Below are 57,671 nucleotides of genomic sequence, written 5' to 3'. Positions count from 1 at the left end.
AAAGCAAAAGAATACATCGATAAAATTTTAGATTCGTCAGATAATTTATCGTTAAGATTAGGTGGATTAAAACTTATGCATAGTTTACCGCAGATAGCCAATAAAGATAAATACTACGAAAAATATATTCATTTATTAGATAGTCTACATAAAATAAATATTAGTAAAGCAGATAAATATGCGCAAATAAGGTATAGGGGAGAGCAAAGCAAAAAGCGCATTTTACAATTAGAAAGAGAAACTACCAAAAAAGAACTACAAATAGAGCGGCAAAAATACACTAATTTAATTGTAGGTTTTATCATATTTCTATTGGTGGTATTAACTATTGGTTTTTATATTGTGATGTTTAACCGCCATAAAAAAAATAAGGAAATAGCGGTTTATGACACAGAAAATAAACTATCTAAAAGAGTACATGATGAAGTAGCTAACGAGGTTTACCAGCTTATAAACACGCTAGAACACAAAGAAAAACTCTCTAAGCAACAAGTGTTAGACCGTTTAGAAATAATATATGAACAGACCAGAAATATTGCCAGACAAAATTCTTCTTTAGAAATCTTAGAAGATTTTAGCGAGAATCTAAGTAATCTTATCTATAGCTATCAAAACCAAAATGCGAGTATTATAGTAAAAAATTTGGAAGAAAAAACCTTTAAAAATTTTGAACCCAAAAATAAAATTACTTTATACCGTATTGTGCAAGAACTAATGACCAATATGAAAAAACACAGTAAAGCAGATCTGGTTTTTCTAAATTTTGAAGCTAAAAAAGATAAAATAAATTTTGTGTATAGAGACAACGGTAAAGGTTACGAAAACGATGGCAGCATAATAGAAAATGGTCTAAAAAATGTAAAAGATCGCGTTAAAGAAAATGGTGGTAAAATAAAAATTATAAACCTTTTTTCAGGTGGGGTTGAAATTAAAATTAGCTTATTGAAAAAGAAATAATATGTTTAAAAAAGTCTTGGTTGCAGAAGATATAAAGATGATAAACGAAGGCGTCAAAATAGCTTTGACAGATTTTGGAATCACTCATATAGACTTTGTGCAATATTGCGATGATGCTTTTCTAAAATTAAAAAAAGCAAATTTAGAAAACCAAGCTTTTGACCTTCTTATAACAGATCTTAATTTCAAAAAAGACTTTAGAAAACAAAATCTCAAAAATGGCACCGATTTGCTGCGTGCCATTCAAAAGGAAGATTTTAGCATAAAAACCATTGCATTTTCAATAGAAGACCGGACAGAGAAAGTAAAACAGCTTTTTGACTCCTATAAAATAGACGCTTATGTATGTAAAGGCAGGCAGGATATACAAGATCTTAAAAAAGCAATTACGCAGGTTTACCAAAATAAAATATACCTTTCTCCCAGCGTAGATGCGGCGCTAAATCAAGAAAGCCTACAAGTACAAAGCTTCGATTTAGAATTGCTAATGCTGGTAGAAAAAGGTTATAGCCACCACGAAATATCTACCTTACTTAAAAAGAGAAATTTAAAGCCAAACAGTGTAAGCGCTATTGAAAAGAGATTAAATAGTCTTAAGATTCATTTTAAAGCAAAAAACACCATTAACCTTATCGCAAAAGCAAAAGATTTAGGTATTATTTAGTTCTTTACGGAATTTTTCTAGGAGTATTTTCTTCGGTTTAACCGAAAAAAATCTATATCTATGTGTAGTTAATAGCCCTAAAATGTCTTATAAACAGCAAGGTGAAGCCTGTCTCGTTAAAAATTTCTTAAAAAAAATTATATTTTTTCATCCAATTACGGAAAACCGTAAGGCTATAAACTAAAGTCTCAATATCTTTGAGACAATACTAAATGAAGTTTTAGTTTGTTTAAATGGTTACTGCATTGTCAACTAGTTAGACTGTGACGTTTTAGCATTTAGGACTTAAAGCAACTTCTGCAGATGCTTACTAAATGTGCCAAAAATTATATTGGGGTAAAATTTTTGGATTTTTGCAGTAACCATTTTTTTCTTTTATTCAGTAGAATTTTAACGTAAATTAAACAGTATTAACCGCTGCCATACCAATTTGTAGCTTATTTTTGGAAAACAGCAGTGAGCAATACAGCGTGAAAGAAAACGAAAAGAAAAATACCCGAACCGCCAAAATAAAAAAAGTTTTAAAAATCTTAGGAAAAATTTTCCTGAGTCTGCTTATCCTCATAATTCTGCTTTTATTGTTTATAAGAAGTCCGTGGGGGCAAAATATTATTGTAAATAAAGTTACCAGTTATATAAGTGACAAAACCAACACGACAGTAGAAATAGAAAAGCTTTTTATAACCTTTTCTGGTAATTTAAGCCTTGACGGATTATATCTTGAAGACAAAAAAGGCGACACGCTTCTATATTCTAAAAAGTTGGAAGCCGAAGTTCCGCTTCTTCCCATAATTAAAGGAAATCCTATAAGTATAGACGATGTAGATTGGCAAGGTCTTACCGCCAATGTGTATAGAAAAGATTCTATAAACGGTTTTAATTACTCTTTTTTAATAGATGCTTTTGCCAGCGATACCACAGCCGCAAAACCTGCAAAAGAAAGCGGCCCACCAAAAATTTCTGTTGGCAGTATTAATTTAAAAAATTTTAAAGTTAATTATAGCGATGCCGTAAGCGGGATGGATGCCAGACTTAACCTGGGGGAGTTGTTGGTAGAAGGAAAGGATATAGATTTAGAAAAGATGAAATTTCATTTGGCGTCTATTCAACTAAAAAACACCAATGTAAATTACCAACAACTCAAACCTATAGAAAGTACAGATACTACTTCTACCGGAAATTTGCCGCATATTCTCGTAGACGATTTTTTGGTAGAAAATCTATCGGCTTATTACAATGCTCCGCCGCAAGGTTTGGAAGCTCTAGCAGAAATACGAAATTTTAAAATTACACAAACAAAAGCCAATCTAGAAGCGCAAGAAATAGAGGTAGCAAACTTTGGTCTTCAAAATTCAGATATAAGTGTGGTAATAGATACCACCAAAATGCAAAAAGATGTCCAAGAAAAACTGCCGAAAAAACAGGAAGAAACTTTTCAATGGCCGCAATGGCAAGTAGGTATAGCAGAAATTGCTTTAGAAAATAACGCTATTTGTTATAAACAGAAAGATGCTTTCCCACGAAAGGGAGAATTTAACCCCAATGCCATACAACTTACGGATTTTACTTTGTTGGCAGAAAACATTGGCTTAACCAAAGACGGGAAAGCTAATTTGCAGATAAACGAGCTTAATTTTTATGAAGCCAGTGGTTTTGAGTTGCAAGAATTGGCTTTTACGGCCAATTTAGATAAAAACAAGCTTAAGGTTTCTAATTTTAATTTGGCGACGCAAAAAAGTAAGCTTGCCGCCAATCTACAAATCAATTTTTCTAGTTTAGAAGAGTTTATAGAAAAACCGGAAAATGCTCAATTTACCGCAAATTTAAGTAACATTAAATTAAATGCGCAAGAGGCCTATATTTTTGCGCCAGAATTGCAACAAAATGAAATGTTTGTAAAATTGGCAAACCAGCCAATTAGCGGAAGAATAAAAGTAAACGGCTCTTTAGCTAAAGCGGAAATTAAACGTATGCAGTTGAATTGGGGTAAATCTACCGAAATAAAATTACGCGGATTTGTAAATAATCCTACCCAAGTTGAAAAGCTTTATTTAGATATAAATGAATTCTCGGCAAGCACCACGCAAGATGAGTTGGCCAAGTTTGTAAATCCGGATTCATTGGGAATTGCAATTCCGCAAAACATAGAATTAACAGGCAATTTTGAAGGCCAATTAGACAATTTTACTACCAATACACGCCTAACAACTACGAACGGCATTGTAAATGTGCAAGGTTCTTTTAATCAACAAGGCCAAATTGCATTCGATTCTACTATAGAAATTGTAGAACTAGATTTAGGTGAAATCTTACAAAACGAAAAATTAGGGAAAATAAGTTTAACCTTAAAAACCGAAGGAAAAGGAGATAACCTTAACAATTTAGATGCTACTTTAAATTCAGAATTTTCTAAGCTAACCTATAATAAATATGATTTATCTGCCTTAAAACTCAGTGGCAAAATTAAAGATGGAGAAGGCGATGTAGCTATGCGTTTTAAAGACGATAATCTTAATCTCGACTTAGACTCGCATGTAAAATTAGACTCCGTTGCGCCAGAAGTTAATGCGACTATAAATGTAAAAGGCGCAGATTTATACACTTTAGGAATTACTAAAAAGAAAATACGTTCTAAAGTAAAAGTAACAGCAGATTTTAAAGGTAATGCAGAAGATTTTAAACTAAAAACGGCTATTAATGAAGGCGTGGTGGTTTATGACAATAGACCGTATTATTTGGGAGATGTTTACCTAAATGCCAATGTAGAAAAAGACAGCACTGCAGTTGCGGTAAACAGTAGTTTTTTAAATGCCACTTTAAACTCTAATGCCAATCCGCAACAAATTGGCAAAGCCTTGCAGCAGCATGTAGAACATTATTTTGAAAAAGATACGGTTTTTGCACGAGAGCTCAAAAACCCGGTAAACTTAAAATTAGATTTACGTTTTCACGACACACCAATTATTTCGGAGGTTTTTCTAGATGGTTTGGAGCGTATGGATACTTTGCGCGCTAATATTGCCTTTAATCAAGCAAAACACAATTTAAAAGCAGATATTTCTCTACCGTATTTAGAGTATAACGAAAACATAGTAGACAGTTTGGGCATTGCCTTAAATTCTGATGGCAAGAAAGCAAATTTTGATGCAGCTTTTGCCGCTATAGAAGCCGGTCCCGCAAAACTGCCGCAAACCAAAATAAATTCTAATTTTAAAGACGAGAAATTATACCTCAATTTTGAGTCCTTTACGGATGAAGGAAAACTTTACGCTATTCATTCTGTTTTAGAAGGCAAAGACAGCAAACGCATTTTTAAAATTTTGCCGGAAGAGTTGATTTTAAATCAAGAAGATTGGCAGATAAATACTGCTAACCAAATAGTTTTTGGCGAGAAACAATTAGACTTTAGCAATTTCGTGCTCTCCCAAAACACGCAGCAGGTAGAAATTAAAAACTTTACGGAAAGAAATGCGAAAGATTGGGGCTTAGAATTTGACAGTTTTAAATTATCCAGCATTCTGGCCTATTTAAATCCGCAAGAACATTTAATAGAAGGTAATGTTAATGGCGAAGTAGTTTTTGAAAATCCGTTTAAAAAACCTGGTTTTACCGCAGATTTAAAGATTAACGATTTTACTATGTTCAATAGCAAACTAGGTGTTTTATCGCTAGAGGCAGAATCGCAAAGCAATAATACTTATGTGGTAGATGCCGGTATTAAAGGAGAAGAAGTAGATATAGACTTTAACGGAAATTATAAAGCAGCAGCACAAACGCCTTCTTTTGACCTCTCTTTAGACATCAATAAAATTGCCTTGCACGCAATAGAAGAATTTGTACCAGATCAAATTAAAAATACCGAAGGCAATTTGGAAGGAAAAATAAAACTAACCGGTACTTCTAAAGAGCCAAACTATAAAGGATATCTGGCTTTTAACAATGCAGCTTTTAATGTAAAACGCTTAGATTCAAAATTCAGGCTGGCAGAAGAGCGTATTAATATTGATAACGATGGTATTTATTTTAGCAGCTTTACTATACAAGATGCAGGCGGTAATAATTTTAGCATAGACGGCGATATTCTTACAGAAAGTTTTACCAACCCCGAGTTTGATTTAAAGTTAAAAGCAAAAGATTTTACCGCTTTAAATTCCGATAAGGAAGACAATGATTTATATTATGGGAAAGCGGTTTTTGATGTCGCAGCAAATATAACGGGAGATTTAAATTTTCCGGTGGTAGAAGCTACCTTAACGATAAGAGAAGAAACCAATTTAACCTATGTAATTCCAGAAACGCAGTTAAGCATTGAGAAGCGTGACGGTATAGTTATTTTTGTAAATAAAGAAAATCCAGACAATATTTTAACACGTCAAGATGAAAGTAAATCTGCTGCGGTTATAACCGGAATTGAGCTCAGAACAAAATTGAATATAGAACCAAAAGCTACATTTAATGTTATTATTAATGAGCAAACAGATGATAATTTAAAAATAGTAGGGCAGGGCGATTTAATTTTTAGCATTGCTCGCAACGGTCGTACCACCTTAACCGGAAAATACGATATATCTGGTGGCCATTACCAAATGAATTTATACGGTCTTGTAAAAAGAGAATTCGATTTAGATCCGTCCAGTAGCGTTACTTGGCAAGGAGATCCTACCAACGCCAATTTAGATGTGAGAGCCATTTATAAAGTACAAACATCTGCCTCTTCTTTAATGGCTTCGCAAACTGCCGGCGCAAGTATAGAAGTAAAAAACAGGTATAAACAACGTTTGCCATTTTTGGTTTACTTAAATGTTGACGGCGAGTTAATGCGACCAAAACTTAACTTTAATTTGGGTATGCCCGAAGATGAACGCGGCGCTATTGGCGGTTCAGTTTACAGTAGGGTGCGACAATTAAATCAGCAAGAAGACCAACTCAATAAACAAGTATTTTCTTTATTGGTTTTAAATAAGTTTTATCCCGAGTCTGGCAGCGATGGCAGCCAAGGAGGTATTGCCACTATGGCGCGCGATAATCTAAACGACGCATTATCAGACCAATTAAATATGTTCTCAGATAGACTTACCGGCGATACCGGGATAGATTTGAATTTTGGAGTTAATTCGTATACAGATTATCAAGGACAAACCGCCCAGAACCGAACAGACTTGGCCATAAGTGCAAAAAAGAAATTATTTAACGATAGAGTAGTAGTACAAGCCGGTAGTGAGGTAAATGTACAAGGAGACAGGAGACCGGGTGAAGCCAATCCGGTAATTGGAAATGTGAGTATAGAATATCTCCTTACAGAAGATGGAAGATGGCGTTTAAAAGGTTTTAGAAAAAGTGAATATGAAAACGTTATAGACGGTCAAGTTTTTGTTAGCGGAATTGCGCTTATTTTTACCAGAGAGTTTAATAAGTTTAAAGAGTTGTGGGACGGCAGCGCTAAAGAAGAAAAGAAAAAAGAACAAGAAGAAGAGAAAAAGGAAAACGAAAAAAAAGAGGGGGAAACGGCAAATAATAAAGCTGTAACCAATAAAGAAGATAAATAGTAGTCTATCATTTATGAAAATACTTAGCTTAAAATACTTGATTTTGGTAAGTACGCTTTTAATACTCTCTGCTTGTAGTGTCAAAAAATACATACCCGAAGAAAAAACCTTATACACCGGTGGGACTATTGCTTTTAACGATACAATAGAAATTAAAAACCGCAACGGACTCAGAACTATGCTACAGGGTTTATTGAAGCCAAAGCCCAACGCTAAATTTTTAGGAATGCGGCCTAAGCTTTATTTTTATTATAAAGGTCAAAAAGAAAAGTCGGGTTTTATCAATAAGTTTTTAGCTAAAAAGTTGGGACAAGAACCGGTTTATTTTGAAGATGTAGATATAAATTCTACAGAAGATTTAATTTTAAACAGGTTAAATAACAACGGTTTTTTTGGTAGTAGGGTTACTTCAGAAATAAAAAAAGATAGCGCTGCGCAAACTACCACGGTAGATTATACCGTAAAAACTGCAAAACCTTATCGTATAGAAAAATATGTTGTAGAGCGAGATACGTTAGACAGTTTGGCACTATACAATAAAATAGAAAATTCTTTAGCAGATACACATCTTCAGAAAAACATGCGTTTTAACCTAGACGCGATGAAAGCAGAGCGCGTTCGTATAGATAATTATTTAAAGGAAAGCGGGTACTACAATTTTAATGGCGATTTTTTAATTTTTGAAGCAGATACCAATCGATATGATAAAAGAAGGTTTGATTTGTTTTTGAATTTAAAGAGCAAAGTTCCTTCTAAATCTTTAGTGCCTTATGTAATTGATGAAGTAAATGTATATCCAAACTATTCTGTAGAAGAAAAAAAAGATTTTAAAGATACTACCATCGTAGACAGTATAAAATTTGTTCAAGATCAGGTTTATTTTAAACCTAAAAGATTAGCGCCTTATTTACTTATAAAACCCGGTGATAAATATAATCCTACCAAATCTAAATATACCAGTAGAAGATTATCTAATATTGGTACATACAAGTTTGTAAATATAGAATACGTAGAAAAAGATAGTGTAACCAAAAATGGTCAACGACGCTTAGATGCAAATATCTATTTATCACCTTTAAATAAAAGGTCCATACGTTTAGAACTACAAGGCGTTACAAAATCTAATAATTTTGCCGGTCCCGGTTTGGGCGTAACCTACACCAATCGCAATTTATTTAAAGGAGGAGAATTGCTGCGTATAAATACTAGTTTTGGTTACGAAAAACAGTTTGGGAGCGGTATTTCAGAAGGGAGCACTAGCTTGCAACTGGGAGCAAAATCTTCGCTTACCTTCCCGCGTTTATTATTTCCGATAGATTTGCATAGCAGGTTCAAATATTCCATTCCTAAAACAAAGATAGAAGTAGGCGCAGATTATCTAAACCGTACACAACTATATAGATTACAATCGTATTCCACTTCTTTTGGTTATTTGTGGGCTGCCAACAAATACGTCACCCACCAATTAAATCCTATAAATATTAACTACGTAAGTTTAGGTAAAACCAGCGATAAATTTGAACAAGTTTTGGAAGAAAATCCTTTTTTACGCCAAAGTTTTGAGCAGCAATTTATTGCCGGACTAACCTATTCTTTTACGTATAATGAGTTAGTAGATCAGTCTAAAGTAGGTAGTTTGTATTTCAACCTAAATTTTGATATTGCCGGTAATACAGTAAGTTTATTTGGGAAAGAAAGTAACGATGGAGCAAAAACCTTTTTAGGTTTAAAATATGCACAATACGCAAAAACAGATGTAGATTTACGTTACCATTTAAAATTAGATAACAAAGGACAAGTTTTGGTAGGGCGTTTATTTGGTGGTTTGGGTTTACCTTACGCTAACTCAGATGCGCTGCCCTTTGTAAAACAATATTTTTCTGGCGGGCCTTACAGCGTTCGGGCATTTAAAATTAGAGGATTAGGTCCGGGAACTTACGAACCAGAAAATGCAGAAAGTGGCTATTTTGATCAAGCGGGAGACATTAGACTAGAAGCAAATGTAGAATACCGTTTTCCTATTGTGCAATATTTAAATGGAGCTATTTTTGCAGATGCCGGCAACGTCTGGTTAACCCAAGAAAACGAAGCCTTACCGGGAGGTAAATTTACATCAGATTTTTATAAACAATTAGGTATAGGAACCGGTTTTGGTCTTCGGGTAGATATTCAAGGCTTTGTAATTCGGTTTGATTTGGCCGCACCTTTAAAAGAGCCAAATTCTTCTTGGAAATTTGATTATGACTCGCCAGTTTTTAATTTTGCAATCGGTTATCCATTCTAAAAAATTATATGAAAAATACATTTTTACTCTTTCTCTTGTTAATTACCTACAATTTTTCGTTGTCTGCACAAACAAGTTTAGACAGTTTATCTACAAATTCTTCCGTAAAGGAAGAGCAACCCAGAATATGGGATTTGGCAAAACACGATGCCTCTTTGGCTTTTGGCGGTTTTAAACATGTTTACTCCAGACCTTTCCAGTGGAAACAAGACGACTGGGCAAAAGCAGCCGGAGTGGTTTTAGGCACGGCCGCTTTGAATATTTTAGATACAAAAACCAACGATTATTTTCAAAGACAAGACGCCAGCGTACCAGACTTAATAAAAGATTTTGGTTGGTATTTTGGTAGTCCGCAAAACAATTATGGCGTAAATGGCGGTCTTTATCTAGTAGGTCTATTTACCCGAAACAAAGTACTACGCAGAACAGGAATTTTAATGATCACTTCTGCCAGCGCAGCAGGTTTAATACAAACTATTTCTAAAACCGCGATAGGTCGTGCCAGGCCTTCTTCTGGCGGCAAGTTTACCTTTAAACCATTTAGTAGCGAAGGCGGATATCACTCTTTTCCTTCGGGGCATACCATTTTATCGTTTACTACTTTTTATGCGCTTTCTAAACAATTTGACAATCCGTGGGCAAAAGCGGGATTAATTGCCGGTGGTTTAGTGTCTCCGGTTTCTAGATTGTGGGCCGGCGCACATTGGTTAACAGATGTAGCTTTAAGCCTTGCTATTACAGTTGCCGTGGTAGATACTGTAGATAAATATTTGGATCAAAATATGAAATCTGATGCGCAAATCTTACGGGAAAACAGAAATAAAATCTCTTGGCGTTTTCAGTTAGGTGCCGGCTCTATTGGTATAAGAGGCGTGTTTTAATTTCTTTTTATTCTCTTTACGGAATAATTCTGGCTTTACGGAAATAAAAGTTAAAAACAAGCAACAGAAGTTTTTCTATGCTTCATAAACTTTTTTATTCAGCCAGAATAACTGAATTTTCTCTCCTTCTGAAGTTTGTGTTTTCCGTAAACGCGGACTCAATAATACAGCAGCAAAAGCAGCTATTATTAAGACGTAGGTTTGCTCCATTTTAGAAAATGCCTGAAGGCTAAAATATAAGCCTGCAAAAATAGCGGCAAAAACAACATTTTTAAGTAAGCTTACTTTAACAAAACTGCCCATTTCTATAAATTTTCGGTAAAAGTAAGACTATAATTTGCTTTCAACCTATCTTTCTTGCTATAAAAATTAAAGAATAATAGAAACTTCATTTGCAAAACCTCTTTCCGAAAATAATCGGATACAAAACAAACAGTCTTTAAATTGACTTGAAAATTAAAACTTGGAGAATTTTTACACCATTTAGGTTTATAACCAGAATTCGTCTTCGGTGTTTTCTACAAAATCTATTTCTTTATGTAATTCTTTTATTTTTTGAAGTTCTTCTTGTGTGGCTTCTTCTTGAATTTTCATAAAAACCTCCCGTTCTTCAAAACGAATATGCTTGTCTAGCAAGGTTTTAAAATCCATTAAAAATTCCGCGGAAGCTTGCATATTTTTAACGCGGTTTTCTATTTCTTCGTGCTGACTTAAGACTTCTTTAATCAACGGATGATCCTTACTTAAAATAGGAAAAAGCAAACGCTCTTCTTCTTTAAAATGCTGTTCTAAATGATTATCCCAAAACCATTTGATATAACTAATTATACGTTCTGGAGCAACATTTTTAGAAAGGCCGGTTTTAATTTTCCAGCCCAATAATAGACCGTGGTGATGTTCTCTACTAAATTCTTGAATTTCTTTGGCGCGTTTTATAGGAGGCATAAACTTATAGGTTTTCTAAAATTTCTTTTAATACAACGGCTTGGTGATGTTCTTGGTCTTTTGCGCCAAAAAGCAAACAAAGTTGGTGCTCTTTTGTTACATCTTTTAGACGCTTGAGCTCTTCCTTTTGATTATCTTTTAATTCTTTTTTATACTTTTTACTAAATTCGTCAAAACGTTCTTCTTTATGGTCAAACCATTTCCGTAAATCATCAGAAGGCGCTACGTCTTTGTTCCATTCGTCTAAATCTGCTTCCTCTTTACTTACTCCGCGTGGCCAAATTTTATCTACCAACACTCGGTATCCATCGTTTTGAGCGGCATCGTCGTAAACGCGTTTAGTTATTATTCTTTTCATGCTTTAATTTTTAGCAAAAGATAAAAAAGAATAGATAAACGCGCTAAAATTTATACTTTCTTTTACATAAGAGCCGAAGACTGCCGGTCTCTATCGTAGTTTAGTTTATTTTGAAACATAAGAGCCATTTGTTCAGAACGCCATTTAGCTTCTTCTGCGGCTTTTCCTACAAAATTTTCTGCTAAGGTAGCATGAAAGAGTTTTAACCAAGCGTCAAAATGTTGTTTGGCAATAGGAAGTTTTGCGTGTGGTACAAATGGCGCGCCTCTATAGGTGCGCTCTTTTAGTAAAACAGTTTGCCAAAAGCTATACATTTTTGCCAAATGCACGTCCCAATTGTCTTTAATAACGTCTTCAAAGATTGGTCCGAGCAAAGAATCTTCTCTAACTTTTGCATAAAAGGTATCTACCAAAAGCTGTATATCTCTTATGTTTTCTATAGGTTTTTTATTCTCCATTTATAAAGTAAATACGTGATACAATATAAACAAAGCGCTACTAATAAGGCTTATTATTAACAAAGTAAATACAATGTCTTTTTTCACGTTTGCTAAAACAGCAGCATTAAAACTCATACAAACTGCGGTAATCCAAAACAATTGCACCATTTGGGGCAATTGGTGTCCGCTGGTTAAAATTAACATAGCTGCCGCAGCACCCAAACAACTGGATAGAATGATACCCAAAGTAGCATGCATATAATATTCACTACCAAAATCTGAAAATATCTTTTTATATAATTCCATAACTTTATATTTTTTACAAAGTTAAGAGGCTTGGGTTGTTTTATTTTATGACTGGAATCATAAGCAAGCTATTATCGATATACTTTACGTTCAATAATTTTCACTTGGTCTTTAGCGGCCAAACTTTTAATTGTTCTAATAACTGTTTCTACACGCAGACCGGTTAAATCTGCTATTTGTTGGCGGGTTAAATCAACTTTAAATGTGTGTTCATTAGAAGAATATTTAGCTTGTTGTTTAAGGTAATCTAAAATTCTTAGTATACGGTTTTCCGGATTTTGTTGTGATAATTCTGATGCCATTATAGCTTTATAATGCAAACGCGTGGCTAGCCCTTTACTTACTTGCAAATGTACAGATGGGTTTGCCAAAAGCCATTTAAAAAACTCTTTTTTAGGAATACGGTAGACCTCTGCTTTAGTAACTGCAATGGCATTTGCAGGATATCCTATCTCAGCAAAAAGTGGTGGTTCTCCAAAACTTCTGGGAGCAGAAAATATGGCTTGTATAAATTCTTTGCCATCTTCGTGATAATTATTCATTTTTACATCTCCCGAAGCTACTTGGTAGTAATATAGAGCTTTTTCGCCTTCTCTGAAAATGTACTCATCTTTTTGAAAACTTAATTTTTCGGCTCCAAATTTTGTTATTTCTGTTGCAGAAATCATCAGTAGTAATTTTTAGGTGAAGTTAAAAAAATAGAATTGGCTAAAGGAGGTTTTGTTTATACGAACCTTAAAATACTGTTTAATAACATTTTTTTGGGAAGAAAGACCAGGAGTTCTTATTAAATTCAAAGAAAAAAATTATGAGTAATACCTTTAAAACAATCAACCCAGCTACTGAAAAAGAGATAAAGTCTTATACGTATTTTTCTTCTGAAGATACCAATAGAGCAGTTGAAGATTGTCATCAAGCTTTTTTAAATTGGAAAACAAAAAGCGCAGAAGAACGCTCTTCTTACCTAGAAAAAATAGCAGATGCTTTACAAGAGCATAAAGAAGAACTAACTTCTCTAATGACCCAAGAAATGGGGAAACTACTAAAACACAGTAAGCAAGAAGTAGACTTATGTACGCAAATTTGCAAATGGACGGCTAAGAACGGTCCCGAAAATTTAAAAGACGAGAAGCGCGAATTACCTAATGGCGGAAATGGAGTAATAACCTATTCTCCAATAGGAGTTATTTACGGAATACAACCGTGGAATTTTCCGGTTTATCAAGTGATACGCTACTCCATTGCCAATTTAATGGCCGGGAATGGCGTATTATTAAAACACGCCGCTAATGTAACCGGAACCGGGCTTATGTTAGAAAAGATTTTTGAAAAAGCAGGCTTACCAAAAAACCTCTTTAAAGTCTTAATTATAGACCACGACGAATCTGATAAAGTAATTGAAAACAAATTGGTACGTGGCGTAACCCTTACCGGAAGTCCGGATGCGGGTAAAATTATCGGTAAAAAAGCCGGTGCACAATTAAAAAAATCTGTTTTAGAATTAGGATCTAACGATGCATATATTGTATTAAAAGACGCCGATATAGAAACAGCAGTAAAAGCTTGTATTGCGGGGAGAATTTATAACAATGGCGAAACTTGCGTGGCCGCCAAACGTTTTATTATAGTAGAAGAAGTTTACGAAGAATTTAGAGATGCTTATGTAGAAAAAATGAAAAACATAAGTTATGGCGATCCTACCGGCAAAGATGCCAAGATTGGTCCGATGGCAAGAAAAGATTTACGAGACGAATTGCATGAACAAGTAGAAAAAAGTGTAGAAAAAGGCGCAAAAATACTTTGCGGTGGTAAAATACCTAATGAAACCGGTTATTACTATCCGGCAACAGTTCTTGAAAATGTAAAACCAGAGCAACCCGCGTACGATGATGAGTTGTTTGGTCCGGTGGCTTCGCTTATAAAAGCTAAAAACCAAGAAGATGCTTTTAAAATTGCCAACGATAGTAAATTTGGATTAGGTGGCGGAATTTTCTGTAAAGATGAAGAAAAAGCTATAGACCTTGCCAAGCATCATTTTGATACTGGAATGGTATTTATCAACTCGTTTGGTTTAGCACAACCCAATATGCCTTTTGGTGGCGTAAAAAACTCTGGTTTTGGTAGAGAACACGGCGGTTTTGGAATGAAAGAATTTGTAAATGCAAAAGCCATTATGGCTTTAAATAGTTAATTTTTTATAACCGTTTTCACGGAAGAAAAAGTAGCCGATTTAAAAAAGAATTTGTTAATTAAAAATAACAAACTCAATTTTAAATCGGCTTTTTAATTGAAAGTCACCTAACCAACAAATTATTTTTTAGGTGGCGTTATCATTATGTGCGCACGATGTGTACCGGGATCCATCAACCAGGGCATACCGGGTTTGTGTGGTTTTGCCGGCAAACCGGTAGATTCTAACGTAGCAAATGGTGTATAAACCACATAACGTATATCGCTTTCTCTTAACTCGCCCGTTTCCATATTTAAATTTTCTTCAGCCCCGGTTAAGATGTAAAGCATACTTGGTGCATCGGGCATTTTTAATTTGCCGCTTTTTGCTTCTTTTTCACGTATTTCCCGAAGTTCCATTGTTTTTTTTTTTCCTTCTGCTTTAAGATCGCGACCTCTTTTCATAAAAGGTTCTAACTGCTTGCCGTAGCAACTCACTTTTATGCCTTCTTTATTGGGATCGTCTGCCAAACAAATTAAGTTATTGGTTCCTTTCTGTAAAACAATCATTTCTCCTTCTTCGTTATAACCCCAGACTTTAGCGCCTTCTCTGTCTTCTTCTGGAGCTACTTGTGTGGCCATCTTAATCTGAATTTCTTTAGGTAAAACTTTTTTATTTTGAGCAAAGCCAATTATGCTTGCACTCAAAACCAATCCGGTAATAATTAATTTTTTCATAGTTGTAGTATTTTTAGTCCAATATACGAATTTTAAAATAGAGAAGCTGTTAGGAGTAAATTCCGCCGTTTATATGAATAACTTGTCCTGTAATATAATTTGCCTTTTCGGAAGCTAAAAAACTCACTAAATTTGCTACTTCTTCTGGTGTGCCAAATCTGTTGGCCGGGATGCTTTTCTTTAATTCTTTTTCGTTTAGATTTTTGGTCATATCGGTTTTTATAAAACCCGGAGCAACAGCATTTACGGTTACTTTTCTTTTGGCAATTTCCTGCGCCAAAGCTTTGGTAGCGCCAATTACGCCGGCTTTGGCAGCAGAATAATTAACCTGTCCCGCATTGCCTTTTTCCCCCGAAAGGGAAACAATATTTATAATTCTACCAAATTTTGCTTTTAACATTGGCTCCAGTAAAGCTTGCGTAAGATTATAAAATCCGTTTAAATTTGTAGCTAAAACACTATCCCAAGCTTCGTCTTTTTGCCATACAAACAAACCATCGTTTCTTATACCCGCGTTGTTGACCAGAACTTCTATGACAGCGCTAGAATTTTCGGTTTGCCATTGGTTTAAGGCTTTTCTTGTGGTATCACGTTGCGAAACATCTATTTGTAAAGCATTGGCTTGCAGGCCAAAATCTTCAATGTCTTTACAGACTTTTTTAGCAGCTTCTTCTTGAGAATAATAGGTAAGTAAAATATTGTAATTTAAATCTTTTGCCAGCTGCAACGCAATTGCCCTGCCAATACCGCGTGAACCACCGCTAACCACCGCATATTTTTTTTCTGTTGCCATTTTTAATAAGGATTTTTTTGCAGAAGGTATTCTTTTAATTCTTTAATATAACCGGAAACGGGTTTGTCTTCCGTAAAGCGAGGAATAAAAGCTTTTAATTTTTTCATCTCTGTAAGCGTTTTGTCAGAAAAGCCTTTTTCTTCTTCCAAATAATAAAAAGCTTGCACCAAAGCGAGCAATTCTACCGCAATTACCTCATAAGTATTGGTAATAACTTTTTTAGTAAGCAATGCTGCATTGCTGCCCATACTCACAATATCCTGGTTATCGTTATTGTTAGGAATACTGTGAATATACATAGAAGTAGATAAAGTTTGGTTTTCTGCTGTGGTAGAAACGGCGGTAAACTGCGCGCCTTGTATACCAAAATTTAAACCGGGTTTAGCCAAATTTACAAATGCTGGCAAAATTTTGTTTAGGTTCTCGTTGGCCAAAAAATTGAGTTGACGCTCTGCCAACATCGATAATTTGGTTACAACCAGTTTAAGCTTATCCATTTCTAAAGCAATATAATCGCCGTGGAAATTTCCGCCGTGAAAAACATTTTCATTATCGGCATCTATTATCGGGTTATCGTTGGCAGAATTAAGTTCTCGCACCAAAATATCTTCTACGTTTTCTAAAGTATCTTTTACCGGACCTAAAATTTGAGGAACGCAACGCAAACTATAATATTCTTGTACTTTATCTTCAAAAACCTGACTATCGTTTAATTTTAAAAAATGTGCTTTTCTGTTTTTTATGCGCTTACTATCTTTAAGATGTAAACGCATTTTTTTGGCAATTTTTTGTTGTCCGGAATGTAACTTGGCAGTGTTGAGTTCTTTTGAAAAATGATCGTTAAACGCGCTTACCAATTCGTTTAAAACCGAACTACAAAAAACCGACCAATTCAGTAATTTTTTTGCATTAAAAACATTAAGCAACCCAATACCAGTCATTGCAGAGGTGCCATTTAGCAAAGCCAAACCTTCGCGTATTTTTATAGGAATAGGGCTAATTTTTTCTTGCGCAAAAACAGTTTTTGCAGACTGTATTTTTCCTTTATAAAAAACCTCTCCTTCGCCTATAAGCATTAACGCTAAATGCGCCAATTGTACTAAATCTCCGCTAGCTCCAACGCCGCCGTGCTCAAAAATTACCGGTTGTATGTCTTTACGGATAAGATCTTGCATGCTTTTTATTACCGAAGGATGAATGCCCGATTTTCCTAATATAAGCGAATTTAGGCGCGCCAGAAGAATGGCTTTAGCATATTTTGGCGCTAAAGTTTCTCCGCTTCCCGCAGCGTGGCTTCTAATAAGATTATATTGAAGCTGAACTTGGTCTGCCGTGTTAATTTTATATTGCGCCATTGGTCCAAAACCCGTATTAACGCCATAGATAACTTTATCTTCTGCATATTGCTTTAAAAAAAGAAAGCTTTTCTCTACTTTATTGAAATGATCTTCAGAAATATTAAACGACTCATTTTTTAGCACTATAGCCGTAAAATCTTTAAATGATAAAGTGTTTTTAAGTTGCGACATTGGGATAATTATAAGTAAAGCTAAATTACGCAAACAAATGTAGTATTTTTGGCTTGCAAATAAAGCAGAATGAGGAAAGAAAAAACAGATGTTTTGATAATAGGTGCGGGACCTGCTGGTACAGTTGCTGCTGCTTATTTAGCACAAAAAGGAATACAGGTAAGCATTGTAGAAAAAAGCAAATTTCCGCGCTATACAATTGGCGAAAGTTTGATTCCGCACTGTATGGAAAACTTTAAAGAAGCCGGACTTTTAGATACTTTGCAAAAGCAAAATTACCAAATTAAAAAAGGAGCTAAATTTATTAGAAACAATACGGTAGGATTAGTTGATTTTGCCGAAAAATTTGGAGAAGGTTGGAATTACACCTGGCAAGTGCCACGCGATCATTTTGATAATGTTTTGGCAGAAGCCTGCCAGCAAAAAGGCGTAAAAATTGATTACAACACCAAAATTAATAAAGTATCATTTTTAGCGGATACCACTTCTGTAACCGAAGTAGAAAAGGATGGCGAAACAAAGCAAATAGAAGCTTCTTTTGTAATAGATGCCAGTGGTTTTGGACGCGTGTTGGCAAAACAACTGGATTTGGATGCGCCGTTAAATCTCGCACAACATTCTAGTATTTTTACCCAAGTAAGAGATATATTACGCCCAGAAGGGGAGAAGGGTGCGCAAATTACCTTTGAAGTTATAGAAAGAGATGTATGGTTTTGGTACATTCCATTTTCCAATGGTAATACCAGTATAGGTTTTGTAGGACCAAATAATTGGTTTTCGCAATTTTCTGATAATCTGGAAACAGCTTTTAGAGAAATGCTTTCTTATTCTAAAAATTTTAAAGAGCAGTTTATAAACCAAGCGTTTTTGTTTATACCCAAAAAGGTGAATAATATGGCTAAGAATGTAAGCAAAACTTACGGAAAAGGTTTTGTGATAACCGGAAATAGCGCCAAATTTTTAGATCCTATATTTTCTTCGGGAGTTGCATTTGCAACCGAGTCTAGCCTTCGTGCGGCAAAATTAATTTTAAAAGAATTACAAAACGAAAAAGTAGATTGGCAAAAAGATTATGAAGATTATATTAATAAAGGAACAGCTGTTTTTGAAAGTTATGTAAGAGAATGGTATAACGGAAATTTGCAAAAATTAATTTTACACCCAAACCCGAATAATCAAATAAAACAACAAATTTGTGCGGTGTTGGCAGGCTATGTTTGGGATCATACCAATCCGTTTGTGCGTAAACATACTTCTATTATTAAAAATGTAGCAAACTTGATTAGATTAGAAGATAAAAATAAGAAAATTAATTTTTAAAAACTTGCTTACCAGTGAAATGGAAATTAGCTTTTAAAAAAATAGTAAAAAATTTTGGTAAGAAGATAAGTAAAGCCTACATTTGCAGTCGCAAAATAAAATGCGTAAGTTCATAATTTTCGGAGAGGTGGCAGAGTGGTAATGCAGCAGCCTGCTAAGCTGTCATCCTTCTTGGATGCCCGGGTTCGAATCCCGGTCTCTCCGCAATTTTTTTTAAAGAGTTTTGCAAAAGTAAAATTTAATTTTATATTTGCACTCGCAAACAGATAACCATTATCGGGGTGTAGCGTAGCCCGGTTATCGCGCCTGCTTTGGGAGCAGGAGGTCGCAGGTTCGAATCCTGCCACCCCGACTTTACTCATTTATAAATACTTATAAATAGTACCAAATAGACCTGTAAGTCATTGATTTACAGGTCTTTTTGTTTTTAGAAAGTAAAGAACTTTCTATTTAGTAATAAATAGAAAGTGACCTATTCGGTTACCTATTCGGTTACCTCTTTTTGATTTATTTTTAATGACGCGATTTGCGTCAAACAACTTAAAATCAAAAAACAACAACTTTCTATTTATCAAAAAAACTATATATTTACAATTGAATTAAAAATAGGCAGACTTTCCATTCAACCTATTTCAATAAATTCCTTTGCTTGTTTTGAGACTTTTCGATTAATCCTCTAATCGAAAAAGTTATGTTACCAAAAGTCACAATCCTAGCCTGGGTTAAAAAGGCAAAAAAAGATTCTTTAAACCAAGTCCCGATTTATTTAAGAATCACCAAAGATGGAAAAAGAGTAGAGATCAGCTTAGGGATTAAAATTAAGCTAGAGCAATGGAGCGCCAAAGCTCAAAAAGCGAAAGGCAGTTCTATTGAGTCACGAAAAGTCAATAACACAATTGACAAAGCGAAATCTAAAATTACATCAATCTGTGAGGAAATTGAACGCCAAGGCGAATTTCTCACACCAATACTGATTAAGAATAGATATCTTGGTCTTGATGTAAAATATGAAACCCTCAATCAGCTTATAAACTACCATCAACAAAAAATGAAAGCGACTTTAAAGAAAGGAACGCTTAAGAATTATTACACTACCCAAAAGTATCTAAATGAGTTTGTCAGGCTAAAGTACAAATCAACTGATGTTTATATCAAACAAGTCAATTATAAGTTTATGATTGATTTTGAAGATTTCCTGAGAGAGCAGGACGGCCTAAACAATAATGGCTTAATGAAGCATCTTGAGAGACTAAAGAAACTCATTAACTTTGCAGAAGATTTAGAGTGGATTGAAAAGAATACTGTCAAACGCTTTAAGCTAAGGTTTGAGCAAGTTGATAAAGGCTATCTTACAAAAACCGATCTTGCCAAGCTCATTAATGCAGACTTTGAAAACGACACTTTAGAGGTGGTTAAAGATGTTTTTCTTTTTGCTTGTCATACGGGTCTTGCTTATTCAGATTTAAAGAAACTTGCTAAAGATGAAATAACATTAGGGATTGACGGTAAAAAATGGATTTATACACGCCGGCAGAAAACAAATACTTCCTTAAGAATTCCGCTATTAGAATTGCCATTGCAAATCATTCAGAAATATAAAGATCATCCGCGCGTCTGTAAAACCGATAAGTTATTACCGGTCTTTACAAATCAACGAATGAATAAATACCTCAAACAAATTGCTGAAGAGCTTAACATCAAACAAGCATTATCTTCTCATATTGCTAGACATACTTTTGCTACAACAGTCACTTTGTCTAATGGAGTTCCAATTGAAACAGTGTCTAAACTATTAGGTCATACCAAGCTTTCTACAACACAAATTTATGCGCGAATCGTTGATACAAAAGTGTCTGAAGACTTAAGAAGCTTAGAAAGTATTGATAATCCTAAAAGTGCAATAAGAAACAAATGAATATATTTATTTAGTGTTGATATTATTTAAAATTATATATTTACTAATATTTATGTTAAATATATGGTTGATAATGGAGTATCAGTTAATAATCAATGCTTTTGATGAGGAATTAAAACAAATTCAAAATAAATCGCAGGAAGTTGTAAATGAAGCTATTGAAGCTTTGTCCATGTCAAAAGAATATCTTGTCAAGCTTAAACAAATATATTATACAGATGAAGACAAATCCATTTCAAAGCAAACAAGATTCTTTAAGTATGTGAAGCCGAGTATAACGCAGCATATTTATTTTTATAAAAAGGTTAGAGATTTCGAAGTTGAGCTTATAGGTAAGTCAGCTTTAAAAAAAGAAAAAATTTATGATAAGACCTTAAAAAAAATAGATAAGTTCTATGATAAACATAAAGAATTTATTTTCAATCTAAGATACTATCCAGATAAAGTAGATAAGCTTTATTTTACAGCATCAGAATCGAATTCTTCTAATAATGATATGTATGTAAAAGCACTTTCATACGACTTTTATGAGTGTGCATACAGTGGTATTTATGCGAAAAGCCTAGCAATAGAAAAATTTAAATCTTACCTGGATAAAAGACAACATCAAAAAAATTCCGGTAAAATAGAAATATCAAATCTCGATGTTAGGCATCCTTGGACAGCAAGTTCAACAGATTTTGTCGAAATCGCTTATGCGCTTTATTATTCCAAGTCAATCAATAACGGGGATACAACGATCAAAGAAATTATCCAATCTCTTTCGAAAGCTTTTCATATTAAACTTCCTAAAAATTACTACCAAACAATTGATGATATAAAGAACCGTAAGGATCTTACAAAATTCATTAATAAACTTGAATTTGCACTGAAAAACAATTTATAGGCATACTTAAATGTTAAATTTTCACCCGATATCTACCTGATATCGGGTGATTTGTTTCTGCTTCATACTGATTTTTACTCCTGGAAAGTCTCAAAACAAGTATTAATCAAAATCAAACACTATGAACGCAGAAATTGTAACCACAAAACACTTAACAGATTTAAAAAATGATCTCCTAAACAAGTTAAATGAGATTGAACTCAATCAGAAAAACGCTATTAAAAAACGCTGGCTAAGAACGGATGAGGCAGCGGAGTATCTCAATATCTCAAAACCCACCTTGCTGAATTATAGGGTGAATAATGTTATTCCTTGTAGTAAGATTGGTGGCTCGTATTATTATGATGTTGAGCAAATTGATAAACTTTTAATGGATAATAAAATCTAGTCTCATGAACTACATCGAACACCTTAACCAGGCGTTCCGGAAGATTCATGAAGATACAAAGCTCAGGCCAACACATATTTCTCTTTATATGGCCCTGTTTCAATTTGCGAATGCAAGCAGATTCAAAACTGAATTCCAAGCAGGGCGAGAGGAGCTTATGCAGTATTCAAAAATAGGTTCCACAAAAACTTATTACAAATGCCTGAACGAACTTCAAAAGTGGAATTACATCCGCTATTATCCGTCCAAGAACGTCTATCAAAGCAGTCGCTTTAGCTTAGGTAATTTTTACCCAAAAGCTAAACAAGCGATAAACATGCAGGGAACAAGTGGTAAACATGTACTACCACCATATATAAACATATATAAACTATATAAAGATTATAAATCTTATAAACAGCTTAAGCTGAATTTTAAAAATGAAGTCATCCACTTTTTTAAAAAAGAAGATCAATCAAGCAAGCTTGATTTAATAATGGAGGCAGAAAAGTTTATCGCGTATTATGAGAAGCTCAACTGGAACATAGCAGGGGTGAAGCCAATCACAAATTGGCAACCCCTGGCTAAAAAGTGGCTGACCTCAGCCAAAGGTTTTCAGCAGTTTAATCAAAAAGGTATCGATAATAATCATCAACTCAACCAAAACAAAATGTACAATGAACCACTCTAATCCTATAGGTAAACTTATTAAGGCGGCCAATAACCAAGAGTTTTGCCTTGCCATAAAACACGATAATCATTTTCATTATAGCCTAAAACAAGTGGTTGCTTTCTTAACCGCGAAAGGCAAAGAACGCTTTGGGAGCCATTTTAAAATTAATTCATCCGATTACGAACTGATTTACAAACTCTGCGTACTTATGATCCAAGATAAGCGCAACGCCAAAAGGCTACACCTCAACCTCAATAAAGGTGTTTTGCTATCTGGCCCCGTTGGTGTGGGCAAAACTTCGCTTATGCAGCTTATGCCAGAAATATGCTACCAAAAACCCGAATACCAAATGGTAACGGCGCGCGAAATTACCTTCGCTTATAATGAACATGGGAGTAAGATCATCTCTCAATACGGCAATCAAAAGACTTATTGCTTTTATGATCTCGGCCTAGAGCCAACGGGTCGTTTCTATGGTAAAGATACAAACGTAATGGCTGAGGTGCTGCTTAGTAGACACGAGTTTTATACCAATTACAGAACTAAACCCAAGTTTTTTACAAAGAGAATGACGCATATTACCACCAACCTAAACGCTAGTGAAATAGAAGAGCGCTACGGCAAACGCGTGCGATCAAAGCTCAGAGAAATGCTCAACCTCATCGCATTTCATCCCCATACCCAAGACAAAAGATAATTATTAGCCAACTACTAAAATCAAATAAAATGATACAGATTTCAATCAAAACCGAATTAAAAAAACAAGTCATTTATAACAATCCACAACATTTTTGGAGCTGGTTCCGCCAGCATATATACATGGTTCAAAACCACCCCTCTCAAAGTGCAATTAAGGAATTTATGAACGCTTTTAATTTACATCTTAACTATTACTGCAAAGATTTGTCCTTTACCGTTAGTTTTGTAAATGAGCAAATTTTTATAAATTTCTATGCCAGAGGAAACCCAATTTTTATAGAAGCTATTGTAGCTTTAGTTCAAAAAGCACCGAAGTTAGAAAGAATTGAAATTACAGCCTTTGAAGAAGCCGATAGCACAGCAGATGACATTGTAAACAACGCTATTAGCATCAAAACAAATAATATAAAATTCCAGTTCAGTGAACTCACCTATTTTATAAATGAATTCTGTGAAGAATCAAGACGTTATGCCGTAATGATATACTGCCCGGGATATGTCTTTATCCAAGATACAGCAAGCCTTATCAATCAAATTTATGAACACTTAGTTCGTTTTTTAGGAGAGCAATTCATTTACCAGAAAATACTTGATTTCAGCTTTGTGAAATCACCATTTCCAGGGGTAGGGGAGCCCATAGCATATCTAAAACAAGACCTCAAAAATGATATCACCTGCTTCTTAAATAAACATAAAACCTAGTGGTATTTAATAAAAAACCCTATAAATAGTAACATATATCGAAAAAGTTATATATTTTTGGGAATACGAACTAGTTGCCTTCGCTGGTGCACGATTGCATAGTGTTCTCCTTGCCTTAAAAAGCAAGTCAGCCTCGACAGGGTGACTGTCAACCTGCTAGATTTTCGCCCCAATAACCTTGAGGCGGTTGATCCAGTAAAAAATTGTATTAAAAGTGTATATTTGAGTTGATATAACCAGTTGGGCACAAGCTGAAAAAAAACTAAATGGAAAACTTTATAACCAATATAAAAATTAACTATTCTAGGAATATAAAAGACTTTAATATTCCTCTTTCGAAAGAAAAAAGACAACATTTAATTCTAACAGGGAAAAATGGTAGTGGAAAAACTAGTCTTCTTTTGGAGTTGAACAAGTATTTAACCCAAATTGACAATGGAAGTTTTCAAAGTTGGGATGCTCAAAATCAAAGTCTAAGCTTTTCTAAAAACAGGATAAAAGCATTAACTGACAAGAAGCAAATTGCACAAACTGAAAATACCATTAGACATTTGGAAAATTGGTTTAATCAATTCGGTGGCACAGAAATTCAGTTTTCAAACGAAACAATGGAAATTCACAACCAATGTCAAAAAGGAGAGTTTTTATTATCATTTTTTGACTCAAAAAGATTGAGTAATTTGAATATTCCTCAAGGAATAAAAAAATTAGATTTAAAAAAGAAATATAGAATACAAGATAAAGTCAATACCAATTTCATTCAGTATTTAGTTAACCTAAAAGCTGACAGGTCATTTGCACGAGACGATGATGAAATTGAAACTGTCAACAAAATTGACGATTGGTTCAAAAGATTTGAAGAGCGACTTAAGAATATTTTTGATTTTGATTCTCTCAAACTTAAGTTTGACAGAAAGTCTTATAATTTTGAAATTATAACCAATGAAATTGAGCCTTTCAATTTCAATAATTTATCAGACGGTTATTCAGCTATTATTAGTATAGTTTCCGAACTTATTTTGAGAATGGAAGCTCATAATGTTAAAACTTATGATTTAGAAGGAATCGTAATTATAGATGAAATTGAAACTCACCTACACGTTGACTTACAAAAAAAGATACTTCCTTTTTTAACAGATTTCTTTCCAAGAATTCAATTTATTGTAACGACTCATTCACCTTTCGTTTTATCATCCATTTCCAATGCAACAATTTGTGATTTAGAAACTAAAATAGTTACTACTGACTTATCCAATTATTCATATGATGCATTGATAGAAAGTTATTTTAAGACTGACAAATACTCAGATGAAATAAAGATTAAGATTAAAGAGTTTGAAAAACTAGTTGAGAAAGATGATTTAACACCTGAACAAAGAAAAAATCTTATTGACTTAAGAAACTATTTCGCTCATTCACCAAAGTATCTCTCTAATGAATTATTGGTTAAACTTCAAGAGCTGAGTCTAAAAGAATTAACCAAAAAGAAAAAAGAAGAGTAAATTATGGTGCATTTTGAAAAATCTCAACCAGCACCAGAATGTTTGGATACCGAAAAAGCAAAAGCAAATGGTGATTACAAATGTGGTGACGTATTAGAAAGAATAAAAACCGATTTTAAAAACAAGTGTTACATCTGTGGTTATAAAGAACCTGTAACAATAAATGTTGAACATTTTAGACCTCACAAAGGCAATCAGGATTTAAAGTTCCAATGGGATAATCTATTTTGGTCTTGTAGTCATTGTAATAATACTAAACTTGACAACTATGGTGATATTATTGACTGCACAGATATTAATGAAGATATAGAAAATAGACTAAAAATAACAATGAAACCGTTTCCAAAAGAAACAGTTACAATTGAACCTCTAGACCAAAATCAATCAACACTTTCCACAGCTGAATTATTAAATGCTGTTTTTAATGGTACAACTAAGTTGAAAACTATCGAATCTAGTAATCTAAGAAACAAGATTTTGGAAGAGATAAGAGATTTTCAAGAATATTTATTTAATTACTATTCTGACGGTTTTGACGATGATGATAAAGCTAATTTTTTAGCTCATATAAAAAGACATTTGAAAAAATCATCAAATTTTACCGCTTTTAAAAGATGGATAATTCGCGAAAATGAAGTTATGAGAGCTGAATTAGAGCAATACTTTGATTAAAAAAAAGCCAGTGCCCAACAATGTATAAAAATAATAGCGGTTTAAGTGATAAACGAAATTATATATATAAAATAAAGGTCAGTGCAAAACCGAAAGGTTTAGGATAGAAAACCCGCTACTATTCTTATACTAGACCGTTGTCTAGACGGTATTATTCCGCCTGCCTTATAAACCAATCCAGCCTCGACAGGCTAATTGTGCACCTACCAGATTTACGCTCTAATAACCTTGTAGCGCTTGATCCAGTAAAAAATTGTATTAAAAATGTATATTTGAGGTGATATAACTAGTTAGCCACAAGCTAAAAAAATGCAATTACAAAAACCAACTAAAGAATTTATTACTAAAATACTCGCCCAATATTCTCGTGAAGAAGGAAACGAGCTGAATGAAAATCTGCTCAAATTATTTCGGACTTTTGACAATGATAATGACAAATATAATGTGCTGATTAAAGTTGCTGCTCTGAATAAAATCTATTCGACTGCAATCACAAATATAAATCCTGTTGTTGAGAAAATCATAAATGTAAACAGCGAAAAAATTAAGCTAAATGAACTCAATGATTACGTAAAATTCGTGGATAAGATTTCAAACATTGAGTGGACGAATAATAAAGGGAATCGTTTTAAAAGAAACAATCTTTCATTTGCTTCAAAATATGTTCACTTTTTGAGCGAATACAAAACGCCAATTTACGATAGCTACATTTGGATTATAATTAAAGGATATTTAGGACAAAAAAATAAAACTAAAATCACATTTAAAAACCCTGAGAATTTTAATGAATTTTACATAACATTTGATAAATTTAAACGAGAATTGAGCTTAGAGAATTATTCTAATTATGAACTTGACAAATTCCTATGGCAATATGGAAAAACACTGATTATGGATATTGAAAACGAACTGAATATTGACCTAAATAAAGCGAAATCTGAATTAAGAAAGCGGATAAAAGCCAGTGCCTAGCAATGTATAACCGCAATTACGGAGTCCCAAACCTTAGGGAAACTACGTCCGAATCCACTTGAAATTGCTAAAACCTGTGCTAAACCGAAAATTTCGCTCTTTTCTGCACCTTACTTGTCATATACAAACACGTCACCAAATACACCTACTCCAAAACCTCCATCTGTCCAGGACCATTAACAACCATTTGAGGCTTGCCCCGAAAAGTTTCTATAGTATCTAAAACCTTTATTGTTTTACCCTCATAGGCAAAGTAGTTAAATGAACAATTTGATTTATTTTACCTTGTAAAGTTACTTCCTGCCCAATATAATCACGGACTTCGTTAACTGTGATAACGGCATCTTGAGCAAAAAGACTAGAGGTAACTAAAAGAAAGAGTACTCTTATTTTATAGGGTTCAAAACAATTTCCTTAGGTTGTTTCTATTAATTATTCCTTGTCTTTTCCTTCTAAGTTCATTATATTTTAATGTTCATTGTCACTGAACAGTTAAAAATAATGAACAAAAAACTATGTATCGCAATAACGATTTTATTTATGAAGCTGTAGCAAAGCTAGAGAGCCTAATCAATTTAACAATTGATATTGAAACAGCAAGAAATAAATCCGGCCCCATTTTTTTATCAGATTGCACTTAGGCTAATTTTTCTACACCTGTCATTGCAAGATTTATTCTTTACCGTTAGTATTGTAAATGAGAAGATTATAATAAATTTCAATGCCAGAGGAAACCCGATTTTCATAGAAGTTATTGTCGCTTTAATGCATAATCCACCAAAGTTAGAGGGACTTGTAATTACAGTTTTTGAAGAAGCGGATAGCACAGCAGCGGAAATTAAAAACGGATCCATTTTTATTAAAGCAAAATAATTTAAAAATCCAATTTAATGAACTAACATATTATATCTATAAAACCTGTGAGGAATCAAGACGATTTGGGGTTAGGAAATATTGTCCGGAATATGTTTTTATCAAACACAACAACCATAATTAATGAAATTTATGAGCATTTAGTCCGTTTCCTGGGAGAGCAATTCATTTATCAAAAAATACTTGATTTCAGCATTGTAACATCGCCTTCCCCTGAAGTAGGAGAGCCCATAGCATATCTAAGACAAGACCTCAAAAATGATATCATCTGCTTCTTAAATAAACATAAAACCTAGTGGTATTTAATAAAAATCCCTATATATATTAAAATATATCGAAAAAGTTATATATTTTTGGGGATATACACAAGTTGTAACACATTTAAAAAAACCGTTGAAAATGACACCAACACAAGAAATGGTAAGTGTATTGTTTGAAAAAGACACTTTAGTAAAAGCTAAAGCACAGTTCAAATCAGGAAATGAAAAAACACCTGTTGATAGTCGAGATATGTCTTTTCGACTATTCAAAACAAAATACGGTAACATTAATCTCGAAATGCTTTGCAGAGACAATAGCGGAATGTATTTCAAACCTATCGGATTTTATGAGTTTGAAAAAGGAGGTTTTTTGAGTTCGGGTAAACTGACAGTAACCATTCTCAATGAATTTAAAAACGACTACAAACCTGTGAATGAAATTAACCCAACGAATGTTGAAGTTAAATTTATGGATATTCGAGAGAGCGGAATTATTGCAGCCTTTTCAAGAGAAACATTTGAAATGGTTAAAGAAATGTATCAATTAAAAGCAAACGGACTTTCGCAATCTGTGATTGACCAGATAGGTCCATTTCCTCATTTACACGCTATGCAATTTGACAAATCTTTAAATTCAAATGGCCTTAACATTGACTTGCTATTTTCAATGGACGGATTTCCACAGTGTTTCCTAGATGATGATTACGGAATTCAAGGTGCTTTTGGAGCCTATTTTAAAAATGAGAATGGATACAGTTTAAACCCAACAGTTGAACATAAAAACAATTACGACAAGTTTCACCAAATGGGACTTTTATCTGTGTTTAATGGCATTTAGTAAAAGAAAATTGAATAAAAATGAAAGATTTTAGAGTATTAAATATTGTAGATTCCGAAATGGAGGTCACCAATCAACGGATAGCAATAATTGAATTAGTAGAAGTGGAATATCAGGATTTTGGACTTTTAAATTCCGATTATCGACCGTACATTTTTGGAAGTGAAGGAAAACGTTTTATCGTTGATTTCAATTCATATTTGACTAAATCAATAATTGAAAAAGCACAAAACGAAGAGATTGTCCGATTGAATTTGTCGGAATTTCGGTTTCGAGAAGAAATAAAAAATGGTCAAAGAGAAGAAATAGCTTATCACAAAAATGTTCACTTAATTGGATTTGAGGAAACGCCATTTGACTCATTACAATTAGACGACATTTCATATTCAATTTCACTTGATTTGAATAAAAGACTTGAAAATGCTTTTGAAGATTTAAAAGAAGACACCACAAATCCTTTAGTAATCGCTCATTTACAAAGTTCCGACAGAAAAGCTAATGTTTATTTGGTCGCAAAAGACCCTAACGACAAAATGTATTACGGAATATTAGAAACAGAATTTACCGACAAAAGACAACTAATGGGAATTCCAGAGTCAAACATTCATGCGATAGAAGTTCGAGAAGTGTCTATGAAACCATTTGGAGCGAAAAAGTATATTGAGGAAGGAATTAAAGAATAAAAACGTGTTCCAACAATATATATAAAAAATAGGCGAATCAGTAATAAACTCAAGGCTTTTAGCTCTAATCAAACTTTATTGCTTAACCGAACGTTCAGAGCTTCGAAATCGCCTACTTTTTATATACTAAACGTTGCCAGTAATATAACAAAACTCAAATACAATAGAAATTTAAACATAAAAATATATGTATGATTCATTTGAACCTTTCCAAAAATTAAATTTTCAAGAATTTAATTTTAAACCAAACCGTTATGAAATATGGAAAGGAGGAAAAAAGATAGATTTTGGAGAAACGACCCAAATAATTACAAATAGAGAAAAACAAACTGCAAACGGCACAGTTTCGGTAATTAGTTTTGGCGATTCAAATTTATACTCTGAATTATCAAAAGAAAATGATTTTGACATTTTCATAACTTCCACAGACAGACTTCAATTAATAAAAGTTCCAAGTTCAGGAAATGGGGATAGTAATATGGGAATTACAATGTTTAAAATGACAGTCGGAGAAACAAGAAGCCACACGGATTTCAACAGTAATGAACCATATTGTTGTAATTTATTTTTGCAAGATGGAAAAATAGCTAAAATCACTTTTTCATTTAGTACACCAGATAAAATGATAGAATTTTATTCTGATGGAAAAAGCGAGGATAATGGCCTAGAATTTGTTTTTCATTCTTCAGATCACATACGTTACGAAAATGGGATTAGAGTTTCAGGTCCTCACAAAGGAGCACCAAGAGCAATAAAAGTTGAGCCGAATATCACTGGCGGTGACGGATTGACTGTCACACTTTTCAATACAGATGGCGGACAACCAAGCGTTCAAATGGCACCAAAACAAATGAAAATTCAATCTGCTGATAATGAAAAAATTGAACTAGTTGGATTTGGAACAGACCAAATGGGAGCTTCATTTTCTGATTATGGATTGTCTATTTATCATAATCAAGGAAAATTGAGAAAATGTGTTTTACATATGTTTGACAGAAATGTTGATATAGAATATTTAAAATAAAATACTACTGGCAATGACAATAAGTATTACTTGTTCTGTGCTACTTCTGAAAGTTTCTTCGGAATTTTCAGTTTTGTGTGTATTTGCAAAGTTTCGTGCTAACCCACGCATCTACTCATAATCTAGACCGTTGACAATAATTAAAACAAAACACCCCTCATTGTCCATACATATTTTTCTAAGTTTTTTTATGAATTAAATAGTTGAGTACTCAAACAATTTGATTGCTTGTTAATCAATAATCTATTTCATTATAAAGCACTTCTATTTAAACTCTCTTTTTTGTTGTTCATATTTCAAACATATTATTTAAAATTTGAAATAGCACTCCAATCATTTTTGGGGCTAAGGAAAATAGGATAGATGCACTTTTAATATGAAGTAAAAAGAATTTCTAAAAAACTCGTCTACTCAAATCATTAATTCTTTTATCTTTACTCAAGCTAAACTTTAATTTTTTTTAAACTAATGCTGAAAGATGTAATCAAATCCAAGGGGCTTAAACAGTCTTATCTAGCTCAACGTATGGGGGTCAGTACAGTTACGATGTCCAACTGGGTAAAAGAAAAATCTAGCCCAAGTAAAAAAAATTTAGTCAAATTAAGCCAACTATTAGAAGTGCCTATAAAAGACCTGGTGAACTGATGCTGTTAGAAGAAAAATATGATTTTGGGTTTACAGCGCTTTCATTAAGAGTAAAAGAGTTGGTAAAGGTGGCTATGGTAAATAAAAATAAAAGGAATTTCGATATTATCCAAGAAATAGGACAAGGTAAAACCAGCTCTGGAAAAAGATTTTTAATTGAAATAAATAAACGTTTAGATAGTTTAAATGAACAGCAAATTGACATTTTATTGAATGGTGATTTTTATGAACAAAAACAGATAGCTTTCTTGGCTATGTGCAAGGTGTACGGTTTTATTAGAGATTTTGTCATTGAAGTTTGTAGAGAAAAAGTATTGGTTTTTGACTATACTCTAACCGAAGGAGAATATAGATCGTTTTTTAGAAGAAAGCTTGAAACATATTACAAAATGCAAAATTTTACTGAGGCTACTAACGAGAAAATTCGTCAAGTTCTGTTTAGAACCTTAGTAGAAGCTGGAATTATTGATAATACTAAAAATAAAGAAATTCAACCTCAATTGTTAGATAGCAAACTAATGAGAGTTATTGCAAATGATGATAAAAAATGGCTTAAACTATTTTTTGTTAGTGATATAGATATTGAAAATTTTAATTGATGCAAAACCTAACCAATAAATTTAAACACTTATACGATGTCGTTTCCTCAGATAGATTTCTTAGCAAAGAAGCGCTAGGTGGTGAAATTCCTTTTTTCATCGCAGCCTATGAGGCTAAACAGCAGCTTAAAGTGGAAGATGCAACGAAGCGTCTCATCAAAAAATTAGAAACTTCGGGTGTGCCCGTATTAGAATTAAACTTATACGATATTGCGTGTAGTATTCTGGAGGAAGAAATAGGATTAGAAGAATTCTTCAGTATTGAGAAGGAAATGGATAAGGAAGAATTTTTAGATGCAATCCAATCTGTACTTGAAATTCATCAGGTATTAATGCCTAAAATTGATACCCTTATTAAAGCATCATCAGCTAAGGTGTATTTTCTAACAGGGATTGGCTTGGTGTTCCCTTTTATACGTTCACACACCATCCTAAATAATTTGCAAAGCATAGCAAAAGATTCACCAACTGTAGCATTTTTTCCTGGTGAATATAATGGCCATTCTCTAAACTTATTCGGTTTATTGAAAGATGACAATTACTATAGAGCATTTAACATTGACAACATAGAAGCAAAGCAATGATAATAAAAGATTTTTTCGAGAAAGACATTAACAGGAATATTGAAACCGTTATCAAAGCAGATGACCGAGACCAAATTTCTAATGAAGTCGAAGAGTATGTAATTACAAACGAAATAGGTAAAAAAATAAGAGACCTATTTCAAGCTTATAACAATTACAGTGGTGTGAATGGGGTTTGGATATCAGGCTTCTTTGGTAGTGGTAAATCCCACTTGCTTAAAATATTGTCTTATGTTTTTGAAAACAAAGAGTTTAATGGGGAAAAAAGCGGAAAAGTGTTTGCAAGTAAAATCACTAATGATGAAATGCTCAAAGGGGATGTTCTTGCAGCTACCAAAATCCCTTCAGAGTCTGTTTTGTTCAATATTGATCAACAAGCACAAATTACAAGTAAGGAAGACCCAAATGCTATCTTATCTGTGTTTTATAAGGTCTTCTATGACCATTTAGGTTTTTATGGTTCAAAAAAACCTGTCGCTGAGTTTGAGATGTGGCTAAATAGCGAAAGCAAATGGGAATCTTTTCAAGAGTTGTACCTAGAAAAAAGTGGTAAGAATTGGACAGATGATAGAAGAAAATATTTTGCTCCAAAAGTAAAACGAAAACTAGGTGAAGTTTTAGGTGAATTGTTTGATGATGATGCCTCTAAGTATCAAAATATTATCGATACAATGCGTAAAGACAGCACCTCATCAATCGAAGACTTCTGCGAACGTGTACAAGAATACATCTCTACCAAACCTAAAGGTTTTCGCCTAAACTTTTTTGTAGATGAGGTGGGCCAATACATTAGCGACAATACAAAGTTGATGTTAAATCTTCAAACAGTTGCAGAAACCTTAGCAACTCGTACTAAAGGGAATTCTTGGATTCTGGTAACTTCTCAAGAAGATATGGAAAAGGTGGTAGGTGATATGAACAAAAGCCAGCAAAATGACTTTTCTCGTATACAGGCAAGATTTGCAATTAAAGTACCACTAACCTCAGCAAACGTTGATGAAGTAATCGAAAAAAGATTGTTAAGTAAAAACGAAGACGCTCAAAAACAATTAATTGCTTCTTATAAAGAGACGAGTGCACAATTAGATACCTTACTTTCTTTTTCTGAGGCCGGGGTGCAATTTAAAGGCTTTAATGATGCCTCAGATTTTGGGAATAAGTTTCCCTTTATACCTTATCAATTTGACTTATTCCAACAATGTCGTAGAGCCTTGTCTACGCACAATGCATTTCAAGGAAAGCACGCTTCCGTAGGTGAACGCTCTATGCTAGGTGTTTTTCAGCAAGTGACTCAAATCATTGAAGATAAAGATGCACAAGCGCTGGTGAGCTTTGATTTAATGTACGAAGGGATTAGAAATGAACTGCGTGGAGAGATCCAAAGTTCTGTAATTATGGCAGAACGAAACCTAAATAATCCTTTTGCAATTAAAGTACTCAAAGCACTGTTTCTCGTAAAGTACTTTGGCAACTTTAAAACAACCAAAAGAAATGTTTCAGTACTACTTATTGATGATATTCAGGTAGACCTAAACGAGCATAACCAAAAGGTTGACGAGGCTTTAAATATTCTTGAAAACCAAAGTTATGTGCAGCGTAATGGGGATGTGTACGAATTCTTAACCGATGATGAAAAGGATGTAGAAGAAGAAATCAAAAACACAGATATTGATGACCAAGCAATTACACAACTTCTTAGAGAATTGTTCTTTGATGAAATCATCCGTGATAACAAGATTAAGTTTCTAGATAATAAACAAGACTACGATTTCACCAGTAAAATAGATGGTAGTTCACTGGGTAGAGAAAAGGAGCTGTTTATTGAAATCATCACAGAGAATTTTGTGGATTATGATAATGACATTTTTCATCAAAATCAAACTATGGGGACAACGGGTATGAAGCTGAAGTTAGCTTCTAACGCCTTGTTTATGAAAGATTTAAAAATGTATTTACGTACTAACAAATATGTAAAGCAAAATCAATCGACTACCAATCGTGTAGAGGTAAAACGTATTCTTCAGGAAAAAGCACAACAGAATGCAGAACGGAGACGTAACCTCATCATAATGGCTAATGCTATCTTGGCAGAAGCAACCGTATTTATGAATGGTAGCAAGCACGAGTCTGGTCATAGTAAAGAGGGTAAGACTAAAGTTATAAATGCTTTTCAAGATTTAATCAAGCAGGTGTATCCTAACTTAAAGATGCTAGGTAGTAGCTTAATTACAGAAGATGCCATTCGTAATACGGTACGCAGTAAGCAAGATGATTTATTTGGTACTGATGATAAAACCATTTCTGAAGCCGAATCTGAAATTCTAAATTTTATCAAAAGAAGAAAAAAGCAATCAGACAGAACATCTTTAAATGATATAAAAACCCACTTTACTAAAAAACCATACGGTTGGTATCCTAATGCTATTTGGACAGTTACCGCAAAATTATATAAACGTGGTAAGGTTGAGCTAAAGCAAAATGCCAGCTTGTTAGAAGATGAAGATGTTTTGACTTCGTTAATTAACAGTTCCAACCACGGTTCTACTTTATTAGAGCCACAAGCCGAAGTGGATCCAAAGCAACTAAAACACTTAAAAACACTCTATGCAGATGCTTTTGATGAGACTACAGGTCTTAAGGAAGCAAAAGATGTTGCGGTAGCCTTTAAAGAAAAAATTAAAGATCTCACTGTTGAGGTAAAACAATTACATTACAGAAAAAATGACTTCCCATTCCTTTCTGTTTTAGAAGGTTTTAGTGAAAGATTACAACGATTATCAGGCAAAGATTACAAATACTATTTGACCAGTATCAGCGATTTTGAGGATGATTTATTAGATGGCAAAGAAGATCTGCTAGACCCTATTAAAAGCTTTATCAATGGCGAACAGGCAAATATTTATCTCGATATTAAAAAGGTCGTCAATAGTAACACAGCAAACATAGATTATATAGAAGGTGATGAATTTGAAACCTTGACGGCACTAATCAATAGTAAAACTCCTTATAAAGGTAATGCTATTCAAATAGCAAAAGCTGCCAAAGATAGCTTAACCAAAAAAGTAATTGATGGCATTGATAGTGAGAAAAAACGTTTTAACCACAAGCTAGATGCAGTTTTCTCAGATTTAGAAAAAACAGATTCTTTCCAACAGTTAGATACTGCACAACAAGATGAAATTAAGAAGATTATTGTTTCGCTTAAAGCGAAAGTAAAAGCAGAACGCTTCATTGGTAATATTCGTAATGAAATTAGAAAGGTTGAAGACAACTTCTACAACGACCAGCTCAATCATATAGCTAAATTGCTGGCACCTAAAGATGAGTCTGGTAAAGCAGAAGAACCTAAAGCAAAATATATCAAAAAATCGTCTATTCACATAGACTATCCAAACCGTGAGTTAACCTCGGAAGAAGATGTATTGGCATATACCGAAGCCTTAAAAGAAGCCTACCTAAAACGCATTAACCAAAACTTAAAAATTACACTTTAAAAACTAACTATGGAGAAAAAAACTTTATCTAACATTTTAGAAGGAAAAATATTTAGAATTCCAGATTACCAAAGAGGCTATGCCTGGGAGGAATCTCAATGGAAAGATTTCGCTCAAGATATTGATGCTTTAATAGACGATAAAATTACTAATCATTATACCGGTACTATCGTTATTTATCAACCCAAAGAAAAGCCTACTGATTACTATGGTATAGATAAACTAGAAAAGGTAGATGTAGTAGATGGTCAACAAAGATTAACCACAAGTAGTTTATACTTATCTGTAATTTTAAATGAATTAATTAAATTAGGAGAAAATGCTTTTGAATCAAAACTACCGCTTTTATATTCAGGTTCAAAAAGTAGATTAATACTCAATAATGATACCGAAGAGTTCTTTTATGACTTAATTACTAAGGGAAGCACAAATGTAACGGCTTATACCATTCATCAAAAAAGATTGTTCCAGGCTTACAATTATTTTAAAACACATTTGACTAACAAACTTGAAGACAAGTCAAAAGAACAAAGAATAGAGTACTTAAGAGATGTGTTTGATGCCATTATTAGAAAATTAAACTTTTCATTTTACCCTATAGAAGAAGAAAGTGAAATAGGGATGACTTTCGAATTGATGAATTCTAGGGGTAAAGATTTATCCGCCTTAGAATTATTAAAAAATTATTTAATGTATTGGGTTTACAGAAATATTCGTGAACAATATGAGAAGAAAGATTTCACCAAACGCATCAACAAATCCTGGAAAGAGGTCTATACCAATATAGCGAAGTGTAATGGTAGCGAAAACAGATGTTTACGCATTGCGTGGACATTATACCAATCACACACGCCTAGACATTGGAAAAGTTATAGTGGCTTTAAATCAGACGATGTTATCCCAATACGAGATTTTTCAATACGATCTGAAGAAGATACAAAACAATTTATAAAAGAATTTACCCAAGGTCTTGCCGAAATTTCATTGCATTATGCAGAAATAATGAAACCTAGTAAAAGTTCTATTATTGAAGGTGAGTATGTGTGGTTAACTAAAATTAAAAACTTGGGTAACGTTGCTAATTTCCTACCCTTAATTGTCGCGACTCGAAAGTCTGTACTTTCAAATTCAACATCTATTGAAAGCTATATTAGTCTGTTAAAAGCAATCGAATTATTTTCCTATCGCGTGTTCTTATGGGAAGGAAAACGCAGCAATACCGGACTTTCTAAATTTTATAGATGGGCAGATGACGTGTTTAAAAATAAACAAAGTGTAGAAACAGTCACGAGCTGGATTAAAGGATTAATAAATAGATACTCTAACGAAAATAGTTTTAGAAAAGAACTCCAGCAAGACTTTCACAATTGGTACCAGTGGAGACGTCTACTGAGATATACTCTGTATGAATATGAATTGTATTTATTGCAAAAAGAAGGAAAAGGAGCTAAACCGAAGTTGGCGTGGTCAGATTTAACCGATGCTACTTTTGAGCATATTCTACCGCAAAATCCAACGGAAAACTCACAATGGAAACAACATTGGAGCCAAGAAGAGCTTGCGTTATACTTACACGATATTTCAAATATTGTCTTGACGAAAGATAATTCCCATTACTCCAATTTTGAATATGATAGAAAGAAAGGAAAACCTGGTTTAGGCCATTGCTATGCAAATTCAGATATAAGGCAAGAACGGAAAATTGCTGAATTTGAAGAATGGACACCAGAGAGTTGCAAAAAAAGAAAAGAAACACTCAATGAGTGGATTATTAATAGATGGGGCATAGATAAACACTTTCAAGTGCCAAAAGAAGTGGAAGTGGAAGAGGAGGAAGAATTGGAAACAGAATTAGCAGAAGATTAGTAAAATTTATGAACACCAACCAACTCAAAAGTTTCGCTCAAGAAGCGCGTATAAAAATCGTTTCACAAGTGGCTGCAAAGCTAGACTATGTGTTAACTACAGACTCTGCGGTATTACGAGAAAAAGAAGCACAGGTAAAAAAGCTAAAAGCCGAAATACAAAAGACTTCAAAAGAACAGGTTGTAGATAAGGTGGCGTACACGTGGTTTAATAGGTTGATGGCACTGCGTTTTATGGATGCTAACGATTACCAACCTATAAAAATAGGCGTAATCACACCCAAAGAGGGTTATACCTTACCAGAACTATTAGACGAAGCCAAACAAGGTAACATCCCAAACGAGCTATCTGTAGATACCAAACATATTTTTGAATTACTAGATGGTACCATACGTAGTAGCGATGCACAAAACGAAGCGTATAAGGAACTACTCATAGGTGCCTGTAACCACCTCAACACCATTTTTCCTTTTCTATTTGAAAAGATTAACGATTATGCAGAGTTACTCTTACCAGACGATTTAACCTCTGAGTTCTCTATAGTACAAGACATAAGAGAGGGAATGTCTACAGAAGACTGTGCTGAGGTAGAAATTATTGGATGGATATACCAGTTTTATATTTCTGAACGAAAAGATGAGGTCTTTGCTGCTAAAGGCAAAGTAAAAAAAGAAGACATACCAGCAGCTACCCAATTGTTTACACCTCGCTGGATTGTAGAATATATGGTGCAAAATACAGTAGGGAAACTATGGTTGCAAAATAGACCCAACTCTAGTTTGAAAGACCATATGCCATATTACATTGAGTCACCAGCAACAGAGAGTGATGACTTTCTTAAGATTAACTCAGTTGAAGAAATAACCTTGTTGGACCAAGCTTGTGGTAGTGGTCACATCTTGGTATATGGTTTTGAGCTATTGACCAAAATCTATGAAGAAGAAGGTTATAGCCCAAGTGAAATACCGCAGCTTATCGTTGAAAAAAACTTGTATGGTTTTGAGATTGATGAACGTGCTGCACAATTAGCAGGATTAGCTTTAATGATGAAAGCTCGTGAATACCATAAACGTGTGTTTAGAAAACAACTGACACCGCATATTCTGTGCTACCAAGACTTAAAACTAACTACGGATGAGATAAGAGAAGTATTTAAAAGTATAGACACCAAACTATCAAATGAACTACTTTACGATTTAGGAAACATACAACAAGCGACCAATCTTGGTTCACTCATCGTACCACATTCAAGTACTTTATTTTTAGAAGAAACACTACAATCTTTAAAGGTTAAAGAACAAACTAACTCAGACCTTTTTATAAAAGAAAAATTACAGCAACTTGTAATTGCTTTAGCACAGTTGGTTTCGCTTTCGCGAAAGTATCATTGCGTAGTAGATAACCCACCATATATGGGTGGTGGTAATATGAACAACCCTCTTGCTGATTTTGTAAAAACCAATTATCCAGCCAGCAAAGCAGATTTAATGGCTTGTTTTATGGAAGCTGGTTTGGGAGTTTTACAACTCAAAGGTTATCTAGGAATGATTAACCAACATTCGTGGATGTTTTTAAGCAGTTATGAAAGGCTACGTAAAAAACTAATTAGAGAAATAAACATTGATACACTTTTACACTTAGGAGCTAGAACTTTTCCTGAAATAGGAGGTGAAGTAGTACAAAATGTTGCATTTACTTTGGTTAAAAAAAACACTGACGCAAAAGGAAATTATATTCGATTGGTTGATGATAAGAATACCCAGTTAAAATCTTTAAAAGCTCTCGAAGCTATTAAAAATTCGAGATGCGGTTGGTATTATAAAACAAATCAAAATAATTTTTTAAAAATCCCAAATCATCCAATAGGATATTGGTCACCACAAACTGTTATTAAATCTTTTGAGAAATTTAAGAAAATTAATGAATATTTTGTGTCCGATGGGCCTTGTAAATCAGGTAAAGATGCTGAATATCTTAGACAATACTGGGAAATTCAAAAAATTGATTACGGTAAAGATAAAAAGTGGAGACTTTGTTCTAAAGGAGGTGAAACGAGAAAGCATTACGGTAATTATGAATTTGTATTAAAGTGGACGAAAGAATGTCAAATACACTACAGGAAAGATAAAATCGCAAGAATAACCTCCGAAACTAATAGAGATAAAAGAGGTATAACTTGGTCTATAATATCAGGAAGTAACAATTCATTTAGACTACTGACTAATGAAGCTTTATATAATTCAGTATCACCAGCGATATTTTCTTTAAATGAAGAAAGTTATTCTCTAAATGGTATGATGATGTTCTTGAATTCTAAAGTTGCGAAATATTATTTAGAAATTATTAATCCTACATTAGCCTTAAATGTTGGGAATGTTCTAGGAATTCCAATTAACCCTAGAATCTTTGATTTCAAAAATGAAAGTAATTTAGAAGACTATATTCTTGAATGGAATTCTAGGGAAACTTCTCTAGATTTTACTCAAAACGAACTCGTTAAACATAAATCAGATACGCTAGAAGAATCTTACGATGGCTACCAACAGTATTGGACAAATAAATTCTTCCACCTACATAAAAACGAAGAAGAACTCAACAAGCAGTTTATAGACATCTATAGTTTACAAGAAGAGCTTACACCAGAGGTGCCGCTAGAAGATATAACCATCTTAAAAGAAGAAACAGACATTGTTAACGGTGAGCTAGTTTTTAATGCCAAAGAAGTATTTATACAATTCATAAGTTATGCAGTAGGTTGTATGTTTGGTCGCTACTCGTTAGTCAAAGAAGGTTTAATCCTAGCCAATCAAGGAGAAACCTTAGAGGATTATTTGGAAAAAATAGCAACTAGCAACCAGCAACTAGCAGCTAGTTTTATGCCAGATGACGACAACATCATCCCAGTACTTGATGACGAGTGGTTTGAAGATGATATCGTAGGTCGTTTTTATGAGTTTTTAAAAGTCACTTTTGGCGAAAGCCAATTTGAAAAAAATCTTGCATTTATAGAAGATTGCATAGGTAAAGACATCCGTAAGTTCTTTGTAAAGGACTTTTATAACGACCATATAAAGCGTTATAAAAAACGTCCTATCTACTGGATGTTCTCATCACCTAAAGGAGCATTTAACGTGCTTATTTATATGCACCGCTACACACCAGATACGCTTAACCAAATTCTTAATGGCTACTTAGTAGAATACAGAGAAAAGCTCAACACACGTATGGAACACCTAGACCATTTAATTGAGTCTGGTACTTCTAGCGAGCAAACCAAAGCAGCCAAAGAAAAAGACAAGCTCAAAGCAGTGTTGCTAGAACTACAAGAATACGAAAGAGAAGTTTTATACCCACTCGCCACAGAACGTATCACAATAGACTTAGATGATGGTGTGCTAGTCAACTACAACAAGTTTGGTAACGCCATTAAATTAGTAAAAGGGCTTAATGATAAAAAAGCAAAGGACAAGGTCAAGAAGTTTGATTGGATTGATACAACCACAATAAAATAATATATATGGCATTAGAGGTATTATTCAATAAAACAGAAAATCTCCACGAAAATGTACAGTTTGACCGTGTAGCCCTTCACTTGGTTCCATTTTTCAAAGAACAAAAATGGGATGGGCTTTTAATAGGAAATCCGTTTAACGAAGACTATCCAAGGTTTAGAGCCGATGCCATTTTATTATATACAAACGGTTTAATAATCATCGATTTTAAGGATTACAAAGGTGAAATTATGTTGCCTACCAACGATGATGACTTTAGAACTAAAGCGTGGTTTAATAATACTAAAGATGGTAATCGCATTAAAATAGAAGCAGGAAATAACCATACAAATCCTTTTAAACAATTGGATAGATACCGAGGTGTGATGAAGGGTATCGTGCAAGATGACGGACTGTTGCGTTATGTAGTTGATATTAAAAAAATCTGTGCACTCAATATCTTCTCGGGCCCTATAACCAAAAATAGAGAAACGTCTAGAAGGGTTCCGTATTACCAACTAAAAAGCGAATTAGACCTGCATACATTTCTTAATCAATATGCCAGTCCCAATAAGTTTGAAGCACCTATAGCTGCAAAATTCAAAGCTTTATTTCCTGCAAAAGAATGGAGTGGAGACTTAACAATAAAGGCTGATGACTATTACGCAAAACCAAAAGCCCAGCATCAAGTAATAGACAAAAATATTGAGCCAGCTCTAAAAGAATTTTATGCTAATAATGAATCAGGAATACTGGTGTTAGAATCAATGAGCCAAACGCTAAGGGATGAGTGGATGGCGATGGTTAATACCTATGCTTTAGACAATGGCTCACCAGAAACTGATATTTGGTGTCACTCTTCCAGAATTGCACGTAAAATTAATCTAAGAACAAAATTTGACGTTTCCAGCCTGTATGCTGTAATATACGGAGGAAGAGATAATGATTTAAAAAAGGAAGACGGGGAAATAGAAGATGAGCAAACACCAGAGGAATCAGAATTAGAACAGGAACTAATAGATTTAAAAAGCGATAGCGAGATAGATGATAACGCAACTATCATTATTCCAGAGGCACATTTAGTTTCTCAAAGTCTGCATCAAACCGATTTAATGAAATTTGGAACGGGAAGGTTACTTCAAGATTTGATTCAATTTCTACGACTTAAAAAGACCAATAGAAAAATTATATTCATCGGAGACCCATATATGCTTTCTTACGGAAAGGTTGAAGATTCCGCTCTAAATCTAGATACCCTTAATGAGCTATTCCCAGATGGTAATATAATAAACTATAGACATACACCTGAAAAACGTGATTCAGATGTTCAGTTATTAAAAACTAGAAAAGTACTGGGAAACGCGATAGACCAAAATTACTTCAACAATTTAACATATCAATTTGATGCATCACTACACTACGCGAAGCACGATGACGGATTGAATTGTATAAAAAATTGGTTTTCTCATCCTTTTGAAGCTGAGCCTAAAGAAGCGGTTTTGTTTTTTTCAAAGAAAGATGCAAGGACTACAAATTTATATATCAAAAAAAATATTCTAAAAACAGGTAAAAAATTAGCGGTAAACGATTTACTAATATTAAACAATAACATTAATATACCCGACATTACAGGTCTTGGCGTGCCAACAAAAGCTGTAAATGGTAGTTATTTGCTAGTCAAAGAAGTGAAGGAACAAATACCCGAAACAGTTACCAAAAGAAACAATGAGCTTGTTGCTAATTTAATGTTTAGAAGATTAAAAGTTCAATTACTAGGAAATGTAACTTCGGCAGATGCAGAAATTATAATCTTAGAAAATTACCTTGATGGAGTTGAAGAATTGTCTCAGAAAGAATTAGTGGCATTTAAGATTTTTATTAATAAGAAATTAGCAGAATCCAAGAAAATATATCCATTTGAAAAGAGTCAAGAATATCAGAATTTACTTTATGACAAAGAGTTTAATGAAGCTTTAAACAACATAAAAGAATGGAATAAACGAGAAAATGAAGGCGAAAAAGTTTTAAAAAAAGACTTAAAAAAATATAAAACTCAAAGAAATAAAGTAGAACGTTCTTATAAAAAAATATACAGTAATAATCTTTTAATATCCTTAAGGAAAAATGACCCTTTTATTAATGCTGCTCTTGTTAATTATGGGTGGGCAATTACAGTTCATAAGTCTGTAGGTTCAAACTTTGAAAGTATATTATTTAAAGCCACTCAACAAGAGGATTCTGGAATAACAAATGCAAGTTACTTTAGATGGTTATATTCAGGATTAACAGCTGCCAATACTCAGTTGTTTATGCTTAATCCTTTAACAATTTCGCCATTTGATAATTGCACTTTTATAGATGAAGTTGCAGTAAATGAAAACTTAGAATTTATTGATGTTAATCCCAACTTGAGTTTTGAAGAAGAAGATATCCCAAGTTCGATAAAAACTTATGTTACCGAAGATTTAAACCTTAATAGTCTTATAGCGGTAAAACACTTACTCAATGAACTAGAAGGATACAGCATATTAAACATTCAGAAAAAATCAGCATATTTAATAAAGGTAACGTTCTGCTCTTCTACTAATGAGGAATCAATTTTAGCAATTAATAATAAAGGAAATCAAGAAGTTTCTTCCATACGAATTGAACGCACCAACGAGAATAATAGAGAAGCTTTAGAAAAAGCTATTGGTAAATTATTTAATAAAGCAAAGGAAGCAAGTTATCCTGAAGACTTTCGAAAGAAAATTTATAAAGATTGGCAGTTTGAACTAAGCAAACAAAATTGTCAATTACATCTTCAAGAATCCCATCAAAATGAGGATAGGTTCACCGTAACAAGAAATAATGAAGTGGTTAACTTCAACCTTAGATATACCACAAGGGAGCGCAACTACGGCTTCTTTTCTTGTTTGACTATTAAAGAAAAATCTACTGAAGATCTTGTACAAATTATTAAAACATTAGTTAAAAATGACTAAAAGAGAACTTCAAGACAGTGCCAAAGGATTTATTCAAAAGGACCCTTCTAAAGCAATAGAAATTTGTTTAGAAATCTATGAGAATCACGCCGAAGAGTTCAATAAATTTGATGCGGTAAATCTTTTGCAAGCTGCACGAAAGGCACACAAAACTAATATTATAAAACTACAAGAAATAGTAGGGAAGTTTAAAGAAGACGAAATTGTTTTTAGTTTATGCGGATGGTACATATTTGATAATTACATAAAGAATAAATCACCACAACAAATACTTCAATTCGAAAATATTATAGGTCAATACCTTCCACTTTTAAAACAGAAGGATGTTAGTCTTAATAATCAATATCCTTGTCCATTTTACTTAATTGTTTCTAATCTTTGGGCAGCACACTCAAACAATCTTTTTAATGCAAATAAGATTTTTGACTACTGTAAAATTATCAATCCTGATTTTTTATCCAAAGAATCTTCAAGTTATACTACTAATGAAGGGAGAGATGTTGAACAGGCATCCCCTTATGAAACGTACTTTCAATATTACACTAAAGCCTGCGATAAATTAAATAAAGCTGAAGAGGCTCTAAAAGCGTGTAATTTAGCTCTTTCTAGTATTAGTGAATTTCATTATGATAATGATTTATGGTTCAAAATGAGAATAGCTCGTGCATATATTAAACTTAATAATCTTGATTTAGCGGAAAAACAATATTTAGAAATTATTAATTCTAAAGCTGGCAGTAGCAAATACTTTTTATTTAAAGAATTTTCAGAAATTCTGTTTAATCAAAAAAGATATGAAGAAAGTTGGGAGAAGTCGCTTCGTTCTGCAATTGTTCTAAAAGATGTAAAATTTTGTGCCAGTTTATTGTTACATCAATCTAGGATTTTGGTAAGACTCAATAGAATAAATGAAGCAAAAAGGTTTGCTGAAGTTATATACGCTGGAATTCAAGAAGGTCTTTGGAATAATTCAGCCAAGTATCAAAAGCTTGTTAATTATTTTGAATTAAAAGAAGTAACTGGAAATGCAAAAACTTTATTTAAAAAACTCTACAGCTACTATAAAGATGAATTATATAGTGATTCTCCTTCTTCAAAAGGAGAAATCATTTTTATTCATAAAAACGGAAGGTTTGGAAAGATTAAGTGCACTGATGAAAGCGTAATAAATTTCACAAAGAATTCTTTCAATAAAGCGCATCATAGAATAGATAAGTTTAAAAATGCCGAAATCTCTTTTGTAAGCGATTATGATTATAAAGCTGACCCTATTGCGGAAAATATTAAAATAATTACCCTTAAAAAAGAAGATGAGATAATTGGTGAAATATTTAAGGGGAAAGTGCAAAATATCGTAGACTTCGGAATATTTATTGATTTTGACTCTGGCAAAAGTGGTCTTTCCCATATTTCAGTATTAGAATCAAATTTTAAGGAAATCTATGATGCTAATGATTTTGTGAAGATTAAAATCATTAAAAAAACAGAAAAAGGGTATAGTTTAAAAATATTAGAAAAACTATGAGTCAAAATATAAAACAAGCATTAATAAAGCGGTTTCAAGACCATCGTGTCATTTTCTGGTACGATGAAAAGAAAGACTTCACCGAAGAATTTGATAAATTGGAGATTGCTGATGTGGAAAAAATTCACGTGAATCAGAATGAGTTTGAGGTAAAGCATATCATTATGAAACAACAACCAGAAGATAAATTTTTACTCTACTTCACAAGTAAGAAACCTAGTAAAGAAGAGAATTGGTTACTGGATATCGAACTGGCAAACCATCTATTCCATACCGACCAAGAAGCAATGTTTTTGCAAGAATTAGGTTTAGGCTATCACTTAAAAGAACTCGTTGCAGAGCATATTGAATTCTTTAAAGCCAAAGACCGTCGAAACAAATTGAAAGAGCTGCTAGGCGCAGGTGATGAACACGAGGATATACGCAGTAAAATGCTTGCGGTGTTGTTTAATACAGATTACGTAAACCTTAGCACGTTTATACACGCGCATAGTGCAGCATTTATAGATGCTAATGAAAAGTTTGATAAGAATTTAGACCGATTTAACTTAAAAAGCTACTATTGGGCTAAAATTAAAAATGCATTTAACTATGCAGCAGAGGAGCCTTCTATTTACGATTTCCTATTGGAAGTATTTAATTATAGTTTTAGTTTAGGTCGTCCTTCAGAATTGACCAAAGAATCTCGTTTACTTATTGGACTTTGGAAAGATACCATACAATATCGAGAAAGTTTTGGTACGGTTTCAGAAAAAATAGCAGCAGATATTGATGTAGAAACCAAACTTCAGCAAGCCCGAATAGAAGACATTATTAAGGATGATTTATTTCGCTTAAGCGATAAAAAGATTATCTACGATCTAGTCAATCTCATCGCAGAAGAAGAGATAGCTTATGAAAAAGTAGTTCGGTATAAAAAGCAAAGAGAAAACAAATACTGGTACACTACTTCAGAAGCTTTATACGATAGTCTAGAATATGGTGCAGAAACCTTGCATCTCATTCGTAAATATGACGGAACTACTTATTCTAATTTTAGTGAGGGAATAGAAAGTTATACTTCAGAATTGTATGAAGTAGACCAAGCCTACAGAAAGTTTGTTTGGAGTTTTAGACAAGCCAAACAAAACGGAATACTTGCAACGCTAGCACAAAAAATAGAAAAAGTATATGCTAACGACTGGTTGTTAAAATATAACAACAACTGGCAAAAAGTAGTGGATGATTTGATCGAATGGCCTAATCAAGAGCCCTACAGTCAACAACGCTTTTTTGAACAGCACGTACAACCTTTTGCAAAGAAAAAACAACGTTTGTTTGTTATCATATCTGATGCCTTACGCTATGAAAATGGTGCAGAACTTAACAGAAGATTAAAATCTGAAAATAGATATGAATCTAACATAGAGCATATGCTAAGTAGTTTGCCTTCCTATACGCAACTGGGGATGGCTTCTTTATTACCGAATAAAAGTATTTCACTTAAAGCGAAAACAGATGCGGTTGTCGTTGATGGAATGTCAAGTGCTGGCACCAAAGGCCGTTCTAAAATTTTAGCCGAAAATTCAGGAGTAAGAGCCACGGCAATTAAAGCAGATGACTTTATGAGTATGAATGCTAACAAAGAAGGAAGAGCCTTTGTAAAACAGTATGACCTTATCTATATCTATCACAATAGAATAGATAAAACAGGTGATGATAAAGCTACGGAAGAACGAGTATTTGATGCTGTAGAACAAGAGTTTGACTTCTTGATGGATATGATGAAGAAGATTGCTAATATGAACGGTAACAATATGATGATTACTGCAGACCACGGTTATATTTATCAGCATAGCGATTTAGATGAAAGTGATTTTGTGACATCCAGACATTCGGGAACCATTTGGAAGGAGAATAGGCGTTTTGTTATCGGTGAAGACTTAAATGGTGATGATACTACAAAAGCCTTCAAAGGTTCAGAATTAAATATTGATTCGGATGTGGATGTGTTGATACCAAAATCTGTAAATAGATTGAGAATAAGCGGTGCTGGTTCACGATTTGTTCACGGTGGAGCAACGATGCAAGAAATTGTAATACCGTTGCTTAAAGTGAGTAAAAAGCGTCAAGATACCACGTCTCAAGTAGATATTGACATTATTAAGTCTACAGATAGGATTACTACAAATATTCTTGCAGTTTCATTCATCCAATCCAATTTGGTAACAGAGCAAGTATTACCGCGCACCATTAGAGCAGCTATTTATGCTGAGGACGAAGAACGTCTAAGTGATTTATTTACTTACAATTTTGATATAGATGAAGGAAGTGAACGACAGCGAGAAGTGAAACACCGTTTCCAACTAATGTCTAAAGCTAGTGGAAAGTATAAGAATCAACGTGTAAAATTAGTTTTAGAAGAGCCTGTAGAAGGAACCACTAAGTGGAAAGAATACCAAAGCTTCTTTTACACATTAAACATATCATTCACTAACGACTTTGATGACATATAAGATATGAAAGCACTAGATATAAAACTTAATGAACACTTTGAAGGAAAAGTAGTTAGAAAAGACTTAACCAAATTAGTTAAGGGTAATGCAATTGTACCTACCTACGTACTAGAATATTTATTAGGACAATATTGCGCTACAGATGATGAAGAGACCATCAATCAAGGTGTAGAAACCGTTAAGAATATTATATCAAAACACTTTGTACATAGAGATGAGGCTAATCTAATCAAATCAACAGTACGAGAAAAAGGCTCACATAGAATCATTGATAAAGTTTCTGTTAGATTAAATGATATAAAAGACCAGTATGAAGCCTCTTTTGCAAATCTTGGACTAAGTCGTATTCCGATCTCCAGTGATGTCATCAAAGAACATAAAAAACTACTCTCAAGCGGTGTTTGGTGTATTCTAACATTAGCATACTATTCTTCAGATGAAAAAGGAATCGTTCCCTGGATAATAGAAAGTATCAAACCTATTCAAATATCTAATGTAGATATAGAAGAATACAAAAGTGCAAGACAACAGTTTACTACAGAGGAGTGGATGAATGTATTGATGCAATCTATAGGTCTTAATCCCGATGAGTTTACCAAACGTTCTAAGCTCTTACAATTAACACGATTAGTGCCATTTGTAGAAAATAATTACAACCTGATTGAATTGGGGCCAAAAGGAACTGGGAAATCTCATATCTTCTCAGAATTATCACCACACGGAATGCTTATTTCTGGTGGTGAGGTATCCAAAGCAAAACTCTTTGTCAACAATAGTACTGGAGAAATAGGATTAGTTGGGTATTGGGATGTGGTAGCTTATGATGAATTTGCAGGAAAGACAAAGAAGTCTGACAGAGGTTTAGTGGACATTCTGAAGAACTATATGGCTAACAAATTCTTCTCAAGAGGAACACAACAATATGGAGCTTCAGCATCAATGGTATTTGTAGGGAATACAGACCATTCTGTTCCCTATATGCTCAAGCATAGTGACCTTTTTGACGCATTGCCTAAAGATTATTATGATGCAGCTTTTTTAGATAGAATACACGCCTATTTACCGGGTTGGGAAGTTCTCAAATTACGTAATGAGATGTTTAGTTCTGACTATGGTTTTATCGTTGATTATCTTGCTGAAATCCTACGTGATTTACGCAAAGAAGACAGAACCAATGAGTACTCGCAATTTTTTGAGTTATCTAATTCTATTACCACTCGTGATAAAACGGCAATCGAGAAAACCTTCGCAGGTTTAATCAAAGTGATATATCCGCAAGGAGATTTTAATGAAAACGAAGCCAAAGAGTTGTTAGACTTTGCTATTGAAAATAGGAAGCGTGTCAAGCAACAGCTTGAGAAAATGGATGAAACTTTCTTAGAGCAACCTGTAGATTTTAGTTACACTATTAAAAGCTCAGGAGAAGTTATAAATGTAGAGACTTTAGAAGTTATTGAAAACGGTGGAGATAATCTAATCACTATCGATCAAGTTGATACTTTAGAAGCTGCTAACAACAATGTAGATGTGATATCTCAACAAAAAACTATAGAGCTTTCTGAGGGCCAGAAAATAATTCGGGATAATCAATCGGGTATTTCTTATAATCTATTATTCGGGGCTTATTTAGTAGGTGCCACGGATGTTAAACTCGTAGATCCATATGTTCGTCTTCCATATCAATTAAGGAATTTTATGGAGTTTGCTAAATTACTTTCTGAAAAGAAAGACCCAGATGTTGAAGTAAAACTTCATTTGGTGACTGCAAATAATGAGGATTATATAGAAGATGCTAAAGAAGCATTCAAGCAAATTGTATATTCTCTAGAGCGGGTAGGTATCATTTTTAGTTACGAGTTTGACAATTGCATTCACGACCGCTCCATCATTTTAGATAATGGTTGGAAAGTAATTTTAGGTAGAGGTTTAGATATCTGGCAAAAGACAGGTGGCTGGTATGATATTAATGAATATGTTCAAGAACAGCGGTTATGTAAAGCATGTGAAATTACATATTTAAAATGTTAAGCAATAAACACAAATTTGTTTATGAGTTAGAAAACTTCCTCAAGCAAATAAGTATAGCTTCCATTGCATTAAGTGTAATAGACCTGAAAGACTTTGGAAAAAACAAATGTGTATTAGTTGTGTCTGATTTTGTGAAATTAACAGATGACAGCAAAAAAAGTAGAAGAAGTATTAATAAAAAAGCTTTAAAGTTCTATTTAATAAGATGAAGTAGCAAAGCAATCACAGGAATAATTATAATACACCGTATAAAAATAAAAGATAAGCCAAGAAGTCTTGAATAAGTTTAAGTGTGATTAAATAAAAAGAAATGAGTCAATTAGATATGTTTTCAGAGTCTCCCAAACGCGGTGAGACCATAAAAATAAATCATGGTGAATATATTTATATTCCTGATTTTTATGATAAAGTGACTGCAGATAGCTATTTAAAACGATTAATTACGGATATTAATTGGAAACAGGAATCTATGAATATGTACGGAAAAAAAGTTCCTTTTCCACGCTTAACTGCATGGTATGGCGACCAAGATAAACCGTATAGTTTTTCAGGTATAACTTTAGACCCTAATCCCTGGAGTCCAGGTTTAGTAAAGATTAAATCAGATATCGAACCAAAGGCAAAAGTGAAATTTAATAGCGTTTTACTTAACAGATACAGAAACGGTAGCGATTCAATTTCATGGCATACCGATGCTGAAAAAGAGTTAGGAAAAAATCCAGTAATTGCTTCTGTAAATTTTGGTGCAGAACGAAAATTTCAACTTAAACATATTGAGACTAATGAGCGTATAGACATTCTTTTAAAGCACGGAAGTTTACTAATTATGCAAGGTGAACTACAACATTATTGGAAACATCAGATCCCTAAAACCAAAAAAGAAATCGGAGAACGTGTGAACCTAACTTTTAGAGTAATTAAGTAGTATGCTAACTTATCAGAAGAACGTATTAGCTTTAGAGAACCCAAGCTTTGACGCTATTAGACAATTGGCTGTGGCTGAATTAGCAGAATTTAACTCTGCAGAGACAGATGAATTCTATATTGGCTTGAATAGAGGTTTAGCACTTTTAGATACGCACCAGCATTTATGCCAGTATCTAAGGTCGTTCGGTAATATGCACAAAGCAAAATTGTTAGATGCCTTTAAAAATATCCCTAACGAAGCTTTTGAAACACCGTTTCATATTATCGATTGGGGTTGTGGGCAAGCATTGGGTACCATAAATCTTTTTGATTTCCTTAAAGAATCGAATAATCTCAAAAATATATCATCAGTAACACTTGTTGAGCCATCTAAAATGGCTTTAAGTAGAGCAGAACTACATGTTAAAACCTATCTTGATCAAAGCATACCTATTAAAACCCATAATCAGTTTTTTGAGAATATTAATGCAGATGATATTGAAACGGAAAATAATTATCCAGTCATTCATATATTCTCTAATATCTTAGATGTTGCTCAAATAGATTTAAAGCATCTTACCTATATTATAGATGGGAGTATTGTTTCAAATAACTATCTAGTAGCTGTTGGTCCATTGAATCCGAATAACAAAAGGATTGATAGTTTTTTTAGGTACTTTAATTTAGATCTATTACAAGAGTTATATGCCGAAGAAAATTATCAGTTTGGTAATAATTGGACGTATAAAGCCAAAATTTATAAACTTGAAGCAAATGTAGAAGGTCACCTTATACCTATTGAATATTACCCAACGGTTCAATTTGCCGCAGCCTATGAGCTAGATTGCATTAGAAACAGCAGAAGAAAAAGTAAAGAGCAGTACAACAACCAACTTTCACATTTTGAGGTCGCAGCACCATTTGATTTGGGTGCTAGTGTATATGAAGATGTAGAGCCCATACTTGCTGTACTAAATAATATTATAACAAGAGGTTTGCCAACGCGTTCTAGTTTATTTATAGAAGAAGCCTTTCAAAACGCATTTGGAAACACAATTAAAGAGATTAAGTATGGAGAAATTAGCTTTAACCCTATAAATGAATACGATTTTGAAGAATTAAACAGCATATTTAAATCATACCTTGATAAAAATGATTGGAAAAATCAAACTTTATTAGAAGAGCTACAAGTTTTATTAAGTCCTTTAGCTATAGCTAGGTTTCAAAAAGTGTTAGTTGAAGCTTTGATTACAGATCATTTAAGCTTAGAGGTGAAGGAGTGGAATATATTGGTTGAAGAAAAGGATGTGCCATTTGCAACATTAGCGATTAAAGACTTTCAGCAACTTTTTGAAAGTTTAAGCTCATTAAGTCTAAAATATGATAAGTTAAAATTACCAAAAATCAATTTAACGATAATTGGTGACAGATTATTTCAAGATTCAAAATTGCATTTAAATCAAAAAGTCTATACAGGGATAAACTCAAAAATTTCCTCAATTACTTTTGATTTGGTAGTGACGCAATCTACTTTAACAACTGTAAATGAAAGCATAGAAGCTTTTAGTGAATTTAAATGTAGAAATAATTGTTATTTTAATATAAAAACAATTCAAAAATTAAGAGAGTCAAGAAATATCTACACTTCTTCCTTAATTAAGTATAAGGATGTAGTTTTTAAAGATAATCACGGTAATTATCAAACGGCGATAGAAAACGAAAGGCATTTAACTTACTTTCTGCAATTATTATTTCGCAAAGAATCTTTTAGATCAGGACAATTACCTATACTCGATAGAGCTTTAAAGAATTTACCTGTTATCGGCTTATTGCCAACCGGTGGAGGGAAATCCTTGACTTATCAAATCGCAGCCTTATTGCAGCCAGGGGTAACTCTTATTATTGACCCGCTTAAATCATTGATGAAAGATCAATATGATGGCTTGATAAATGCAGGTATAGATTGTGCTGCTTATATTAATTCATCATTGAGCTCAGAAGAAAAAGAAGCGGCTGAACTCCAATTAGAGTCTTCTGAATTATTATTTATATTCCTTTCTCCTGAGCGCTTAGCTATTGCTTCTTTTAGAGAAAGATTAAAGCATATGCACGACTATAACGTGTATTTTTCGTATGCTGTTATTGATGAAGTCCATTGTGTATCGGAGTGGGGGCACGACTTTAGATTTTCATATTTACATTTAGGGAGAAACTTATATAACTACGTCAGAGCTAAAGAAAATGAAATTTCACTATTTGGCCTAACGGCTACAGCTTCATTTGATGTTTTAGCCGATGTAGAAAGAGAATTGTCTGGAAATGGTGCATTTACCTTAGATTCTGAAGTAATTGTGAGGTATGAAAACACCAACAGATTAGAATTACAGTATAAAATTGAAAGAATTCCAATTTCTTTTGAAGAAGATGATACCTTCGATAAGAAAAAACTGCTTCCTGAAAATTTACCGAGAGCTGTAAAGATCAATAGCTCTAAATGGAAAATTTATGATGCTAAATCTGAGTTTCTAGAAGAGTATCTTCAGAGAGTTCCTGATTTTATTAATGAGCTTCAAGAACCGCAAAATATTGAATATATTAAAGAAAGTTTTGTAGAAAGACAAAATAATGAGGAAGGAAGTGATTTAGATTTAAAGGTTGAAATGCCAACTGATTATTTCGAAACAAATGAAGTTTTTAAACAAGCAGGCATAGTATTTTGTCCACATGTAAATAATTCTGGTATATCTGTTAATAAGAATACAAGCAAACTAAGAGAAGAATTAATTCCTCAGGTAGCTTCGTTTTCTGGCCAGGATGATGATGCTTTAGCTACTGAAAGCTTAGAACTTTTTAGAGATAATAAAAGCCCTCTGATGGTAGCAACAAAAGCATTTGGAATGGGTATAGATAAACCTAATGTACGCTTTACTATAAACTTAAACTACTCTAGTTCATTAGAATCATTTGTGCAAGAGGCTGGCCGATCAGGCAGAGACCGTAAAATGGCATTGGCCACTATTTTTGTTACTGATTATGAAATAGCCCAGTTTACTAATCTTGAAAAAAAGGGTTTCCCGTTAGGCTTACTAAGAGATAAGTGGTTTTATAAAGATGACTTGATACAAATATTAGAGGAGTATAATATAGATTATACAGAAGATGATATATTCGTTGCTTCTCCTCAATCGGATGTCGTAAAATTATTTTGCCCCAGAAATAATAAAATGTTTGCTTTCAGGGAGTGCAATGAGGATTGTCCTGTCTTTAATAAATGCACTTTAAAATATGCTAGTGATGAGGCAAGAAGATGGCAGTCTAAAAATGAACTAATAGCTAAGCTTTCAGAAGAAAATATAGAAATCAGCGAGAGAAACTTCAGGTACTTAAATGCTGATTATGACACCACATTATATTTCTTTGATCAATCTTTTAAAGGAGATTACGTTGAAAAAATGTATATGCATCGTCTTTTAAATAAAGAAAATGTAGTAGTTGCTCATAAAAAAAATGAAGAAAAAAGTGAAGGTTTTTTAACGCCGCTTGTAAACGCCCTTCCCGGTGATGCGGTGACTATATATGTCCCTTATACTGAAAAAGAATATGCAGATTTAGCTAAAGCTATTTACAGAATGTGCTGCATAGGTTTAATTGAAGATTTTACACAAAACTTCGTTATCAAGCAATTTCGGATTATAGCAAAAAGAATGAAGCCTGGAGGGTATTTAGAAGGCCTGAAGATCTTCTTGTTGCGTTATTACACAATGAATAGAGCAGAACAAGAAGTTTTAAAAGCTAAAACTCACAAATTAAAAGTTGATGACTTAAACCCAATTACAGAGGAAATTTATAAATGTCTTTGGTATTTAACTTCCTTTATTTACGATAAAATATCCGTAAAAAGGAAAAGAGCGATTGACGATATGAGAACTTTTTGTGTGGAAGGGCTTAGTAAAGAAACTAATTGGATCAAATCTAATGAAAGATTAAAAGATTTCATATACTATTATTTTAATTCGAAGTATGCTAAAGAAGACTACGTAGCAGATAATGGTGAAGAGTTTTCCTTGGTTAAAGATACAAATGGTGGTAAAGAATCTTCTATACAAATTTTAAAGAAATATCTTAGGGTAATTGATGATGACATAGTTGGAGTAGGTACACCTCTAGATAATGTGAAACATTTAAATGGTGCTGTTAGACTAATTAGTCGCTCTTTAACAGACTCTAACCCTTCACTATCTTTACTAGAATCATTTTGCCTCATTTATTTAGGAATTAAAAAAAACAAAACGATTGAAAGCCGGTTTATTACTAGTTATGTGAATGGAATGAAGGGCTTTATGAAACGAAGTGAAAGCTCAAAAAGCTTTTGGTACCTATTTGATGAGTTTAATGAGTATATAAAACTTTATATGTCAAAAGACGATTACAATACTTTAAGGCAAGAAACCAAGGTAATAATCCACGCCCAACAATTAGAAATAATAACTAATAAATATATTCAATAAAAATGAATAATCCTGAAATCCAAAGTTCTTTAATTGATATCGAAAATAACTTAAAAAACCTTCAGTCCGCTCGTGAACAGGTCTTAAGTATCATAGATTCCAGTGAGCAACTAATAAAATCTGTTCAGAAATCAACTTCTTCAATAGAAATGTTGACAGATAAGGTCGATGTTAAAAACTCAAATATATCAACAGAAATTGATCGCTTATCCTATAACTTAAAGTCTGAATTTGAGACGATTTTAAATAGATTAGAAACAGATTCTAACAAAGTTTCTAATGAATTCGAGATTAAAGCCAATGAAACCTTAAAAGGATTGAAGTCTCTTAATGAGCATATTTCTAATACAGAAGAAAAGTTAGCAGCTTTCGATTTTTTTAAAAGTTTCGGAATACTATCATCTGAAATATCAGAATTAAAACATGAAATTGTTAATAGCTTTTCTGAGCAAGAAAAACTGATTTCTAAGTTAGAGAACAAAATCTTTTCTGAACTTTCTAAGATTAATGAAGGCTTTGGGATTGGCTTTAATGAACAGTCGGAGAAATTAGATGGAATCTATGAGAATGAAAAAGATATAGCAAAAAAAGTATCTGAGGTAGAATCTAAGTTCATCGATAAAATCGATTATTTGATAAAAGTACAAAAAAGATTTTTCTATATAACTATAATTTTGATTGCTTTATCATTAGTAATAATTTTACTACAATTTGGTTTTAAGTGGTCTTTTTAAAGTACACCAAGGACTATTGCAATCGTGTAACTTTACCTAACAATAGCAAAACAAAATTATTTGAAAAACTCTGTATTTTTAGAAAATAGAAAAGTTTTATGGCGTTATGGTTTATGCTCAAGAAAAAGAATTTGCAAAGGTGATAAAGTAACCTTTGCAAATATGTTAATCTTTGATGATTTTTTTTATGGGGGTTATAGATAACTTCTTTTTAAAAGTTTTAAAATAGTAGTTTCGAATATATAAAAACCCTGTAAGTCTTCTAGATCTTATCTTAATAGGTCGCTGAAATTGTGTGTCAACTAAATATCAATTTTAGCATATTTCTGACTTGTACTAAATTTATATCATTTCGTAATTTTTTTCTATCGTAGAATATTTATATGGATCCAATTTTTTCTAGTTTTATATTTGCTACAAATTATTATAAATCTTTAAAAATTTCAATTATGAGTTTAAATCCAGACGTAGATCATTCACAAGAAGAGTTAGATAATTACTCAAACCAATTGAATCCAGATCATGATGAGTATTGGCACTCAAGAGATAATTAATGTTTTAAATACTTACAAATGTCGTGTATTTTAACGGATGCCTTTGGTATTGATGACAAAATTTTCCAACCATCTTATAATAAAGCCAACGGTATAACCCTTGGCTTTATTCTTTCTGTTTTATTGGTCTCAAAAAAGGGATTTAAACCCTGCAATTTTATTGCAGCACTTTAGTAGTGCGAAAAAATCTATATTTTCGTACTATGAGTTATCAAAGAAAAGGCTCCCATACAGTAAGTTATTTAACGTGCCATATTGTTTG

Annotated in this window: 42 protein-coding genes and 2 tRNA genes (1 of these 44 running past the window's edge); 35 read left to right on the top strand and 9 right to left on the bottom strand. The window is 33.3% G+C overall.

Annotated elements, in window-relative coordinates; genetic code table 11:
• The 5 genes from FKR84_RS06395 to FKR84_RS06375 form a co-directional block, all read left to right on the top strand.
• Positions 1–957 carry the 3' portion of a tetratricopeptide repeat-containing sensor histidine kinase gene (locus FKR84_RS06395; protein WP_141421472.1) on the top strand. It extends 933 nt beyond the left edge of the window, so 957 of the gene's 1,890 nt are visible here — the last part of the coding sequence; its start codon lies beyond the left edge, outside the window; its stop codon occupies positions 955–957.
• Between the two features lies 1 nt (position 958).
• Entirely contained in the window at positions 959–1,621 is a 663-nt protein-coding gene (locus tag FKR84_RS06390; RefSeq protein WP_141421471.1) for a response regulator, read from the top strand.
• A 443-nt stretch (positions 1,622–2,064) separates the two neighbouring features.
• Entirely contained in the window at positions 2,065–7,167 is a 5,103-nt protein-coding gene (locus tag FKR84_RS06385) for a translocation/assembly module TamB domain-containing protein (protein WP_141421470.1), read from the top strand.
• Positions 7,168–7,180: 13 nt separating this feature from the next.
• Positions 7,181–9,451: a translocation and assembly module lipoprotein TamL gene (gene tamL, locus FKR84_RS06380; RefSeq protein WP_141421469.1), complete on the top strand. Its 2,271-nt coding sequence runs from the start codon at positions 7,181–7,183 to the stop codon at positions 9,449–9,451.
• Positions 9,452–9,459: 8 nt separating this feature from the next.
• Entirely contained in the window at positions 9,460–10,332 is an 873-nt protein-coding gene (locus FKR84_RS06375; protein ID WP_141421468.1) for a phosphatase PAP2 family protein, read from the top strand.
• A 75-nt stretch (positions 10,333–10,407) separates the two neighbouring features.
• On the opposite strand, the gene FKR84_RS06370 is transcribed toward FKR84_RS06375, so the two are convergent.
• From FKR84_RS06370 to FKR84_RS06345, 6 genes are all read right to left on the bottom strand, one after another.
• Positions 10,408–10,635 carry a hypothetical protein gene (locus FKR84_RS06370; protein ID WP_141421467.1) on the bottom strand — a complete coding sequence of 76 codons (228 nt, stop codon included), beginning with the start codon at positions 10,633–10,635 and terminating at the stop codon, positions 10,408–10,410.
• A 186-nt stretch (positions 10,636–10,821) separates the two neighbouring features.
• Positions 10,822–11,277, bottom strand: a complete 456-nt coding sequence (locus FKR84_RS06365) for a hemerythrin domain-containing protein (RefSeq protein WP_141421466.1) — start codon at positions 11,275–11,277, stop codon at positions 10,822–10,824.
• A gap of 4 nt (positions 11,278–11,281) precedes the next feature.
• Positions 11,282–11,635 (bottom strand): DUF488 domain-containing protein, encoded by a 354-nt coding sequence (locus FKR84_RS06360; RefSeq protein WP_141421465.1) that lies wholly within the window; start codon positions 11,633–11,635, stop codon positions 11,282–11,284.
• 62 nt (positions 11,636–11,697) lie between these two features.
• On the bottom strand, positions 11,698–12,093 hold the full coding sequence (locus tag FKR84_RS06355) for a group III truncated hemoglobin (protein WP_141421464.1): 396 nt from the start codon (positions 12,091–12,093) through the stop codon (positions 11,698–11,700).
• On the bottom strand, positions 12,094–12,381 hold the full coding sequence (locus tag FKR84_RS06350; protein ID WP_141421463.1) for a hypothetical protein: 288 nt from the start codon (positions 12,379–12,381) through the stop codon (positions 12,094–12,096).
• A 71-nt stretch (positions 12,382–12,452) separates the two neighbouring features.
• Positions 12,453–13,049 carry a Crp/Fnr family transcriptional regulator gene (locus FKR84_RS06345; protein ID WP_141421462.1) on the bottom strand — a complete coding sequence of 199 codons (597 nt, stop codon included), beginning with the start codon at positions 13,047–13,049 and terminating at the stop codon, positions 12,453–12,455.
• Positions 13,050–13,189: 140 nt separating this feature from the next.
• Between FKR84_RS06345 and FKR84_RS06340 the strand changes: the two genes are divergently transcribed.
• Entirely contained in the window at positions 13,190–14,572 is a 1,383-nt protein-coding gene (locus FKR84_RS06340) for an NAD-dependent succinate-semialdehyde dehydrogenase (RefSeq protein WP_141421461.1), read from the top strand.
• A gap of 119 nt (positions 14,573–14,691) precedes the next feature.
• Here FKR84_RS06340 and FKR84_RS06335 read toward each other — a convergent pair whose 3' ends face one another.
• From FKR84_RS06335 to FKR84_RS06325, 3 genes are read right to left on the bottom strand one after another with little or no spacing between them, the layout of a single operon-like run.
• Positions 14,692–15,288 carry a hypothetical protein gene (locus FKR84_RS06335; protein ID WP_141421460.1) on the bottom strand — a complete coding sequence of 199 codons (597 nt, stop codon included), beginning with the start codon at positions 15,286–15,288 and terminating at the stop codon, positions 14,692–14,694.
• A 49-nt stretch (positions 15,289–15,337) separates the two neighbouring features.
• Entirely contained in the window at positions 15,338–16,081 is a 744-nt protein-coding gene (gene fabG / locus FKR84_RS06330) for a 3-oxoacyl-ACP reductase FabG (RefSeq protein WP_141421459.1), read from the bottom strand.
• A gap of 2 nt (positions 16,082–16,083) precedes the next feature.
• Positions 16,084–17,643: an HAL/PAL/TAL family ammonia-lyase gene (locus FKR84_RS06325; RefSeq protein ID WP_394348478.1), complete on the bottom strand. Its 1,560-nt coding sequence runs from the start codon at positions 17,641–17,643 to the stop codon at positions 16,084–16,086.
• 36 nt (positions 17,644–17,679) lie between these two features.
• Here FKR84_RS06325 and FKR84_RS06320 point away from each other — a divergent pair, with 36 nt between their 5' ends.
• The 29 genes from FKR84_RS06320 to FKR84_RS06180 all read left to right on the top strand — a co-directional run bounded on the left by FKR84_RS06320 (position 17,680) and on the right by FKR84_RS06180 (position 56,855).
• Positions 17,680–18,930 (top strand): NAD(P)/FAD-dependent oxidoreductase, encoded by a 1,251-nt coding sequence (locus FKR84_RS06320; RefSeq protein WP_141421458.1) that lies wholly within the window; start codon positions 17,680–17,682, stop codon positions 18,928–18,930.
• 121 nt (positions 18,931–19,051) lie between these two features.
• Positions 19,052–19,134 (top strand) — tRNA-Ser (locus FKR84_RS06315).
• A 73-nt stretch (positions 19,135–19,207) separates the two neighbouring features.
• Positions 19,208–19,282, top strand: a tRNA-Pro gene (locus FKR84_RS06310).
• Positions 19,283–19,621: 339 nt separating this feature from the next.
• Positions 19,622–20,845 carry a site-specific integrase gene (locus tag FKR84_RS06305; protein ID WP_141421457.1) on the top strand — a complete coding sequence of 408 codons (1,224 nt, stop codon included), beginning with the start codon at positions 19,622–19,624 and terminating at the stop codon, positions 20,843–20,845.
• Between the two features lie 73 nt (positions 20,846–20,918).
• Complete coding sequence (locus FKR84_RS06300) at positions 20,919–21,731, top strand: RteC domain-containing protein (protein ID WP_233357685.1); 813 nt, start codon at positions 20,919–20,921, stop codon at positions 21,729–21,731.
• Between the two features lie 121 nt (positions 21,732–21,852).
• Positions 21,853–22,119: a helix-turn-helix domain-containing protein gene (locus FKR84_RS06295; protein WP_141421455.1), complete on the top strand. Its 267-nt coding sequence runs from the start codon at positions 21,853–21,855 to the stop codon at positions 22,117–22,119.
• A 4-nt stretch (positions 22,120–22,123) separates the two neighbouring features.
• Positions 22,124–22,789, top strand: coding sequence for a hypothetical protein (locus FKR84_RS06290; protein ID WP_141421454.1), 666 nt, complete (start codon positions 22,124–22,126; stop codon positions 22,787–22,789).
• Entirely contained in the window at positions 22,776–23,468 is a 693-nt protein-coding gene (locus FKR84_RS06285; protein ID WP_141421453.1) for an ATPase, read from the top strand. The genes FKR84_RS06290 and FKR84_RS06285 overlap by 14 nt, the downstream gene beginning before the upstream one ends.
• Before the next feature lie 29 nt (positions 23,469–23,497).
• A complete protein-coding gene (locus tag FKR84_RS06280) occupies positions 23,498–24,172 on the top strand; it encodes a hypothetical protein (RefSeq protein WP_141421452.1) in 675 nt (224 codons plus the stop codon).
• Positions 24,173–24,438: 266 nt separating this feature from the next.
• Positions 24,439–25,674 (top strand): AAA family ATPase, encoded by a 1,236-nt coding sequence (locus FKR84_RS06275; protein ID WP_141421451.1) that lies wholly within the window; start codon positions 24,439–24,441, stop codon positions 25,672–25,674.
• 3 nt (positions 25,675–25,677) lie between these two features.
• Positions 25,678–26,346 carry an HNH endonuclease gene (locus FKR84_RS06270; RefSeq protein WP_141421450.1) on the top strand — a complete coding sequence of 223 codons (669 nt, stop codon included), beginning with the start codon at positions 25,678–25,680 and terminating at the stop codon, positions 26,344–26,346.
• A 309-nt stretch (positions 26,347–26,655) separates the two neighbouring features.
• Positions 26,656–27,318: a hypothetical protein gene (locus tag FKR84_RS06265; RefSeq protein WP_141421449.1), complete on the top strand. Its 663-nt coding sequence runs from the start codon at positions 26,656–26,658 to the stop codon at positions 27,316–27,318.
• A gap of 588 nt (positions 27,319–27,906) precedes the next feature.
• Complete coding sequence (locus tag FKR84_RS06260; protein WP_141421448.1) at positions 27,907–28,191, top strand: hypothetical protein; 285 nt, start codon at positions 27,907–27,909, stop codon at positions 28,189–28,191.
• Between the two features lie 399 nt (positions 28,192–28,590).
• Positions 28,591–29,289, top strand: coding sequence for a hypothetical protein (locus tag FKR84_RS06255; protein WP_141421447.1), 699 nt, complete (start codon positions 28,591–28,593; stop codon positions 29,287–29,289).
• A 20-nt stretch (positions 29,290–29,309) separates the two neighbouring features.
• Positions 29,310–29,972 carry a hypothetical protein gene (locus tag FKR84_RS06250; RefSeq protein WP_141421446.1) on the top strand — a complete coding sequence of 221 codons (663 nt, stop codon included), beginning with the start codon at positions 29,310–29,312 and terminating at the stop codon, positions 29,970–29,972.
• Between the two features lie 187 nt (positions 29,973–30,159).
• Positions 30,160–30,996, top strand: a complete 837-nt coding sequence (locus tag FKR84_RS13335; protein ID WP_233357684.1) for a hypothetical protein — start codon at positions 30,160–30,162, stop codon at positions 30,994–30,996.
• A 468-nt stretch (positions 30,997–31,464) separates the two neighbouring features.
• Complete coding sequence (locus FKR84_RS13550) at positions 31,465–31,641, top strand: helix-turn-helix domain-containing protein (protein WP_141421445.1); 177 nt, start codon at positions 31,465–31,467, stop codon at positions 31,639–31,641.
• Positions 31,641–32,240: a DUF1819 family protein gene (locus tag FKR84_RS06235; RefSeq protein ID WP_141421444.1), complete on the top strand. Its 600-nt coding sequence runs from the start codon at positions 31,641–31,643 to the stop codon at positions 32,238–32,240. Before FKR84_RS13550 ends, FKR84_RS06235 begins: the two co-directional genes overlap by 1 nt.
• Positions 32,240–32,824, top strand: a complete 585-nt coding sequence (locus FKR84_RS06230) for a DUF1788 domain-containing protein (protein WP_141421443.1) — start codon at positions 32,240–32,242, stop codon at positions 32,822–32,824. The genes FKR84_RS06235 and FKR84_RS06230 overlap by 1 nt, the downstream gene beginning before the upstream one ends.
• Positions 32,821–36,318: a BREX system P-loop protein BrxC gene (gene brxC, locus FKR84_RS06225; RefSeq protein ID WP_141421442.1), complete on the top strand. Its 3,498-nt coding sequence runs from the start codon at positions 32,821–32,823 to the stop codon at positions 36,316–36,318. Before FKR84_RS06230 ends, brxC begins: the two co-directional genes overlap by 4 nt.
• Positions 36,319–36,327: 9 nt before the next feature.
• On the top strand, positions 36,328–38,184 hold the full coding sequence (locus tag FKR84_RS06220) for a DUF262 domain-containing protein (protein WP_141421441.1): 1,857 nt from the start codon (positions 36,328–36,330) through the stop codon (positions 38,182–38,184).
• Between the two features lie 8 nt (positions 38,185–38,192).
• Positions 38,193–41,696, top strand: coding sequence for a BREX-1 system adenine-specific DNA-methyltransferase PglX (pglX, locus tag FKR84_RS06215; RefSeq protein ID WP_141421440.1), 3,504 nt, complete (start codon positions 38,193–38,195; stop codon positions 41,694–41,696).
• Between the two features lie 5 nt (positions 41,697–41,701).
• Positions 41,702–44,659 (top strand): hypothetical protein, encoded by a 2,958-nt coding sequence (locus tag FKR84_RS06210; RefSeq protein ID WP_141421439.1) that lies wholly within the window; start codon positions 41,702–41,704, stop codon positions 44,657–44,659.
• The gene (locus tag FKR84_RS06205) at positions 44,652–46,184 is read left to right on the top strand and encodes a S1 RNA-binding domain-containing protein (RefSeq protein ID WP_141421438.1); all 1,533 of its coding nucleotides are present in this window, start codon (positions 44,652–44,654) and stop codon (positions 46,182–46,184) included. Before FKR84_RS06210 ends, FKR84_RS06205 begins: the two co-directional genes overlap by 8 nt.
• Complete coding sequence (gene pglZ / locus FKR84_RS06200; RefSeq protein WP_141421437.1) at positions 46,181–48,679, top strand: BREX-1 system phosphatase PglZ type A; 2,499 nt, start codon at positions 46,181–46,183, stop codon at positions 48,677–48,679. The genes FKR84_RS06205 and pglZ overlap by 4 nt, the downstream gene beginning before the upstream one ends.
• 3 nt (positions 48,680–48,682) lie before the next feature.
• Positions 48,683–50,707, top strand: coding sequence for a BREX system Lon protease-like protein BrxL (gene brxL, locus FKR84_RS06195; protein WP_141421436.1), 2,025 nt, complete (start codon positions 48,683–48,685; stop codon positions 50,705–50,707).
• A 310-nt stretch (positions 50,708–51,017) separates the two neighbouring features.
• Positions 51,018–51,632 carry an alpha-ketoglutarate-dependent dioxygenase AlkB family protein gene (locus tag FKR84_RS06190; RefSeq protein WP_141421435.1) on the top strand — a complete coding sequence of 205 codons (615 nt, stop codon included), beginning with the start codon at positions 51,018–51,020 and terminating at the stop codon, positions 51,630–51,632.
• 1 nt (position 51,633) lies between these two features.
• Positions 51,634–56,121, top strand: coding sequence for a DEAD/DEAH box helicase (locus tag FKR84_RS06185; protein ID WP_141421434.1), 4,488 nt, complete (start codon positions 51,634–51,636; stop codon positions 56,119–56,121).
• A 2-nt stretch (positions 56,122–56,123) separates the two neighbouring features.
• Complete coding sequence (locus FKR84_RS06180; RefSeq protein WP_141421433.1) at positions 56,124–56,855, top strand: hypothetical protein; 732 nt, start codon at positions 56,124–56,126, stop codon at positions 56,853–56,855.
• The last annotated feature ends 816 nt before the right edge of the window (positions 56,856–57,671 follow it).

Source organism: Haloflavibacter putidus, assembly GCF_006546625.1.
Lineage (GTDB): Bacteria > Bacteroidota > Bacteroidia > Flavobacteriales > Flavobacteriaceae > Mesonia > Mesonia putida.
Note: the sequence above shows the minus strand (reverse complement) of the source record. Positions and strands in the feature narration are given on the sequence as shown.

Bases quoted from the DNA above. Each gene is read 5' to 3' on its own strand.
- FKR84_RS06390 (WP_141421471.1), top strand. From the start codon at position 959: ATGTTTAAAAAAGTCTTGGTTGCAGAAGATATAAAGATGATAAACGAA.
- tamL (WP_141421469.1), top strand. From the start codon at position 7,181: ATGAAAATACTTAGCTTAAAATACTTGATTTTGGTAAGTACGCTTTTA.
- FKR84_RS06375 (WP_141421468.1), top strand. From the start codon at position 9,460: ATGAAAAATACATTTTTACTCTTTCTCTTGTTAATTACCTACAATTTT.
- FKR84_RS06370 (WP_141421467.1), bottom strand. From the start codon at position 10,635: ATGGGCAGTTTTGTTAAAGTAAGCTTACTTAAAAATGTTGTTTTTGCC.
- FKR84_RS06365 (WP_141421466.1), bottom strand. From the start codon at position 11,277: ATGCCTCCTATAAAACGCGCCAAAGAAATTCAAGAATTTAGTAGAGAA.
- FKR84_RS06360 (WP_141421465.1), bottom strand. From the start codon at position 11,635: ATGAAAAGAATAATAACTAAACGCGTTTACGACGATGCCGCTCAAAAC.
- FKR84_RS06355 (WP_141421464.1), bottom strand. From the start codon at position 12,093: ATGGAGAATAAAAAACCTATAGAAAACATAAGAGATATACAGCTTTTG.
- FKR84_RS06350 (WP_141421463.1), bottom strand. From the start codon at position 12,381: ATGGAATTATATAAAAAGATATTTTCAGATTTTGGTAGTGAATATTAT.
- FKR84_RS06345 (WP_141421462.1), bottom strand. From the start codon at position 13,049: ATGATTTCTGCAACAGAAATAACAAAATTTGGAGCCGAAAAATTAAGT.
- FKR84_RS06340 (WP_141421461.1), top strand. From the start codon at position 13,190: ATGAGTAATACCTTTAAAACAATCAACCCAGCTACTGAAAAAGAGATA.
- FKR84_RS06335 (WP_141421460.1), bottom strand. From the start codon at position 15,288: ATGAAAAAATTAATTATTACCGGATTGGTTTTGAGTGCAAGCATAATT.
- fabG (WP_141421459.1), bottom strand. From the start codon at position 16,081: ATGGCAACAGAAAAAAAATATGCGGTGGTTAGCGGTGGTTCACGCGGT.
- FKR84_RS06320 (WP_141421458.1), top strand. From the start codon at position 17,680: ATGAGGAAAGAAAAAACAGATGTTTTGATAATAGGTGCGGGACCTGCT.
- FKR84_RS06305 (WP_141421457.1), top strand. From the start codon at position 19,622: ATGTTACCAAAAGTCACAATCCTAGCCTGGGTTAAAAAGGCAAAAAAA.
- FKR84_RS06300 (WP_233357685.1), top strand. From the start codon at position 20,919: ATGGAGTATCAGTTAATAATCAATGCTTTTGATGAGGAATTAAAACAA.
- FKR84_RS06295 (WP_141421455.1), top strand. From the start codon at position 21,853: ATGAACGCAGAAATTGTAACCACAAAACACTTAACAGATTTAAAAAAT.
- FKR84_RS06290 (WP_141421454.1), top strand. From the start codon at position 22,124: ATGAACTACATCGAACACCTTAACCAGGCGTTCCGGAAGATTCATGAA.
- FKR84_RS06285 (WP_141421453.1), top strand. From the start codon at position 22,776: ATGAACCACTCTAATCCTATAGGTAAACTTATTAAGGCGGCCAATAAC.
- FKR84_RS06280 (WP_141421452.1), top strand. From the start codon at position 23,498: ATGATACAGATTTCAATCAAAACCGAATTAAAAAAACAAGTCATTTAT.
- FKR84_RS06275 (WP_141421451.1), top strand. From the start codon at position 24,439: ATGGAAAACTTTATAACCAATATAAAAATTAACTATTCTAGGAATATA.
- FKR84_RS06270 (WP_141421450.1), top strand. From the start codon at position 25,678: ATGGTGCATTTTGAAAAATCTCAACCAGCACCAGAATGTTTGGATACC.
- FKR84_RS06265 (WP_141421449.1), top strand. From the start codon at position 26,656: ATGCAATTACAAAAACCAACTAAAGAATTTATTACTAAAATACTCGCC.
- FKR84_RS06255 (WP_141421447.1), top strand. From the start codon at position 28,591: ATGACACCAACACAAGAAATGGTAAGTGTATTGTTTGAAAAAGACACT.
- FKR84_RS06250 (WP_141421446.1), top strand. From the start codon at position 29,310: ATGAAAGATTTTAGAGTATTAAATATTGTAGATTCCGAAATGGAGGTC.
- FKR84_RS13335 (WP_233357684.1), top strand. From the start codon at position 30,160: ATGTATGATTCATTTGAACCTTTCCAAAAATTAAATTTTCAAGAATTT.
- FKR84_RS13550 (WP_141421445.1), top strand. From the start codon at position 31,465: ATGCTGAAAGATGTAATCAAATCCAAGGGGCTTAAACAGTCTTATCTA.
- FKR84_RS06235 (WP_141421444.1), top strand. From the start codon at position 31,641: ATGCTGTTAGAAGAAAAATATGATTTTGGGTTTACAGCGCTTTCATTA.
- FKR84_RS06230 (WP_141421443.1), top strand. From the start codon at position 32,240: ATGCAAAACCTAACCAATAAATTTAAACACTTATACGATGTCGTTTCC.
- brxC (WP_141421442.1), top strand. From the start codon at position 32,821: ATGATAATAAAAGATTTTTTCGAGAAAGACATTAACAGGAATATTGAA.
- FKR84_RS06220 (WP_141421441.1), top strand. From the start codon at position 36,328: ATGGAGAAAAAAACTTTATCTAACATTTTAGAAGGAAAAATATTTAGA.
- pglX (WP_141421440.1), top strand. From the start codon at position 38,193: ATGAACACCAACCAACTCAAAAGTTTCGCTCAAGAAGCGCGTATAAAA.
- FKR84_RS06210 (WP_141421439.1), top strand. From the start codon at position 41,702: ATGGCATTAGAGGTATTATTCAATAAAACAGAAAATCTCCACGAAAAT.
- FKR84_RS06205 (WP_141421438.1), top strand. From the start codon at position 44,652: ATGACTAAAAGAGAACTTCAAGACAGTGCCAAAGGATTTATTCAAAAG.
- pglZ (WP_141421437.1), top strand. From the start codon at position 46,181: ATGAGTCAAAATATAAAACAAGCATTAATAAAGCGGTTTCAAGACCAT.
- brxL (WP_141421436.1), top strand. From the start codon at position 48,683: ATGAAAGCACTAGATATAAAACTTAATGAACACTTTGAAGGAAAAGTA.
- FKR84_RS06190 (WP_141421435.1), top strand. From the start codon at position 51,018: ATGAGTCAATTAGATATGTTTTCAGAGTCTCCCAAACGCGGTGAGACC.
- FKR84_RS06185 (WP_141421434.1), top strand. From the start codon at position 51,634: ATGCTAACTTATCAGAAGAACGTATTAGCTTTAGAGAACCCAAGCTTT.
- FKR84_RS06180 (WP_141421433.1), top strand. From the start codon at position 56,124: ATGAATAATCCTGAAATCCAAAGTTCTTTAATTGATATCGAAAATAAC.